54 protein-coding genes and 4 pseudogenes (2 of these 58 cut by a window edge) are annotated in these 55375 nt (G+C 65.9%); 25 read left to right on the forward strand and 33 right to left on the reverse strand.

The window, feature by feature from the left end; all coding sequences use genetic code 11:
• A protein-coding gene (locus D8Y22_RS08765; protein ID WP_141464326.1) for an aminotransferase-like domain-containing protein crosses the window boundary here: on the forward strand, positions 1-689 show its 3' portion. Its footprint begins 547 nt before the window's first position; 689 of the gene's 1236 nt are visible here — the last part of the coding sequence; its start codon lies beyond the left edge, outside the window; its stop codon occupies positions 687-689.
• Between the two features lie 144 nt (positions 690-833).
• Here the strand turns inward: D8Y22_RS08765 and D8Y22_RS08770 are convergent, their stop codons facing one another.
• The 3 genes from D8Y22_RS08770 to D8Y22_RS08780 are packed head-to-tail and all read right to left on the reverse strand — an operon-like array spanning position 834 to position 2875.
• Positions 834-1538, reverse strand: a complete 705-nt coding sequence (locus tag D8Y22_RS08770; RefSeq protein WP_141464327.1) for an energy-coupling factor transporter transmembrane component T family protein — start codon at positions 1536-1538, stop codon at positions 834-836.
• A gap of 15 nt (positions 1539-1553) precedes the next feature.
• Positions 1554-2291 (reverse strand): energy-coupling factor ABC transporter ATP-binding protein, encoded by a 738-nt coding sequence (locus D8Y22_RS08775; protein WP_141464328.1) that lies wholly within the window; start codon positions 2289-2291, stop codon positions 1554-1556.
• Entirely contained in the window at positions 2288-2875 is a 588-nt protein-coding gene (locus D8Y22_RS08780) for a biotin transporter BioY (protein ID WP_141464329.1), read from the reverse strand. The genes D8Y22_RS08775 and D8Y22_RS08780 overlap by 4 nt, the downstream gene beginning before the upstream one ends.
• 45 nt (positions 2876-2920) lie before the next feature.
• Between D8Y22_RS08780 and D8Y22_RS22325 the strand changes: the two genes are divergently transcribed.
• Together D8Y22_RS22325 and D8Y22_RS08785 are read left to right on the forward strand one after the other, a co-directional pair.
• Complete coding sequence (locus D8Y22_RS22325; protein ID WP_174811809.1) at positions 2921-3073, forward strand: basic helix-loop-helix domain-containing protein; 153 nt, start codon at positions 2921-2923, stop codon at positions 3071-3073.
• 204 nt (positions 3074-3277) lie between these two features.
• Positions 3278-7045 (forward strand): DUF7282 domain-containing protein, encoded by a 3768-nt coding sequence (locus tag D8Y22_RS08785; RefSeq protein ID WP_141464503.1) that lies wholly within the window; start codon positions 3278-3280, stop codon positions 7043-7045.
• A 58-nt stretch (positions 7046-7103) separates the two neighbouring features.
• Here D8Y22_RS08785 and D8Y22_RS08790 read toward each other — a convergent pair whose 3' ends face one another.
• Together D8Y22_RS08790 and D8Y22_RS08795 are read right to left on the reverse strand one after the other, a co-directional pair.
• Positions 7104-7394, reverse strand: a complete 291-nt coding sequence (locus tag D8Y22_RS08790; RefSeq protein ID WP_141464330.1) for a DUF7545 family protein — start codon at positions 7392-7394, stop codon at positions 7104-7106.
• Positions 7395-7526: 132 nt separating this feature from the next.
• The gene (locus D8Y22_RS08795; RefSeq protein ID WP_394348200.1) at positions 7527-7859 is read right to left on the reverse strand and encodes a hypothetical protein; all 333 of its coding nucleotides are present in this window, start codon (positions 7857-7859) and stop codon (positions 7527-7529) included.
• 72 nt (positions 7860-7931) lie between these two features.
• Between D8Y22_RS08795 and D8Y22_RS08800 the strand changes: the two genes are divergently transcribed.
• Positions 7932-8966 (forward strand): LLM class flavin-dependent oxidoreductase, encoded by a 1035-nt coding sequence (locus tag D8Y22_RS08800; protein WP_141464332.1) that lies wholly within the window; start codon positions 7932-7934, stop codon positions 8964-8966.
• 49 nt (positions 8967-9015) lie between these two features.
• A complete protein-coding gene (locus tag D8Y22_RS08805; protein ID WP_141464333.1) occupies positions 9016-9843 on the forward strand; it encodes a glycerophosphodiester phosphodiesterase in 828 nt (275 codons plus the stop codon).
• 11 nt (positions 9844-9854) lie between these two features.
• Here D8Y22_RS08805 and D8Y22_RS08810 read toward each other — a convergent pair whose 3' ends face one another.
• From D8Y22_RS08810 to D8Y22_RS08820, 3 genes are all read right to left on the reverse strand, one after another.
• Positions 9855-10526: a hypothetical protein gene (locus D8Y22_RS08810; RefSeq protein WP_141464334.1), complete on the reverse strand. Its 672-nt coding sequence runs from the start codon at positions 10524-10526 to the stop codon at positions 9855-9857.
• A 91-nt stretch (positions 10527-10617) separates the two neighbouring features.
• A complete protein-coding gene (locus tag D8Y22_RS08815; RefSeq protein WP_141464335.1) occupies positions 10618-12162 on the reverse strand; it encodes an FAD-dependent oxidoreductase in 1545 nt (514 codons plus the stop codon).
• 49 nt (positions 12163-12211) lie between these two features.
• On the reverse strand, positions 12212-12640 hold the full coding sequence (locus D8Y22_RS08820; protein WP_141464336.1) for a DUF5807 family protein: 429 nt from the start codon (positions 12638-12640) through the stop codon (positions 12212-12214).
• A gap of 462 nt (positions 12641-13102) precedes the next feature.
• Here D8Y22_RS08820 and D8Y22_RS08825 point away from each other — a divergent pair, with 462 nt between their 5' ends.
• Positions 13103-13603 (forward strand): PadR family transcriptional regulator, encoded by a 501-nt coding sequence (locus tag D8Y22_RS08825; RefSeq protein ID WP_141464337.1) that lies wholly within the window; start codon positions 13103-13105, stop codon positions 13601-13603.
• 81 nt (positions 13604-13684) lie between these two features.
• Here D8Y22_RS08825 and D8Y22_RS08830 read toward each other — a convergent pair whose 3' ends face one another.
• The 3 genes from D8Y22_RS08830 to D8Y22_RS08840 all read right to left on the reverse strand — a co-directional run bounded on the left by D8Y22_RS08830 (position 13685) and on the right by D8Y22_RS08840 (position 15446).
• A complete protein-coding gene (locus D8Y22_RS08830) occupies positions 13685-14125 on the reverse strand; it encodes a DUF7112 family protein (RefSeq protein WP_141464338.1) in 441 nt (146 codons plus the stop codon).
• Between the two features lie 16 nt (positions 14126-14141).
• Entirely contained in the window at positions 14142-14543 is a 402-nt protein-coding gene (locus tag D8Y22_RS08835; protein ID WP_141464339.1) for a 30S ribosomal protein S6e, read from the reverse strand.
• Between the two features lie 126 nt (positions 14544-14669).
• On the reverse strand, positions 14670-15446 hold the full coding sequence (locus D8Y22_RS08840; RefSeq protein WP_141464340.1) for an SDR family NAD(P)-dependent oxidoreductase: 777 nt from the start codon (positions 15444-15446) through the stop codon (positions 14670-14672).
• Positions 15447-15580: 134 nt separating this feature from the next.
• Between D8Y22_RS08840 and D8Y22_RS08845 the strand changes: the two genes are divergently transcribed.
• The 3 genes from D8Y22_RS08845 to D8Y22_RS08855 all read left to right on the forward strand — a co-directional run bounded on the left by D8Y22_RS08845 (position 15581) and on the right by D8Y22_RS08855 (position 18364).
• Positions 15581-16309 carry an HAD family hydrolase gene (locus tag D8Y22_RS08845; RefSeq protein ID WP_141464341.1) on the forward strand — a complete coding sequence of 243 codons (729 nt, stop codon included), beginning with the start codon at positions 15581-15583 and terminating at the stop codon, positions 16307-16309.
• Positions 16310-16384: 75 nt separating this feature from the next.
• The gene (locus D8Y22_RS08850; RefSeq protein ID WP_141464342.1) at positions 16385-17011 is read left to right on the forward strand and encodes a TetR/AcrR family transcriptional regulator; all 627 of its coding nucleotides are present in this window, start codon (positions 16385-16387) and stop codon (positions 17009-17011) included.
• A gap of 111 nt (positions 17012-17122) precedes the next feature.
• Complete coding sequence (locus tag D8Y22_RS08855) at positions 17123-18364, forward strand: MBL fold metallo-hydrolase (protein ID WP_141464504.1); 1242 nt, start codon at positions 17123-17125, stop codon at positions 18362-18364.
• 26 nt (positions 18365-18390) lie between these two features.
• Here the strand turns inward: D8Y22_RS08855 and D8Y22_RS08860 are convergent, their stop codons facing one another.
• Entirely contained in the window at positions 18391-19230 is an 840-nt protein-coding gene (locus D8Y22_RS08860) for an MBL fold metallo-hydrolase (RefSeq protein WP_141464343.1), read from the reverse strand.
• A gap of 127 nt (positions 19231-19357) precedes the next feature.
• Between D8Y22_RS08860 and D8Y22_RS08865 the strand changes: the two genes are divergently transcribed.
• From D8Y22_RS08865 to D8Y22_RS08880, 4 genes are all read left to right on the forward strand, one after another.
• Complete coding sequence (locus tag D8Y22_RS08865; RefSeq protein WP_141464344.1) at positions 19358-19636, forward strand: hypothetical protein; 279 nt, start codon at positions 19358-19360, stop codon at positions 19634-19636.
• A 158-nt stretch (positions 19637-19794) separates the two neighbouring features.
• Positions 19795-20490 (forward strand): TetR/AcrR family transcriptional regulator, encoded by a 696-nt coding sequence (locus tag D8Y22_RS08870; protein WP_141464345.1) that lies wholly within the window; start codon positions 19795-19797, stop codon positions 20488-20490.
• A gap of 39 nt (positions 20491-20529) precedes the next feature.
• Entirely contained in the window at positions 20530-21411 is an 882-nt protein-coding gene (locus D8Y22_RS08875; RefSeq protein ID WP_141464346.1) for a hypothetical protein, read from the forward strand.
• On the forward strand, positions 21404-21745 hold the full coding sequence (locus D8Y22_RS08880) for a hypothetical protein (RefSeq protein ID WP_141464347.1): 342 nt from the start codon (positions 21404-21406) through the stop codon (positions 21743-21745). Before D8Y22_RS08875 ends, D8Y22_RS08880 begins: the two co-directional genes overlap by 8 nt.
• Before the next feature lie 9 nt (positions 21746-21754).
• Here the strand turns inward: D8Y22_RS08880 and D8Y22_RS08885 are convergent, their stop codons facing one another.
• Both D8Y22_RS08885 and D8Y22_RS08890 read right to left on the reverse strand, forming a co-directional pair.
• On the reverse strand, positions 21755-22345 hold the full coding sequence (locus D8Y22_RS08885; RefSeq protein ID WP_141464348.1) for an L-threonylcarbamoyladenylate synthase: 591 nt from the start codon (positions 22343-22345) through the stop codon (positions 21755-21757).
• 80 nt (positions 22346-22425) lie between these two features.
• Entirely contained in the window at positions 22426-23133 is a 708-nt protein-coding gene (locus tag D8Y22_RS08890; RefSeq protein WP_141464349.1) for a hypothetical protein, read from the reverse strand.
• Between the two features lie 628 nt (positions 23134-23761).
• On the opposite strand from D8Y22_RS08890, the gene D8Y22_RS08895 reads away from it, so the two are divergent.
• Positions 23762-24397 carry a vitamin K epoxide reductase family protein gene (locus tag D8Y22_RS08895; RefSeq protein ID WP_141464350.1) on the forward strand — a complete coding sequence of 212 codons (636 nt, stop codon included), beginning with the start codon at positions 23762-23764 and terminating at the stop codon, positions 24395-24397.
• A gap of 105 nt (positions 24398-24502) precedes the next feature.
• Here the strand turns inward: D8Y22_RS08895 and D8Y22_RS23135 are convergent.
• The 7 genes and pseudogenes from D8Y22_RS23135 to D8Y22_RS08920 all read right to left on the reverse strand — a co-directional run.
• Positions 24503-24628: pseudogene (locus D8Y22_RS23135) on the reverse strand (four-helix bundle copper-binding protein); the annotation flags it as partial.
• A gap of 55 nt (positions 24629-24683) precedes the next feature.
• On the reverse strand, positions 24684-25991 hold the full coding sequence (locus D8Y22_RS08900; protein ID WP_141464351.1) for an AAA family ATPase: 1308 nt from the start codon (positions 25989-25991) through the stop codon (positions 24684-24686).
• Between the two features lie 87 nt (positions 25992-26078).
• The gene (locus D8Y22_RS08905; RefSeq protein WP_141464352.1) at positions 26079-26531 is read right to left on the reverse strand and encodes a response regulator; all 453 of its coding nucleotides are present in this window, start codon (positions 26529-26531) and stop codon (positions 26079-26081) included.
• A gap of 103 nt (positions 26532-26634) precedes the next feature.
• Complete coding sequence (locus D8Y22_RS08910; RefSeq protein WP_141464353.1) at positions 26635-28104, reverse strand: hypothetical protein; 1470 nt, start codon at positions 28102-28104, stop codon at positions 26635-26637.
• A gap of 588 nt (positions 28105-28692) precedes the next feature.
• A pseudogene (locus D8Y22_RS23500) lies at positions 28693-29643 on the reverse strand (DUF58 domain-containing protein); the annotation flags it as partial.
• A 357-nt stretch (positions 29644-30000) separates the two neighbouring features.
• Positions 30001-30567 (reverse strand): annotated as a pseudogene (locus tag D8Y22_RS23505) (DUF7269 family protein); the annotation flags it as partial.
• Entirely contained in the window at positions 30564-32936 is a 2373-nt protein-coding gene (locus D8Y22_RS08920; protein ID WP_141464354.1) for a DUF4129 domain-containing protein, read from the reverse strand. The pseudogene D8Y22_RS23505 and the gene D8Y22_RS08920, both read right to left, overlap by 4 nt.
• Before the next feature lie 402 nt (positions 32937-33338).
• Between D8Y22_RS08920 and D8Y22_RS08925 the strand changes: the two genes are divergently transcribed.
• Positions 33339-33539, forward strand: coding sequence for a hypothetical protein (locus tag D8Y22_RS08925; protein ID WP_141464355.1), 201 nt, complete (start codon positions 33339-33341; stop codon positions 33537-33539).
• Between the two features lie 130 nt (positions 33540-33669).
• Here the strand turns inward: D8Y22_RS08925 and D8Y22_RS08930 are convergent, their stop codons facing one another.
• Positions 33670-34890: an MFS transporter gene (locus D8Y22_RS08930; protein ID WP_141464356.1), complete on the reverse strand. Its 1221-nt coding sequence runs from the start codon at positions 34888-34890 to the stop codon at positions 33670-33672.
• A 305-nt stretch (positions 34891-35195) separates the two neighbouring features.
• Here D8Y22_RS08930 and D8Y22_RS08935 point away from each other — a divergent pair, with 305 nt between their 5' ends.
• From D8Y22_RS08935 to D8Y22_RS08945, 3 genes are all read left to right on the forward strand, one after another.
• Positions 35196-36362, forward strand: a complete 1167-nt coding sequence (locus D8Y22_RS08935) for an MFS transporter (protein ID WP_141464357.1) — start codon at positions 35196-35198, stop codon at positions 36360-36362.
• A gap of 109 nt (positions 36363-36471) precedes the next feature.
• Positions 36472-37245: an NAD-dependent epimerase/dehydratase family protein gene (locus D8Y22_RS08940; RefSeq protein ID WP_141464358.1), complete on the forward strand. Its 774-nt coding sequence runs from the start codon at positions 36472-36474 to the stop codon at positions 37243-37245.
• Positions 37246-37368: 123 nt separating this feature from the next.
• Positions 37369-37635, forward strand: a complete 267-nt coding sequence (locus D8Y22_RS08945) for a DUF7535 family protein (protein ID WP_141464359.1) — start codon at positions 37369-37371, stop codon at positions 37633-37635.
• Positions 37636-37774: 139 nt separating this feature from the next.
• Here D8Y22_RS08945 and D8Y22_RS08950 read toward each other — a convergent pair whose 3' ends face one another.
• The gene (locus D8Y22_RS08950) at positions 37775-38782 is read right to left on the reverse strand and encodes a glutathione S-transferase family protein (protein WP_141464360.1); all 1008 of its coding nucleotides are present in this window, start codon (positions 38780-38782) and stop codon (positions 37775-37777) included.
• 154 nt (positions 38783-38936) lie between these two features.
• Here D8Y22_RS08950 and D8Y22_RS08955 point away from each other — a divergent pair, with 154 nt between their 5' ends.
• Positions 38937-40031, forward strand: coding sequence for a DNA methyltransferase (locus tag D8Y22_RS08955; protein ID WP_141464361.1), 1095 nt, complete (start codon positions 38937-38939; stop codon positions 40029-40031).
• A gap of 409 nt (positions 40032-40440) precedes the next feature.
• Here D8Y22_RS08955 and D8Y22_RS08960 read toward each other — a convergent pair whose 3' ends face one another.
• A complete protein-coding gene (locus tag D8Y22_RS08960) occupies positions 40441-40914 on the reverse strand; it encodes a hypothetical protein (protein ID WP_141464362.1) in 474 nt (157 codons plus the stop codon).
• 215 nt (positions 40915-41129) lie between these two features.
• Here D8Y22_RS08960 and mutL point away from each other — a divergent pair, with 215 nt between their 5' ends.
• Positions 41130-43334, forward strand: coding sequence for a DNA mismatch repair endonuclease MutL (gene mutL / locus D8Y22_RS08965; protein WP_141464363.1), 2205 nt, complete (start codon positions 41130-41132; stop codon positions 43332-43334).
• 24 nt (positions 43335-43358) lie between these two features.
• On the opposite strand, the gene D8Y22_RS08970 is transcribed toward mutL, so the two are convergent.
• Entirely contained in the window at positions 43359-44669 is a 1311-nt protein-coding gene (locus tag D8Y22_RS08970; protein ID WP_141464364.1) for an MFS transporter, read from the reverse strand.
• A gap of 160 nt (positions 44670-44829) precedes the next feature.
• Between D8Y22_RS08970 and rtcA the strand changes: the two genes are divergently transcribed.
• Both rtcA and kdgK1 read left to right on the forward strand, forming a co-directional pair.
• Positions 44830-45954 carry an RNA 3'-terminal phosphate cyclase gene (rtcA, locus tag D8Y22_RS08975; RefSeq protein WP_141464365.1) on the forward strand — a complete coding sequence of 375 codons (1125 nt, stop codon included), beginning with the start codon at positions 44830-44832 and terminating at the stop codon, positions 45952-45954.
• Positions 45955-46046: 92 nt separating this feature from the next.
• A complete protein-coding gene (gene kdgK1 / locus D8Y22_RS08980) occupies positions 46047-47000 on the forward strand; it encodes a bifunctional 2-dehydro-3-deoxygluconokinase/2-dehydro-3-deoxygalactonokinase (protein WP_141464366.1) in 954 nt (317 codons plus the stop codon).
• A gap of 148 nt (positions 47001-47148) precedes the next feature.
• Here the strand turns inward: kdgK1 and D8Y22_RS08985 are convergent.
• Positions 47149-47358 (reverse strand): annotated as a pseudogene (locus D8Y22_RS08985) (zinc ribbon domain-containing protein); the annotation flags it as partial.
• On the opposite strand from D8Y22_RS08985, the gene D8Y22_RS22330 reads away from it, so the two are divergent.
• Positions 47254-47550 carry a hypothetical protein gene (locus D8Y22_RS22330; RefSeq protein ID WP_174811797.1) on the forward strand — a complete coding sequence of 99 codons (297 nt, stop codon included), beginning with the start codon at positions 47254-47256 and terminating at the stop codon, positions 47548-47550. The pseudogene D8Y22_RS08985 and the gene D8Y22_RS22330 sit on opposite strands and share 105 nt — an antisense overlap.
• Before the next feature lie 56 nt (positions 47551-47606).
• Here the strand turns inward: D8Y22_RS22330 and D8Y22_RS08990 are convergent, their stop codons facing one another.
• The 4 genes from D8Y22_RS08990 to D8Y22_RS09005 form a co-directional block, all read right to left on the reverse strand.
• Positions 47607-49040, reverse strand: a complete 1434-nt coding sequence (locus tag D8Y22_RS08990) for an MATE family efflux transporter (RefSeq protein ID WP_141464367.1) — start codon at positions 49038-49040, stop codon at positions 47607-47609.
• Between the two features lie 145 nt (positions 49041-49185).
• On the reverse strand, positions 49186-50271 hold the full coding sequence (locus D8Y22_RS08995; RefSeq protein ID WP_141464368.1) for a geranylgeranyl reductase family protein: 1086 nt from the start codon (positions 50269-50271) through the stop codon (positions 49186-49188).
• A 181-nt stretch (positions 50272-50452) separates the two neighbouring features.
• Entirely contained in the window at positions 50453-50848 is a 396-nt protein-coding gene (locus D8Y22_RS09000) for an OsmC family protein (RefSeq protein WP_141464369.1), read from the reverse strand.
• A gap of 130 nt (positions 50849-50978) precedes the next feature.
• Positions 50979-51683 (reverse strand): metal-dependent hydrolase, encoded by a 705-nt coding sequence (locus D8Y22_RS09005; protein ID WP_141464370.1) that lies wholly within the window; start codon positions 51681-51683, stop codon positions 50979-50981.
• Positions 51684-52042: 359 nt separating this feature from the next.
• Here D8Y22_RS09005 and D8Y22_RS09010 point away from each other — a divergent pair, with 359 nt between their 5' ends.
• Together D8Y22_RS09010 and D8Y22_RS09015 are read left to right on the forward strand one after the other, a co-directional pair.
• The gene (locus D8Y22_RS09010; RefSeq protein WP_141464371.1) at positions 52043-52306 is read left to right on the forward strand and encodes a hypothetical protein; all 264 of its coding nucleotides are present in this window, start codon (positions 52043-52045) and stop codon (positions 52304-52306) included.
• An 81-nt stretch (positions 52307-52387) separates the two neighbouring features.
• Positions 52388-54526 carry a DHH family phosphoesterase gene (locus tag D8Y22_RS09015; RefSeq protein ID WP_141464372.1) on the forward strand — a complete coding sequence of 713 codons (2139 nt, stop codon included), beginning with the start codon at positions 52388-52390 and terminating at the stop codon, positions 54524-54526.
• A 105-nt stretch (positions 54527-54631) separates the two neighbouring features.
• Here the strand turns inward: D8Y22_RS09015 and mnhG are convergent, their stop codons facing one another.
• The 3 genes in view from mnhG to D8Y22_RS09030 are tightly spaced (each overlapping or abutting the next) and all read right to left on the reverse strand, a layout consistent with a single transcriptional unit that may run on beyond the window.
• Positions 54632-54985 (reverse strand): monovalent cation/H(+) antiporter subunit G, encoded by a 354-nt coding sequence (gene mnhG, locus D8Y22_RS09020; protein ID WP_141464373.1) that lies wholly within the window; start codon positions 54983-54985, stop codon positions 54632-54634.
• Positions 54982-55269: a monovalent cation/H+ antiporter complex subunit F gene (locus D8Y22_RS09025; protein WP_141464374.1), complete on the reverse strand. Its 288-nt coding sequence runs from the start codon at positions 55267-55269 to the stop codon at positions 54982-54984. The genes mnhG and D8Y22_RS09025 overlap by 4 nt, the downstream gene beginning before the upstream one ends.
• On the reverse strand, positions 55262-55375 hold the final stretch of the coding sequence (locus D8Y22_RS09030) for a Na+/H+ antiporter subunit E (protein ID WP_141464375.1). The gene runs 588 nt beyond the window's last position; 114 of the gene's 702 nt are visible here — the last part of the coding sequence; its start codon lies off the right edge, out of view — the gene reads right to left on this strand; the stop codon is at positions 55262-55264. The genes D8Y22_RS09025 and D8Y22_RS09030 overlap by 8 nt, the downstream gene beginning before the upstream one ends.

Here is a 55375-nt window from a genome sequence, read left to right on the forward strand (position 1 = left end):
CGATTCCGAACTTCCACAATCCGACGGGTGTCACCAGTTCCGCCGACCGCCGTGAGCGGTTGCTGGAACTCGCGGAGACGTACGATTTCATGATCCTCGAGGACGACCCGTACGGCCAGCTCCGGTATGAGGGTACTGAACCGCCCCCGATCAAGGCGCTCGACGAGACCGGACGAACAATTCACGTCAATACCTTCTCGAAGACCATCGCTCCGGGCGTCCGGACGGGGTGGGCGATAGCGGAGGCGCCGATCATCGAGCAGTTCGACCGGATCAACGCCGGAGGCGAGCCCAGCTTCACCCGAGGCCTCATCACGAGCTACGCCGCGAACGGCCGGCTCGACCAAGCGATCGACGACCTGTGTGCCGGCTACCGTGAGCGGCGAGATCAAATGGTCGAAAGTCTCGAAACGCGGATGCCGCCGGGAACGACCTGGAACGAACCTGCCGGTGGGTTCTTTATGTGGGTCGAGTTGCCGGAGGGAATCGACGCTGCGGAGTTGCTGCCCGACGCCATCGACGCCGGTGTGACGTATCTACCCGGCTCGTTCTTTTATCACGAGGCGGGCGGGGAGCGACACGTCCGATTGTCGTTCAGTCACGCCTCGCCGTCGGCGATCGACGAGGGAATCAAAGCGCTGACTGACGCAGTGCGGACTGAGATCTCGGCCGCTGAGGCCGACGACTGATCTACCAGGACGCGTTTGGTTTCCGCCTGTTTCGCCCCACTCGAGCCATACCCTCATCGTCGGTCATACGGATTGTTGTAGCGTTTTACCGGTGATCACCGACCCGTCCGGGTGATCACCGGTAAAGAACTACAACGGTCCGTATCAAAGCAGTGCCGTCGCAGCCAGAACGATCGCCACGCCGAAAACCGGGAGGTCACGTCGCGACAGCGACAGCGCCGGCAGCGTCGGATTCCACGAGAAACAGCGGGCCTGCATGGCGAGTGTCAGCCGATCGGCCCGGTCGAACGCCCGCGAGAGCGACAGCGTCGCGATCGTCGTCGTCCGCTCGATAGCGTCCCGTTCGGTGCCCAGCCGCGCCGCGATGGCCTCTCGAATCGTCCGGAGGTCCGCCCGGAGAACGGGCAGAAACCGGAAAACGAGTGCGACGCCGATGGCGAGCACCTGGCCGGGCTTGCCGGGTATCGTCCGCTGGATCGCGGCTCGAGACGCTCGAACCGGGGTCGTGCGCACGTAGGCGGCGCTGACGAGCAGGATGAGCAGGACGCGGTAGCTCGCCTGCGCCGAGGTCACGCCGTCCGAGACGTCGATCCAGGGCGTCCCGAACGTCGCCGCGGCCACGAGCGGTGCGACCGCGAGCAAGACGAGCGCGAACCGATAGGCGTACAGCGTCCGTAGCGGCGGGACGCGAGCGACCGCGAGGACGAGAGCCGTCACGACGGTGAGCGCGCCCAGTGCCGGTAGCGTGGTGTGTGCGAGCGCGGTCGCCGCGAAGCCGATCTGGAACGCGAGCTTCGAGCGCGGATCGAGCCGGTGGGCGAGCGTCGTGCCCGGTTCGTAGGTGAGCATGGTCGACGTGACGAGTTAGGTGGGTCCTCGAGAGGCCTGCGTGTGCCTCGAGCGGTCGGGGACGCGAACGGCCACGTCCGCGAGGTGCTCGCGTGCATCCTGTGGGGTGTCGTCGACGACGATTTCGCCATCGCGCATGGCGACGACGCGGTCGGCGAGCCCGAAGACATCCCGGAGGTTGTGGGTCGCCAGGACGACGCCCGTTCCGTCGGCGGCCAGCGACTCGAGGCGCTCGAGGACCGAGCGACGGGCGGGATCGTCCAGTCCAGTAAAGGGTTCGTCGAGGACGAGGTGTGAGGGATCCATCGCGAGCGCGCCGGCGATGGCGATGCGGGCCTGCTCGCCGCCCGAGAGCGTCTCGATGCGCTCGCGTTCGCGGCCGGCCATGTTGACCGCCTCGAGCGCGTCGGCGACGCGGCGGTCGATTACCTCGCGCTCGAGGCCGAGATTTTCGGGGCCGAACGCGACGTCGGCGCCGATGGTCGCGGCGACGAACTGGTCTCGTGGGTGTTGAAACACCATCCCGATGCGCGATCGGGCCGCGAGCAGGTCGTCGTCGACGGGCGTCCCGTCCACGAGAACGGTTCCCGAATCGGGGGTGAGAAGGCCGTTGCAGTGGCGCAACAGGGTCGTCTTCCCGCTGCCGTTGGCCCCCGCCAGCAGGACGAACTCGTCGTCCGCGATCGACAGCGACAGCGACTCGAGGACCGCGACGTCGTCGAACGCCGTCGAGACGGACCGAAACTCGATCACGACTGGAGCGGACGAATCCGACCGCTCTTGACGATGGCGATCGCCGCCGCGATCTTGAGGAGTTCACCGGGGACAAAGGGCGCCGCGAAGGTGAGCGTCGCCTCCCAGAGCTCGAGCTCGAGCAGCCAGGCCGCGTAGCCGGTTCCCATCGCGTAGATGACGAGCGTCGCCCCGAGGAGAACGCTAACGAGCAGGGGTATCGGCGTCTCGGCTGGGTCCCGCAGCTCCGTGCCCCGATGGACGAGCAGCCCGACCAGTCCGGCAGCGATCGGATACGACCAGAGATAGCCCGCCGTCGTGCCGACGAGGACGCCGATACCGCCGGTCATCCCGGAAAACACCGGGAGCCCGATCGCGCCGGCGGCGAGATACAACAGGATCGAGATCGGCCCCCACACTGGCCCTAACAGGAGGCCGGCGAGGAAGACGAAAAGCACCTGCAAGGTGATCGGGGCCGGCGAGAGCGGAATCGGTATCGAAATCGGTGCGACAGCACCAAGTAGCGTTGCGAGCAACGCGGCGCGAGCGATTTGGCCGACGACGGCGTCGTCGACGAGTTCGGCGGACGATCGTTCGGTTTCCATACCCACCTTCGTTCGTAAACCGGGATCAAAACTTCGGTTTCCGAGATGGTCGAGCCGACGCTCGAGGACCGTTCGAAAGGCGTCGTTCCTGTCAACGCTGATCGAACTCGCGGACGAATCCAGGGTGAAATCGGGACGCACTCGAGGGCAGGCCTGGCGCTCTCTCGAGCCGTCCCGTCGGTGCCCCATCGGGGGTAATGGTGGATTGTATCCGTTTTGCAACCGAAACGACCGGCGTGTTTATCCAGTCGTTCGCGCTGGTGAGGGAGAACGTATGTCAGCGCGAGCAGCGACGTGGTGGGAGCGAGTTGTACAGTCAGCGACGAGCGAACGGCGAGTGACGATGCGGCGACGCCCGTCGGCCTGGGGTTCGCCAACGGCGGTGCTCGAGCGGGGCCGCCGATGAATCGTGAACTCGTCGTCGTACTCGCCCTCGTCATGGCGACCAGTGCAGTCGCGCTCCCGATGCTCGGTGGGGGGATCGCCGCGGCGACCACTGACGCTGAGCCGGACGGCCAGTCGTCGATCGACAGTGGGTCCGCCCTCGAGTCGGCCGACACGACGATCGCGGCTTCGGCTGTCGACACAATCCAGGCGGTCGACGGTACACAGGACGATGCGGATGCCGTCGAAGCGGGCGTCGACGACGGCATCGATCTGTTACAGTCCCAGGGTATCGAGGTGAGTCAGGCACAGCGAACCGCCGCCCTCGAGACCGCCGAGGCGGCTGCGGCCCAGCACCAGGAGGCGTCGGCCGAACAAGTGCAGGCGGCGACCGCCGGTGCAGTGGCCGGCACGCTCGTTCAGGAACAGCGCATCGAGGTCGACCAGGTCCAGGTCGCCGTCGGCGGCGCGACCGAGGGCGCACTCGCCCAGCACCAGCAGGCCAACGCGACCCAGTTGCAGGCGGCCGCCTGGGGTGGCACCCACGGGGCCGTAGCCCAGTCCCAGCGCGTCGACCTCGAACAACTACAGGTCGCAGCCTACGGTGCCACGGCGGGCGCCGCGAGCGAGGCCGGCGAGCGCGAGATCGGCCACGTGCCGACGATTCAGGAGGCTACACAGGGTGGGGCCTACGGCGTCCTCGAGCAGTACCAGACGCTCACGGCCGAACAGCGCCAGCAGGTCACGCTCGAGCACGTCCAGTTCGCCGCCACCGGAGCGTCGGCGGGCGCCCTCGAGGGGACGACCGAGGCGGCCCTCGAGACCGAGCAGGACGTTGCCGTCGAGCAGTACCAGCACGCCGATATCAAGCAAGTACAGAAGGCCGCCGCGGGTGCGGCAGCGGGCGCGATCGACCAGCGCCAGACGGTGACGGTCGAGCAGACCCAGGCCGCCGCTCGCGGTGCTGGTTCAGGGCCGCTGAAGACGGTCCAGGCGACTGACCTCGAACAGATTCAGCGCATCTCGATTACGCAGATCCAGGCGGCATCCTTCGGCGCGGCGAAGGGATCGATCGAGCAACACCAGGCGGCGACCGTCGAGCAGATCCAGGCCGCCGCCGACGGGGCCGCCCACGGCGCGCTCGTTCAGGAGCAGACGGTCTCGGTGACCCAGATCCAGCACGCGGCGACCGGCGCCGCGACGGGTGCACTCGAGACGGCGGTCCAGGAACAGATCGTCGACGTCGAACAGATCCAGGCCGCCGCCAGCGGTGCGAGCGAGGGCGCGGTGATCCAGCGACAGGTCGTCGATGTCTCGCAGGTCCAGTCGCTGGCCAGTGGTGGCGGTAGCGGTGCGCTCGTCCAGCATCAGGAAGCCACCGTCGAGCAGATTCAAAGTGCTGCGAAGGGGGCGTCCCAGGAGACCGCGCGGGCGGTCCAGTACCAGCGCATTAGCGTCACGCAGCTCCAGACGCTCACCCAGGAGACGGCCGCCGACGCGACCGCGTACGCGGTGAGCGAGGGGTTTGACGACGAGACACAACTCGTCCAGTTCATCGAGATCGACGTCGTTCAGAAGCTCGAGACGATCGACGAACTCGAGGGGACAGCCTCGATTTCGATCGTCGACCAGGAGTCCGACGGCGAGACCGTGATCGTCGGTTCGGTCGAGCTCTCGGCGGGTGGCTTCGTGGCCATCTACGACGGGGTCGCGGCCGACGTCGACCCCGACGACGTGACCGGCGTCTCGGACTATCTCGAAGCAGGCGAGTACGACGACCTCGAGATCACACTCGAGGACGCACTCGAGGAGAGCCAGCCCGTTGTCGCCGTGGTCCACCACGATACGACCGAGGACCAGACGTTCCAGTACGTCGAGAGCGGCGGCGTCGAGGACGAGCCCTACGTCACCGACGGCGGCGGGCCGGTGCTCGACGGGGCGTTCGTCACGATCGAGGACGAACCCGACGAGCCGACCGCGACGCTGACCGTCACCGATCAGGCGGGCGACGGCGAGTCGCTCGTCGTCGACGACGCCAGCGCGCCAGTCGACTACGGACTCATCGTCAGTGACGAGGATGGTGCCCAACTGGGCGAGAGCATTCCGTTCAACGCGACCGAGACCGTCGAGAACGAGTCGATCGGCCTCGACCCCGCACTCGAGGACGACGCGACGCTCGAGGTGGCAGTCGTCGACGCGGCCGACGAGGATCCGATCGAGAGTGAGACGATCGAGTACACGCTCGAGGACAAGCCGCCCGCCTTCGAGGCCGAGTTCCCGACCTGCCAGCGCGGGGAGATCACGGGCTCGTTCGAGGACGGCGATTCCGTCATCGTCGCCACCGGCTTCTACGAGGCAAGTGGCTTCGGCAACACGCTCGGCGAGTACGGCATCACCGTCGGCGACGATGTCGAGGCGCCGCTCGAGGGGACGATCGTCTTCGAGGTCGGCGAGGAGTTCGCCGTCACCGAGACCGACGAGGGTGGGTTCATCGAGGTGCCGCCGGGCGAGTTCGGCGCGGCGATCACCGGCATCGCCTCGCCCGACGCGATTCCGGGTTCGATCGATCACCCGAATCCCGATGCAAGCGACTGCCTCGAGGACGTTCGACCCGGGCTCCCGACCCTCGAGGTCGTCGACGCGACGCCGGCCGACGACACAGCCTCTGACGACATCGATACAGAGCCGTCTCCGGACGGGGAGACGATCGACGTCACCTTCGGCTACACGAATCCCAACGAGAGCCCGCTCCCGCTTGGCAGCGAGTTCGTCGAGGGCACGACCGAGGACGAACCGATCGCGGAACTCGAGCCCGAAGAGGGCGAGTTCACCGTCGAGTGGATCCCCGAGAGCGACGAGGAGCAACTCGTCTGGGGGGTCGATATGACTCGATACGACTACGACGAGGACGCCGTCGAACCCGCAGCCACGCCACCGGCTGGCGAGATCCTGCCCGACGAGCCAGCCGAGCCCGCGATCTTCGACGCCGCGATCACGAACGTGACCGACCCGGTCACGCAGGGTGAGCCGATCGACGTCGACGCCGAGATCGAGAACGTCGGGGGCGAGTCGGACACGCAAGCCATCGAGCTCGCGATCGCCGACGAGGTCCGCGACTCGACCGAGGTCACCCTCGAGCCCAACGCCACGGACATCGTCTCACTGAGTGCGAGCATTGACGATCTCGAGCCCGGCGACTACCCGCTGACGGTCTCGAGTGCGAACGAGACGGTCGAGACGACGGTGACGATCGAGCCGGTCGACGAGGCTGGCGAGTTCGTTCTCACCGACCTCTCCGGTCCGCCGACCGGCATCGCCGGCGAGGACGTGACCCTCGTCGCGACGATTACGAACGAGGGCGAGGCCGCGGCGAGCCAGACGGTGACGTACACGGTCGACGACGAGGTGGTTGTCGAGGAGACGGTCGAGCTCGAGCCCGGCCTGTGGACGACCGAGACCTTCAGCGCGGAACTGCCGCCCGGCGAATCGAGCCACACGATCGCGACCGACGACGACGAGGCCTCGCTAACGATTACGGCCCAGGACGTGCCGGGAACGGACGACATCTTCGAGGAGGGGCCGACCGAGGACGGGCCCGAAACGGAACCTGAGGAGGAACCAACCGAGGATGCACCGGCCGAGGACGATACCGAGGAGACACCAACCGAGGACGATACCGAGGAGACGCCCGAGAACGAGTCGGGTGACGACGCTCCCGACGCCGCCGACGGTGACGAGGTCGGAACGGACACCGAAAACGGGCCAGCCACGGCGGCCGACAGCTGATCACGCCGTCTCGAGGGCATCGCTCGCGACGGGGGAACCTCGGCGAAACGGGACTTGGTTAGTGCTGGTGGCCGGTTGCTTCGCCGAACGTGACGCCGAAGCGTTCCTCGAACAGCTCCATGACGCGTTCTTCCTGGGCTTCGAGTTCCTCGTCGCCGCCCTCTCCGTGGTGGACGAGGTGGTGAGCGCGGCTGGCGAACGACAGCAAGACGACGTCGCCGACCGTCTCGGCCGTCGATTGGTCGCCCTCGGCGACGAGATCGACGAGTCCTGCGGGGACCGTGATCTCGTCGGCGGTCTCGTCGTCGGCCTCGATCGAAAGCGTCGTCGTGTCTACGGAATCGGACATACCCTGACGGTCGGGCAGCGTCCGTAAAGATGCTGTGGCTTGCATCGAACCGCCGTCCTGTCCATCTGGGACGAAACGACTCGATCGCCCGCCCCAGCCACGCGATTTCGCCACACCGTTCCCGTTCGTCGGTCAGGGCGCGTCGTCGTCGTCGGGGTTCATCGCCGCCCCGAGTTCGCTGTCGTACTCGTCGCGATTGTCGACCTGGCGAAGCCGCTGTGCAACCGTGTTCTCGAGGTCCTGGCGCAACGCCTCGTCGATGTCGGGGTCGGCAGCGAGCGTTTGGAGGTCCGCCCGCGCTGTCCGCAAGACGGCGATGGCCTCCTCGGTCTCGAGGTCGATCGCACGCTCGAGACTTCGTTCGACGTCCTCGAGTGTGGGCTCGGTCATGGCGATCGCTTCGGTCGCAGGGCGGATCACTGCTCGGCCGTCACGTGTCGGCACGGCCGGGTCGTTGCCTTCCATTCCGGGGGCACATCGTGTCACTCGTGCGTCGAATACGGACTGCTTATGGGCGGAGCGGTCCCACCTTCGGCCGTGGAGCTATCGCTCGTCGATCTCGCACCGATCCCGGAGGGTGGTACAGCGACGGCGGCGTTCGAGCAGACGGTCGAACGGGCCCAGCAGGCCGAAGAACTCGGCTACTCGCGGTTTTGGGTCGCCGAGCATCACGACTTTACCGACTCGATCGCGAGCACGTCGCCCGAAGCACTGATCCCCCACGTCGCCGCGAAAACCGACGCCATTCGCGTCGGCTCGGGCACCGTGTTGCTCAACCACTACAGTCCGTACAAGGTTGCGGAAACGTTCAGCGTTCTCGATGCCCTTGCCCCCGGCCGTATCGATCTCGGGGTCGGCCGGGCGACCGGCAATCCGGTCAGCGATCTGGCCCTCCAACGGGATCGAAGCCAGCGCCGTCGCGGCGGTGATCACGCCGACAAGATTCACGAGGTCGCCGCACACATTCACGACGGCTTTCCCGACGACCACCAGTTCGCCGATCTGCAACTGCCCCGGTCAGCCGAGACCGTCCCCGAGATCTGGGTGCTTGGCTCGAGTCCCTCGAGTGCGAAGATCGCCGGCGAGCTGGGGCTACCCTACTGTTTTGCCGCGTTCATCAGGCCCGGCCCCGCCGTGGATGCCTTCGAGACCTATCGCGAGCAGTTCGAACCATCGTCGTTCGGCGCCGGGCCGGACGAGCCTAACGGAATGCTCGCCGTCAACGTCACCTGCGCCGAGACCGACGAGAAAGCCGCGCGGCTGCGCGCGACCACGGAGGCGTCCTCCCGGCTCCTCCGAAGCGGCCGGGTCGAGGACCTGCCGATCCACTCGGTCGAGGAGGCAATCGACGTACTCGGCGCCGTTCCAGACCCGACCCCCGACACGATCGAGCCGGGCGAGTGGCCGCGAGCCATCTCGGGCAGTCCGTCGACGGTGCGGAATCTGCTCGAGCAGCTCACGGCCCAGGTCGGCGTCGACGAGGTCGTGATCCAGAACCAGCTCGCGGAGCACGAAAACACGCTTCGGTCCCACGAGCTGCTGGCCGACGCCGCGGATCTCTCGGCCCGGTGAATCGACGCTCGAGCGCAGCGACCATTATCCTGGCCCGCTACCGTCACGTATGCCCAACCCTGCCGTCGTCGCCCATCGGTGCTACGCAGGCGTCGCCCCGGAGAATACCGTCGGTGCTGCCGTCGCGGCGGCCAATCACGAGGGGACGACGATGCTCGAGATCGACGTCCAGCCGGCGGCCTGCGGGACGCCGGTCGTCATCCACGACGAGCGACTCGAGGGGGCCCGACGTGGTCGCCCGCTGACCGACGCCACGGGCCTCGTCTGGGAGACGCCGCTCGAGGACGTCCAGTCCGCCCACGTTCTCGGTACCGCGGAGACGGTCCCGACGCTCGAGGCGCTGCTCGAGGCGGTACCGGCGACGGTCGGGATCAACGTCGAGTTGAAGAATCCGGGGACGACCGAGCTGCGGGTCGGTGACGCCCTCGACGTTGACGAACGCGGGCGTCGCCAGGCCGTCTGGCAGCCGTTCGTCGAGCGAGTCGTCGCCGACTGTGGGGCCTTCGACGGCGAACTGCTGTTTTCGTCCTTTTGTGAGGGGGCACTCGCGGCGCTTCGCGAAACTGCGCCCGCCTACGCCGCCGCCCCGCTGGTGTGGGACGACCTCGCGGCCGGACTCGAGATCGCCGAGCGCTACGATTGCGAGGCGATCCATCCGCCGAAGAATGCGATCGCCGGCACCGATCTTGCGAGGACCGAGTACGCCGGCCGCTCCGCGACGGAGCCGACGGTCGATGTCCTCGAGCGCGCCCACGACGCCGGCCGAGCGGTCACCGTCTGGACGGTCGAGAGCTGGCTCGAGGCTGCCCAACTCGCCGCGGCGGGCGTCGACGGTATCATCGCGGAGTATCCGGGCCTCGAGGGCTGCGTAGAGTAGGTCGACCTCGGTCACTTCTCGAGGCTGTGGACCGGCCGTTCGGGAGTCGGCTGGGTGAGTTCGAAGCCGACGGCGAGGACGACGACTTGCCAGCCGAGTCCACCGAGGACGAGTATCGCGTTGGCGGCTGTCGGACCGAGGGCTGCTTCGAACCCGACGCCGATGCGAACGACCGAGTCGACGAGGACGACGGCGACCGTCGGCCAGAACGCGAGCGCGGCCCCGCGAACGAACTGGGAGAGACGAAGGTCGAGTCGCTCGAGGCCGTCGTAGAGGGCAAGCCAGCCGGCGACGGCCACACACGCGAGAAGAAAGAGGTTGCCCAGCGCGGGCGGCACGGTGACGAGCAGTGAGGCCACGAGCGCCATCGGTAACCCGATGAGTGGCAGACAGACAAGCGCCAGGATCGCGAACGGACCGCCGCCAGCGGGGTTTGCACGCAGTCGCCGATACCCCCCTCGCTCGAGCCAGATCGTACAGCCGGCAGCGATCGCCAGCACGAGTATCCAGAGCCACAGTTCGGGCACGCCGATATCGACCGGTGATCGACCGATCACCGTCTCGCTCGTTCGGACGACGTTGATCGCCGTCCAGACCAGGACGAGAAACATCCCGACCGCTGCGCCGACTGCTGTCAGTATCGAACCGGCAACGTCGCGGAGCCGCCGAATCGTTCTCGTCACGTGATGGTCACTGCATCCATTCGATCCTCGATGCTGGAAATAAATAAGTGGTGACGATTGTGGTGGCTATTACCATCGGGAACTGCACGTATTACTCCCGGGGCGGCTGACGTTGGGAGAGGTCGTCGGTCGCGGGGCCCTCGAGGACCGTGCCGTCGGGGTCGTACCGCGAGCCGTGACAGGGACAGTCCCAACTGGCCTCGGCGTCGTTCCACTCGAGGAGACAGCCCATGTGCGTACAGACGGCGGAGACGGCGTGGATGTCGTCGTCGGCGTCTCGCGCGCACGCGATCGGCCGGCCGTTCCGGCGAACGATCGTTCCCTCGCCGGGCTCGAGGGGGATTCGGTCCGACTCGAGGAGCGCCCGGGCCCAGTCGGTGGCGAACTGACTCATCGCGTCGGCGTTCTCGGTTAGGGTCGTCCCGAGCGATGTCGTGGGCGTAAATCGCAGTGGATCGAACAGATCGGCTGTGGCCGGCGACTCACCCGTGAGGAGGTCCGCGAGCAGCGTGCCGGCGGCGACGCCGTTGGTCATTCCCCAGCCCCGAAAGCCCGTCGCGACGGAGACGTGCTCGGTCGCCGGGCCGATCGGGCCGACCAGCGGCACCTTATCGGCCGCGACGTAGTCCTGGGTCGACCAGCGGTAGGCGACCGACTCGACGGGAAACCGCTCGCGCGCCCAGCGGTAGAGTCGGCGGTAGCGTTCGGCGGTCGACCCGCCCTGGCCCGTCTTGTGATTTTCGCCGCCGACCAGCAGGAACTCGCCGCCGGCGTCGCGGTGAGTCCGAACCGACCGGTAGTTCTCGCTCGAGCGGTAGTACATCGCCTCGGGCGCTCGCCCGTCGAGACGCAGCGCGAGGACGTAGGACCGTTTCGGGTGCATCCGCGCGAAGTAGCCAGCGCGATCGAGGATCGGAAAGCCGGTTGCGACGACGACTCGTCGGGCGGTTACCGTGGGGCCGTCGGTCCGAACGCGACAGGGCGAGCCGGGATCGATATTCGTTACGCGCGTGCGCTCGGCGACGAGCGCGTCGTCGTCGGCCCGCAGTTCGTCGGTGACCGCGAGCAGGTATTTCCGGGGGTGAAACCAGGCCTGATCCTCGAACTTGACCGCGGCCTGTGCGCGTTCGAACGGGGGGACCGACGTGACGTAACTCGCCTCGAGGCCGGCGGCACGTGCCGCCTCGACCTCGCGGCGGATTTCGTCGGGTTCGTTGCTGTAGAGGTAGGACGGCACGCGTTCGAACCCACACTCGATACCGAGGTCGTCGATGCGCCGTTCGACCGTCTCGATCGCGTCCTCCTGGAGTCGCGCGTACTGACTCGCCTGTCGGGGCCCGAACGCGTTTCGCAGGTGGTCGTATATAACGCCGTGTTGGCTGGTCAACTTCGCGGTCGTCTTCCCCGTGACGCCGCTTGCGACGCGGTCGCGTTCGAGGACCGCGACCGACTGGCCTCGCTCGCGCAGTTCGAGTGCGGTCGACAGCCCGGCGATTCCGGCGCCGACGACGGCGACGTCGACCGACGCCGGGTCCTCGAGCGTCGAGACTTGCCGGTCGTCGTCTTCGATCGTACTCGCGAGCCAGAGCGAGGTCGCTTCGCCGGGGAGGTCGTCGTCGCGAGGGAACTCGGCCATTGGATCGACTCCAACTGACGGCAAGCGTCGTCAAATAACGCGTGGGTGGCTACGCGGTGTCGACGGCCCAGCGATCGGAGTAGGCCGTTCCACAATCACACCGGGCGTAGGCGTGGACGACGTCGCCCTCGGCGTAGATGCCGCCGACGTCCTCGTTTTGCTCCTCGGCGAAGGCGAAGACGAACTCGACCGCGTGGTCGTCGCCGTCGCTGGCCTCCGGACAGTCGCCACTCGCGAGATCGTCGGCGATGTCCCCCTCGAGCCCCATCGCCGATTGGGCGAATGCCATCGCGTCGACGCCGGTCACCGACTGGAACGCGCTTCGGCCCTGCTCGCCGTCGACGACGAGCAAGATGCCGTCACCGATCCGTTCGCCGACCTGTTCGAGGCGGTCGCTCGAGACGGACGAGTCGGGAAGAAACATCGCGACGTCGTCGGGTCGCTCACCGGCCAAAAACTCCTCACGGCGCTCACTCATGGCGACCGATAGCGCCTCGACGGGGAAAAAGGGCGTCGTTTGTCCCGCCGAGTCGCCTGGCGGTGGAATCGGCTGTATCGGGTCCAGTGATAGTCTATCATCCTTTTGGCCACTCATCAAGGAAAGAGAACGAATGCAAGAAATCTACAGTGAAAACGCAGTCTTCAAACATCACTGATCGGTAATGGACACGAATATGCTATTTGTGTATATTTTATAATAGTATGTACAGATACTGTCGTTGATTTATCTACCGATGGAGCGGTAGGTTCCCTGTCGTTTAATACGTGGCAGTTCGAGCACTCAACTAGTCGTGATTGGGATCGGAAACGCTGTGGCTGGCTGTCGCTGGCACCGAGCCTCCGTCACCGCCCGGTGACGAAACCAGACAGCGACGAGCCGTCGGCACCACGTCGGCGGCGGGACGGGACCCACTCACGAAACCCCCAATAGTGATCGGCAATGCGTGAGGATACGATCAATACTCGGTCTATCCTCGAGAAACTCTCGAGGACGGCCATCACGGACGACCCACCGGAATCGGACGACGGCGACGTGGCTCGAGACGATCGGTCGAGCACCGGCGTCGAACACGAACTCGAGGCACTCCTCGCCGACGTTACGGAGGCGCTTTCGGTCGAGGACGTCGCCTTCGAGGAGACGCTCGTCAAGGAGAACCTCGACGAGATTCTCCTGGTACTCATCGCGTTACACGAGGAGACACACGGCGACGAACTGCTGACCGATATCGAACAGTTGTTCGACACCCAGCTGAGTCCGGGAACCGTCTATCCGCTGTTACACGACCTCGAGGAGTCGGACACCCTCTCGATGCAGGCGAAAGTCCGCACGAAAGAGTACTCGATCGCCGACCGCGACGCCGTCAGAGCGGACCTCGAGGATGCGATGGTCCAACACCTCGCGTTCGGGATGTTACTGTACGCGTTCCTCCACCGATACTGATCACTCGATCCGGCCGGTGTCACACAGACGCTTGGCTCGCCGTCCCCGGTTCCGTCCCCGTTTTCGCCACTCCTCGTGGTCCTACTGATCGTCCTCGAGCGAACTGGCGATATCCTGCAAGCTGCTGGCTGGTGGCTCGTAGGCGTCGTAGTAGGCCGTCGCCCCAGGCTCGCGTAGGCCATAGAGAAAGTCGGGTTCGACGACGTCGAACAGCGCCGAGCCGCCGGCGCGAACGTCGTGGTCGTCGACCCACGCGGCCAACCGATCGCGTCCGGTGCTCGGATCACGAGCGGCGTCGGGCGTCTCGTAAATCCCACGAACGACGCGTTCGTCGCCGGTCAGTGCGCGCTCGACGGCGGCAAACTGTTCCGTCTCATCGAGGACGATTCGGACGACATCGTCGGTCGGGACGATGTCGGCCGCCTCGGCCGGCAACTCGAGGGTGACGCCGGTTGCCGTCTCGGTACACGTGGCTCTGAACGTCTGGACTGAGGGATGATCGCTCGCAATTCGGTCTGCCATGAGCGTGAAAACGAGGTTATTCGTCGGCGTCGTCGTCTTCGCCGAGCAGTTCGTCGACGGCGGTGGCGCCGCGGTCGACGATAGCGGCGTTGATCTGTGCGACGGCGTCGGAGACTTCGCTGCCCCGAACCGTGATGCGGCGGCGCTCGCCGTCACGAGATGGGTGGTAACCGACCTGGCGACCCTCCATGAGGACTTCGTTCAGGTTCGCGCCGGCGACGTCAGGGTTGAGCGGTCGACCCGCGTCGTCGGAGCCGCCGGTGATCTCGAGCGTGTAGCCGTCGAGGCCGACGGCCGAGCCGTCGACTTCTTCGCCGATCGACTTGCCGATGAACCGATTTGCGTCCTGTTCGGCCGCCTCGAGCTGATAGGACGATCCGGAATCCGGATCGCCGACGACGACAGTGAAACTTGCCATGCCCGAGCCAAGACGACCGTCGCTCAAAAGAACATCGTTTCAATCCGACCGCTCGAGGGGACATACTGCGTCGGACCCGCCCTCGAGCGGGAGTGATACCAACAAGTGTATCGCCAGTATCCGTGACTACACGTCCCGCTCTTCCGAAATCTGGGGGACGCCTTTGGCGGTGATCGTCTCGCCGACGAGATACGAGGCGGCCGGACTGGCGAGGAACTGGGTCACGTCGGCGATCTCCTCGACGGTGCCGATCCGGCGGGCGACTTCGCTGCGGTCGATATTGTCGGCAGTGACGCCCATTTGACTCTCGACGCCGGGCGTGGCGACGAAGCCGGGGGCGATGCAGTTGACGCGGACGTCGTCATCGGCCCACTCGTAGGACAGCGTCGTCGTGAGGTTGATGACGGCCGCTTTGCCGGCACCGTAGGGACTCATCAGCGGCGACCCGCGCTGGCCGGCGACGCTGGCGAAGTTGATGACCGTGCCGCCGCCGTCCTTGAGGGAGTCTGCGGCGGCGTGGGTACAGTGGTAGGTTCCGTTGACGTTGATGTCGATGATCGTCTCCCAGCCGTTGGGCGAAATGTCGTCGAAGTCGGCCATGAAGGAGGCGCCGGCGTTGTTGACGAGCACGTCGATGGTACCGAACTCCTCGACGGTCGCCTCGACGAGCGCGTCGACGGCGTCGCGGTCCGTCACGTCACACTCGATCGCCAGGGCCTCGCCGGGACTGTCGGCGTCGTTGATCTCCTCGGCGACGGGGTCGACGTTGTCCTGTTCGCGTGAACAGACGACGACGTCGACGCCGTCCGCGGCGAACTGTGTGGCGATCTCGCGACCGATCCCGCTCGAGGAGCCGGTGACGATGGCGACCTCACCGTCGACGCTAAACTGGTCCGTACTCACGCCTGCTCACCCGCAAACTGCATCTGTGCTGTTACCATTGTTGTCCAACACCGTCGGGTTTGGAGTAGCTGTTAATAAAGGTGTGTGAGAACACCGCAGTGTTAAGTGGGTGCCCCGAGAGGGATAGACAACCAATGAGCAGCGAGACGAATCCACAGTGTGGCAGCGCTGACGGCTGGGAGGCCGTCTTCTGGGACATCGGCGGCGTCATCCTCGAACTCGAGTCGGTCCAATCGGCCCACGCGGCGTTCGTCGCTGACCTTGTCGACGAACACGACCTCGAGATGAGTACCGAAACGGCCGTCGACACCTGGCGCAGCGCGGTCGGCGATCAGTTTCGATCGCGGGAGGGAACGGAATTCCAGTCGGCAACAGCGGCCTACGCACACGGGGTAGACGAACTGGTCGGGGAGTCGGTTCCGATCGAGGAGTGGAAACCACCCTTCGACGAGCACGTCCAGTCGTCGATCCGACCGATTCCGGGCGCCGTCGAGGCTATCGAGGAGTTGGCTGCCCGCGAGATCCACGTCGGGGTGATAAGCGATGTCGACGACGACGCCGGCAAGGGGATGCTCGAGCGCTTCGGCGTGCGCCAGCAGTTCGACTCGATCACGACCTCCGAGGCGGTCGGCCGAACGAAGCCCGATCCCGCGATGTTCGAGACCGCCCTCGAGACGGCCGATGTCGCCCCCGAGCGATCGCTGATGATCGGCGATCGGTACGACCACGACGTCAGAGGTGCCGACGAGATGGGGATGCACGGCGTCGCCTTCGGCGCCGAGGACGGTCCCGCCGTGGCCTACCGGATCGACTCGCCCGAGGAAATCCTCGAGATCGTCGCCGAGGAGACACCACCCGCGTAACGACCGTCTCTCGAGGCGGTTCGTACGACCGCTATCCAAACCCTTTTCTTCATAATTTACGAGTCATGTACTGACATGGGGGCAACCGGCGACGACGTGGGCGACACCCAGGAAGCGATCATGCACGCGACCTATCGGGCGCTCTGTAAACACGGCTATGCGAATCTGACGATGCAGACGATCGCCGACGAGTTCGACAAGACCAAAGGCGTCATCCACTACCACTACGACACCAAAGAGGACTTGCTCGTCGCATTTCTCGAGTATCTGCTGGAGTCCTTCGAGCAGAGTTTGGCGGCTATCGAGGGCGAAACGCCTCTCGAGCGCCTCGAGGCGTTCGTCGACGCGTTGCTGTTTGGACCGCCCGATCGCGGCCAGTTCGACCACTGGGAGCTCACGATCGCACTGCTGGAGGTTCGCTCCGAGGCCCCCTACAACGCCGAGTTCCGCAGACAGTTGAGCCGGAACTACGAAACGATCGAGGCGACGGTCGTCGCCATCGTCGAGGACGGCATCGAACAGGGGCAGTTTCGCCAAAATGTCGACCCCGAACAGGTCGCGGTCTTGCTGATGACGACGATCAACGGTGCGCGGATGTACCAGGTCTCGCTCGATCGCGACGACGTTGCCGACATCGTCAGAACCGCGCTCGAGGCGGTCGTTCGGGAGTGGCTCTGCGCCGACGCCCCCACGGACGAGTAGGCGGTCTCTGCGTCGATGTCCCCACGGACGAGTAGGCGGTTTCCGACATCGCCGCCGGACGGCGGATTCCAGATCAACGGAGGGAAACGCTTCGAGTCCCAACGAGGGATGATGGAGATCCGATTTTGCGGCGGCGCTCGAGAGATCGGACGGAGCGCGCTCGTAATCGATGAAACGTTGCTGGTCGATTTCGGGATGGACTCGGGCAACCCGCCGTCGTTTCCGGTCGGCGATGTCTCCCCGGCGGCCGTCGTCGTCAGCCACGGCCATCTGGACCACGTCGGGACGCTGCCGGCGTTGGTGTCGGGTGACGCGCGGCCGTCGGTACACTGGACGCCACCGACGCGGGATCTGGCGATGGTGTTGGCGCGGGATACGCTGACGCTACACGGCGGGAGCTACGATTGTCCGTTCACCGAGACCGAACTCGCTCGTCTCACGCAGGTTTCCGAACCCCACGGTTACGAGGAGTCGTTCGAGGCCGCAGGCTACGAGATCACGTTCTACGACGCGGGGCACATCCCTGGTAGCGCCCACGTCCTGATCGACGACGGGGAGACGCGCTTGCTCTACACCGGCGACTTTCACACCGAAGACCAGCGCCTCGTCGCCGGAACGACCGCCCGCCCCGACGCCGACGCCGTCATCTGTGAAAGCACCTACGCCGACACGACTCGTCCGCCCCGCGAGGCGATCGAAACCGCGTTCGTCGAAAGCCTCGAGGAGACGCTCTGGGAGGGCGGGACGGTCGTCGTCCCCGCGTTCGCGATCGGGCGCACCCAGGAGATGCTGGCGCTGTGTGGCGAGGCCGATCTCGAGTGTTACGTCGACGGGATGGGGACGCGTGTAACGGAGATCCTACTTCGAGAGGCGAACCAGCCGTTCCTGCGCGACGCGGACGCCCTGCGACGGGCGGCGGGCCACGCCCGCTTCGTCGACGGTCGGGACGGCCAACGCGAGCGCATCGCCGAGCAAAACACCGTCATCGTCACCACCAGTGGGATGCTCCACGGCGGTCCCGCGATGACCTACGTGCCGGCGATCGCCGACCACCCGACCAACAAGATCGCCATGACGGGCTATCAGGTCGACGGGACGCCCGGACGGGATCTCATCGAGACCGGGAGCGCCGAACTCGGCGACCGGGTGCACTCGGTCAGCGCGCAGGTCGAACAGTACGACTTCTCGGCCCACGCGGATCGAGACGGCTTGCTCGCGTTTCTCGAGTCCTATCGCGACAGCGAGATCCTCGTCGATCACGGCGATCGATGTGAGGCGTTCGCGGCCGACCTGCGCGAGGACGGATTCGAGGCGTTTGCCCCCGAACTGGGTACGCAGTATTCGGTTGCGTAGTGTCTACGCGTCTCGAAAGCGACACCTTACCGGTCGATCGGCGTCAGCACGTTCGTCTCGCCGATCGGATAGGACCGCACGTCGCCCCACTTGGTATCGGCGATCTCGTACTCGCGATCGCCCTCGAGAATCTCGCGGACGCCGTCGCGAAGCTTCTCGAGGACGGCGAGGTCGTCGCCCGTGATCGGCTCGTTGTGGCTGGTGAGCAGCGTGTCGAACGCGCCCGCATCGCGAAGATCCACGAGCGTCGCGAACGTATCGACGTAGGCCTCGAGGTCGCCGCCCTCGAACATGACGTAGAGGTCGCGATCGACGTGGAGGACGTCGCCGCCGTAGAGCACACCTGTTGCCGGATCCAGGACGCCGATCTGTCCGGGGGCGTGGCCCGGCAGTGGGTATAGCTCGAGCGTGCGATCGCCGATATCGATCCCCTCCTCGACCGGCGCGGGTGTGGCCTCGAACGACTCGAGTTCGTAGCCGTCGGGATCGAACCCGTCGGGGAGGTCGTAGCCGGCCTCGAGCCACCGCCTGAGGAAGGCGGCCGCTGCGTCCTCGAACTCGTCGGTGAGCGTATCGACGGCGACGCGGCCGTCTGCCGGCAGTTCTGGCTGGCCGACGAGCACGTCGTCGAACTGCGACGCGGCCCCGATGTGGTCCCAGTGAGTGTGTGACAGGACCATCGTCACCGGCGTCTCGACCAGTTCGGTCGTCAGGCCGTACAGGTCGCCGACGCCCGCACCGGCGTCGACCACGACCGATCTGTCTTCGCCCTCGAAAAGCACCATCCCGTAGCCGCCGGCTTCGTCGATGTGATACGTGCGATCGGCCACCTGCTCGATGTCGTACCAGTCGTCGGTCGCGTTCATACCCTCGAGTCCGCGTGAAGCATCTTAAATCGCCGGCTCGAGACACAGCGGCTCGAACGACTGTCGGTCGACAGCCTCGATTACTACGACTCGAACAGTCAAGTACAGCGGCTGCGTATGGTCACTCGTGTTTATCGATCCCGAGCGTCTCGAGGATCGCCTGCACGAGGAGTTCGACGGCTCGAGAGGCGAGGCTCGCGTGGTCGTTCGGCAGGCGGTCGACCTCGCGGATTCCAGTCAGTACGAGGCACACGTCGGCGCGCCGTTGACGACCGACGTGATTCTCGAGGAACTCGCGGACGCTCCGAGTGGAACGCCGGCGGATCGGTGGAACTGGTGGATCGGCTCGCTCGAGTTGGCTTACGGGGAGTACGAGCGGTTCGGGATCCGTCAGTACAGGAAGTAACACGGTGGACGTTCGCCTCGCTACTGCTGTCCCGACACAGCCGCCGCGCCCTCGACACTCTCGAGTGGACCCCGGTGGCGATATCATAGCCCAATTCCGACGCGGCTCCTTTCGGAAACGAAACAACTTTTATCCGTTCCTGACCAATGAGTCAGCTAGTGACCGATTCGGACGTTCGTGAAACGATCATGGCTGCGACCTACGACGCACTCTGTGAGCAGGGTTACAGTGATCTCACGGCCCAGGACATCGCCGACCGGACCGACAAGAGCAAGGCGTCGTTGTTCTACCACTACGACTCCAAAGCGGACTTGCTGGCTGACTTCGTCGCGTATCTCCTCGAGTGGTTCGACGATCGCATCGCCGCAACCGAGTCGTTGCCGCCGGTCGAACGGTTGGCGCTGGCGATCGACTGGTTTCTCTACGGCTCGACGAACGACGACCGCGAGTCGGTCCACGCCGCGCTGTTGGAGCTCCGGACACAAGCACCGCACAACGAGCAGTACCGCGACCAACTTCGCGAGAGCGACGACCGTCTTCGGGCGTCGCTCGAGGGCATCCTCGCGGACGGCATCGACGCCGGCCAGTTCGTCGATCACGACACCGGGCAAACGGCAACGTTGCTCCTGGCGGCAGTCGACGGCGCGCGAACCCGACAGATCACGCTCGACCGCGAGCAGTACCTCGCGGACGTTCGCTCGGCGATTCTCGAACAGATCGTCGATGACCTCCTCGCAGCGGACGTGGAGAATCCGGCGGCCCACTCTCCGCCATCGGCACCCGTCGTCGACCATCCGATTTGGGACGTACCGATCGACGACCGACAACACGATCACGACGACACCGATGGCTGAACGACACCGGCGACGGCGTCGTCCCCTCCAACTCAAGGTATGAGCGAACCCACCTCCACGAACGAGCAACGAAACGCACCCGATCACCACGTTTCGGCCCTTTCCCCGCCGGTTCGAACGATCGCAGTGGAGTCGATCCCGCCACAGGACCGATCGCTTTCCGTCTCACTGTGTCGGGTTGCCGGCGAGTTCGGTAGCGCCGCCGACTCGTCGCCACGACGGACCGATCGCATCCTCGAGCCGGTGACCGATGCCGTCGCCGTCTTCGAGGGGTACGTTCGGATCCGATGTGAGCTACTGACCGGCGATCGGTACGACCGTCCTGGGTCCCGTGATGTCGCCGTCCTGGCGAGTGACTCTCTGCATGCAACCGCCTACACGATGGTCGCCGACGCTCCGATCGCGGACCGGCGGATCCTCGACCTGTATCGCGTTCTGACCGAGGGATCCTCGACAGTTTCGGGGGCCTTTCAAGGCCGCTCGAGCGACGACGGCGAGCCGACGGGAATCGTGACACCCCGACCCGCCACTGTCCTCGCCGGTATCGCAGCCGATCTCGGCGCAACCGCTGTCGGGGTGCCCGCCGAGCAGCGAACGGCACTCACACGGTATAGCCGGTCGCTCGTAGCCGCACTGACGCTCCACCCGTCCCCGACTGACGCCCTCACCGAGACAGTCGTCCACCTTCTCGAGGGTCGCGACGAGTCCCATGCGACGGTCGATCGTGAGCGAGCCACCACCGACGGGACCCCGGTCGAAACAACGTCGATCGAGACACACCTCGAGCGGGCGCGGACCGCGCTGTCCTCGCTCGAGGTCGTCGACCGGAACGATCGTCGCGACGGCGTCCAGTCGCCGAGTGCCCGTCTCGAGAGGGCAACACGGATTCCGTTCGAGGACGTAGTGGCCGACGATGGCTGACGTTACGCGACCGATCTGGCCGGCGTACCTGTTGACGGTGTTCGTCGGCGGTCTCGGACACTGTTATCTTGGCCAGTGGAAACGCGGGGTGGCCTGGTTCGTGCTGTACCTGCTGTCGCTTGCGTTTCTGTCTGCCCGGACGCTGTCGGGTGCGTTCGATCTCAGCGAGCCGTTTTTCGTCACCGCGTTGCAGTTCGAGTCGGTCGACTATGTCGACGTCGCCATCCCGCTTGCGGTGCTTTTGGTCTGTCTGCTCGACGTTTACCTCGTCGGGCTGGCTAAACGAACCGACGCGCCGATCGCTCCGGAGGAATCGCACTCGAACGGTTCGTAGCGACGACGGTTACCCGTCTGTAAGCCAGGCATCGATCGCACCTGCCTGTGCGCCGCGGCGGTGAATCGTGCCGTCGGCGACATCGACGACGGTGCTTTCGGTGCCCGGGGTCTCCCCGGCGTCGATGACGGTGGCTTCGTCGCGGACTCGGTGGCCGATTTCCTCGACCCTGCAAGCGCTCGGCTCGCCGCTTACGTTCGCACTGGTCGCGGTGATCGGGCGCTCCAGACGCTCGAGCAACGCGAGTGCGGGCTCACAGTCCGGCACCCGGACGCCGACCCGGTCGCGACCGGCCGTCAGTACGTCGGGAACTGGATCGCGTCGCTCACAGAGCACCGTCACGGGGCCCGGCAGAAATTCCTCGGCGAACGCACGCTCCCGATCGGTCGCGCGGACGTATCCCGCCTCGAGTGCCGTCTCGAACGTCGGGACGGCAAGTGAGACGGGCTTCGATCGATCCCGTCCCTTACACTCGAAGACGTGCTCGACGGCTGCAGGATCGAGCGCGTCGGCTCCCAGCCCGTAGACCGTCTCGGTCGGGTAGACGACTAACTCGCCAGCCCGGATCGCTTCGACTGCACGCTCGAGAGCCTCGTCCATGGTCGGCAGTCGCGGCCTCACGGGCAAAAGCGTACCGTCGTCGGTCGATCGTCCTCGAGTGCCGTGATCGATCGTTGATCTCACTCACTCGTATACTCTTCCCGACAGGTATGGACCGCCACGTGATCGACCTCGACGGCCACGTCCTCCTCGGTGACGTGCAATCGGGCCTGGGTTCCGCCCGTGCGTGTTACCGGCCAGCTATCGGGCGCTCGAGGGTCGCCGTCGACCGTCGCCGCGACCTCGAAGGTCGCGTACTCGTTCGAGACGGCGAGCTCGGGTCGCTCGGTGACATCGATTTCGTCGTCGGGCTCGACCTCGACGCCGGCTTCCTCGAAGATCGTGTTGTCAGCTTCGTCGCGAACGACGATGTCGACGACGACCGGCTCGTCGGTCTCGTTGACCACCTCGAGATCGTTCGTCCCCGGCCAGGTCGGCGTCGTCTCCTCGAACCGGAGTTTCGATGTCGCTTCCTCGCGTTCGATCTCCCACTCGTAGTAGTCGCCGTCGTTCTCGACGACGGATGTCGGCGCGACGGCGTGGGGAAACCAGAGTTCGTCGTCGGTCTCGTAGCCGTCGTTCTCGAGTGCCCGTTGGGCTTCGGCCTGGGGTTCGTCCGGCAGCATCGAATACGGAATAATGTAGTCGTCACACTGCTCGAAGTTGGGATCGAGGTCGTCGCCGCCGTCGGTGGGCGAGGATCCCGTTCGCTCGAGTTCACCGAGACAGCCGGCAGCGATTGCGGAAACGATACCGCAGGCACCGCCGAGAAACCGTCGCCGATTCATGTCAGCTAAAACCTCTCAATTATCCCTCAATAAACCTACGCGTTGGATCGGTGTCTCACCGAGCGGATACGACGAGTTCGGAGCTACTCGTCGATTCAGCCGACGGAGCCGTTCCATCACACGTTGGCGGCGGCTTTTTGCCTCCGGGGACTGTGCCCGAAGACATGTTCCCCGATAGCTCTCGCCCGGAAACGGATCAGGACGACCAGTGGAAAGAGCGGATAGACGCCCTCGAGCGAGGACAGACGCGACTCGAAAACACGCTCCGCGGACTCGGCCGAGAACTGGATTTCTCGATCGGCTGTCTTTGTCCGAATTGTGAGAACTCCCTCATGATACGGTCCAACGGCGAGATGTACTGTCCGCGGTGTCGTAACCGGACCGGACTGTAACTGACTCTCGGGCACTATTGCTCTCCGTTCAATATACAACTCCCTCTACAGCGTGCGTTCGTCCGTTCGGCTCGGCTGCCATACGCCATTTCCGGCGTGAACGCGACTCCTCCTGGATCGTTATAATACGCCGATACAGCCTGTCTAGCAGGTTGTCGGTCTTCACTCGATCAGAATTGTGTTACTTGGGCAATCTGCACAATACTTATGGTGTCTCCTCTCCAAACCAGTATTGTATGTCAACCAAAAATCCGGGGTCAGTGGCGTTCGATTACGAGTGGTCCTATTTGCCGCGAGCGACGGTATTGTTCGGCATTTTTGCCGTTGTCGCCGTGATTGGCTGGCTCGTAACGGTCCTCCTCACGGCGATCCACCTATTCGCGATTCCAGCAATACCGCCCGACGCGCCGGTCCAGGGAAGCATCGACGTGATCACGAGTCAGTGGGCCTACGTCTTCGGCATCCCGCTCGCGACACTTGGCGGGTTCTACTATCTGACGACGATCGGGCTCGCGCTGTGGTGGTTCGATACGCGTCACCCGCTACTCATCAAGATCCTGACGCCGATTACGGCGAGCGGCGTGGCGTTCTCGGCGTACTTCGTCTACCTGCAACTGGGCGTCATCGGCGAGATCTGCCCGTTCTGTATGGTGTCTGCCGGCGCGACGGTCGTCCTGTTCGCCCTCGAGTTGGCGATCCTTCGTGCGAGCGAGACGCCATCGCTGTCGGCCATGACCGGCGATTTCGGCTCGCTTCTCGAGGAGACGACCGCGCCATTGATCGTCTTCCCGGTGTTGATCGGACTGGTCACACTCGCGGGCCTGTTCGCGGTACCGTTGCTGCCGCTTCCCGATCCGGTCCCCTTCGTCTAACGCATCGAACAGGGACGTAGCGCCCTCGTGGTCTGCTCATTCTCCGTCCTCGCTGCGACCGCTCCCGACGGTCGACTCGGCAACGACTCGCGAGGATCAGCCGGCAGCCATCTCGCGACAACTTTCGACGCAGTCGGGGAGCACCTCCGCACAGACCTGTGCGGCCTCGAGACAGTTGTCGATACACTCCTGTATGTGGCCGTCCGCGTGCTCGAGTTGTTCGAGTGCCATAGCAGGTTGATGTCGCTCGGGGGAAAGAAACTCCGAGTGGCGAGTGCAAGGACGGCTACCGATCTCGCTCGGTCTCCTCGCGTGTGGACGGTTCTGACTCTCGACCGGACGCGTCCGACGCCCACGGATCGGAATCTCGAGACTGGGACTCCTGGCGCTTCGACGAGACGGGATCCTGGTGCTCGCCGGTGGCTGGTTCCTGTCGCGGCTCGGTACTAGGTCGATGATCCGTGGGGGACGTGGGCTGACGATCGTCCGGAGACGACGCTTGGCTGCCGCGACCGGGCTGGTCAGCCGACGCCGTCGGATCCGCATGTTCGTGCTCGGGCAGCAACGCGGGATCGGTGACCGGCTCCGTCTCGGGAGACGCCGGATCGCCGTGGGCGTCGTCCGACGTCGGCGAGACGCCGGGCACGTCGACTGTCTGTAGTGCGCGACGGACGACATCGGTCGCGTCGACCCCCTCGACGGTCGCTTCAGTCGTCAACACGAGCCGGTGGGCCATCGTCGGGATCGCAAGCCGTTTGATGTCGATGGGGGTAACGTACGATCGGCCGTCGATAACTGCCCCGGCGCGGGCGGCCTCGAAGACCCGTTGGACGCCGCGGGGTGAGACGCCGATCTCGACTCGCTCGTCTTCGCGTGTTGCCCGCGCGAGATCGACGATGTACCGTCTGAGGTCGCGTTCGACCGAGATGCCTTCGGTAACGGCCTGGAGGATGTCGACCGTCTCGGGCGTCACGACCGGCTCGACGCTCGGCGAGAGGGTCCGGCGGGTAGCGCGGCGCTCGAGCAACCCCATTTCGCCCTCGATGTCGGGGTAGCCAAGCGAGGTTTTGACGCTGAAGCGATCGCGCTGGGCTTCGGGCAGCCGGAAGGTGCCGTCCTGTTCGATCGGGTTCTGGGTGGCGATCACGATAAACGGCGTCGGTAGCTCGTGGGTTTCGCCGTCGACGCTGACCTGTCGTTCCTCCATCGCCTCGAGCAGGGCGGCCTGGGTCTTCGGCGGCGCGCGATTGATCTCGTCGGCCAGTACGACGTTTGTAAAGACCGGTCCCTCGGCGAAGGCGAACTCGCCGGCGTGTTCGTCGTAGACCATCGAGCCCGTCACGTCCGCGGGTAGCAAATCGGGTGTAAACTGGATGCGGGTGAACTCGAGGCCCATCGCTTCGGCGAGGACGCGTGCGGTGACGGTCTTGCCCGTTCCCGGAACGTCCTCCAAGAGGACGTGTCCGCGAGCGAGTACGGCGGCGACGATCGCCTGCAGGACATCGTCGTCGACGATCGCGGCGTCCTCGACCCGATCGACGATGTGCTCGACGGCGTCGGCAGCCTCGGCGGGTGCCACGGTCGGCTCGTCCATACACGACAGTGACGCTAGACGATTAAGTACCCTCGGCCTTCGTCGACGGCGGGCGCTCCTCGAGCGTGGTCGACCCCCAGATTCGAGTTACGATGGCGCGGGCGGATGGCGCGCCGAGTCGATCCAGAAGTCTTCGATCGCCTGGGCCATCGAGGAGAACTCGTCGGGGCTGTCGGGTTTCGTGAGGTAGGCGTTTGCCGCGCGCTCGTAACTCTCGACGATATCTTCCTCGGTGTTCGAACTCGAGAGGACGAGCACCGGCGGTGGCGGATAGTCGAGTTCCTCGCTCAACCTGTCGAGCAGGGTGAACCCGTCTACCCGAGGCAGGTTGAGATCCAGGAGGATCAGATCGGGACGCGTCCCCGGATCGTCGTCCTGGCACACCTGCAGGTACGAGGTCGCTTCTTCCCCGTCGGGGACGGTGTGGAACCGTACCTCGGTGTTGGTCGCCTTGAACGCCTCTTGGGCGAGACGGGCGTCCCCGCGGTTGTCTTCGACGAGCAGGATGTCGACCGGCTCGTCGGGTGTATGGTCAGTCATAGGATTCACTAGCAACGTCTCGAGACAGCCGCCTAAGAGTGGTCCCTACACACGTTGCCATCGAGATATCCACTGCCGTCGTCTCGAGGGTGGCGTGTCCCGCTCACCCGCGCAGCGGGAGCAACACCAGCAGCGTGCCGACCCCGACCGCGAGCAACCCAGCCGTCCCGCCGACCCCACCGAAGACGCCGGTTCGAACGATCTCGAGGCCGAGCGCCAGCACCACCGCGCTGATCGCCAGTCCCGTCGAGAGCACGCCGTGGACCAACTCGAGGCGTCGACTCGCCGGCATGTGTCCGAGCTCGGCGGTGACACCGAGGCCGAACGTCGAGACGTCCCAGACCAACACTGCGCCAGCGAGACACGCGAACACGAAGATGGGATGACTCGCGCTCAGACCGATCGCCGCGAGGACGAGCCCCGCGGCGGTCAGGGCGGGCCCAGCGGCGCGGGCGGGAACGAGCCCGATCGCGATACTGACGACGAGTCCGCCGAACACGAGCAGAAACGCGAACGGTCCGAACAGGAGGACGACGCCCGCTACCAGCGGGGCGAGCCCGGCAAGCAGTGCACCCGGCGCTGGCGTCCCAAGCATCGCGCCGACGAACACCACCGCGACGACGAGGACGCCCGCGCCGACCAGCGACGCGCCGACGAGAATCGCGACGCTCCAGGTGCTCCCCTCGCCACCGAGCTGTTGCGCTCCCTGTCGAACGGTCGCCGAAGCGACGCCGACGGCGACGACGAGCAATCCTGCACCGACCAACGGCCAGATGACGACCGGCGAGGACAGCCAGCGGAGACCGACCTCGAGCGGCCCCACGAGTGCCACGAGCTGGCCGAAGAGCCCGGTCACCCAGAGCGTCGCGATCAGCAGTATCGTCCCAATCGAGCCGACGAAACAGCCGGCGAGCACGCGCCGGAGCGTCGCGAGTCGCTCGTCGACCCGCTCGCGGCGGGATCGGGGTGTCAACTGTCGGATCGGTACCAGCCACAGGCCGAGTAGCACGCACAGGGTGACCCCGGCGAGGACGACGAGCAGACCGACGAGGGAGGCCGCCGGAGTCGACGCCGTAGTGACGAGCCCGAGCATCGCCCAGGCGAGTGCCACGATGGCAGCCCCCAGTCCGACGAACAGCAACGAGACTAACAGGGAGCCGTAGGTGAGCGCACAGCCCGCAGTCGCTCGTAGCAGACCGTCGCTGTCGACGTCGGCCCAGGCCATCCCGAGGCCCAACAGCGAAAACGCGACGCCGACGACGACGAGGCCGACCCGGCCGAAGACGGGCCCGATCACGACGAGCAAGGCGAACGCGGAGCCGAAGGTCACGATGAACGCGTAGCCGACGGCCTGGGGGACGAACCCGGTGCGCTCGAGGAGGCCGATTCCCGCGACCGTCAGTCCGGCGACAGTCCCGAGGACGGTCACCAGCGACGGCTCGCCGATCGCAACGCCCCCGGCGACGGCGAGTGCGACGACGACGAGCGTCGCGATCGCGAGACTCGCCGCTCGTGGCCGTCCCTCGTCGCCGATCGCGGATGGCCGGTCGAGACGCGGGCCGGCAAGCGACATCTACGTCCCACCTCCGGAGCCAGCACCGAGTCGCCCGCTCGAGCGAAGGGCTTCGACGCGGAAGGCGTAGGCGACGATGAGGTCCAGCGGCGTCCCCCGCCGCCAGTCGACCGCCCGGGCGCCGAATCTTTGACAGCGCGCGAGCCGGGTTCGTCGCCGCGTCTGTTCGTACTGGCCGCTGACCGTATTCGACGGGACGACATCCGGCGAGAGGGCGACGACCGGCAGATCGGCCGCGCGCCAGGTTTCGATCGTCTCGAGCGCTCGGTCGTCGAGCAGCGGCGAGAACAGCGCGAGCTGACTTCGCTGGTCGACGAGTTCGATCAGCTTTCGAGACTGCGATCGAGTCCGCTCGCTATCCGCGAGTGGGCGACCGTTCGCGAGCGAATCGAGTGCCGACTCGTCGTCAGTTGACGGTGGCTGTTCCCCTCGAGGGGGTCCACGGCCCCGCTCCTCTCGGGGAGATCCACGGCCGTCTCCGGTCGGTGATTCGTCGGGGTTGCCCGACCGAGGCCCGCCCAAGTGCCAGTTCGGCGCCTGAATCGACGATGTCTGGGGCTTTCGTCGGTCACCGTCGTCGTCAACCGGCTCGTCGAATTCGGTTGCGGATCGGAGTAATTCGAATGCGCGCGAGCGGTGGTCCCGTCCCTGCCCGGGCGCGAGCCACGCGAGGCCGGCCGGCCCGTCGCCGTCGACACCGAGGACCGCGAGACCGACGTCGTGGCCGTGGCCGAGCAGGTCGGTCAGCGCTCGGGTCGCCGCGTAGGCCGATAGCTCGACGGCGGTTGGCTGGCCGGGGCCGGCGACGACGCGGTTGGGCGCGCGTGCGTCGACGACGAGGACGACCGTCGCCGCGACCTGTCGCTCGTAGGCCACCGTCGCGAGCGTGCCGCGTTTGGCGTACTGTCGCCAGTCGATCCGGTCGGCGGGATCGTCCGGCCGGTACTCCCGCGTCGAGTGGAAGGCGATGCCCTCGCCGGCGCGATCGGTCGTCAACTGACCGACTCGGCCGCGACCGCGGTCCTCGAGCGGCGGTGCGTCGGCGTCGAGTCGACAGTGCAGCGCTCGGTCGCCGGCCGGCGAGAGTCTCGCCGTCGCGACCGCGCCAGCAGCCAGGCCACGACAGCGAATCTGGACGTCTTCGAATTCGTACTCGCCGCGTCTGGCGACGACGAGATACTCGAGGTGAACCGTCTCGCCGGGCTCGAGCGTCGTGCCGGCCCGTGGCGACCCCTCGAGGACGGCCAGGGCCTCGGGGACGCCGTCGACGATGCGAACGTCGGCGAGCGTCCGATCGCCATCATTGCGGACGGTGAGGCCGACGGTAACTGGCTGGCCGGGCGGCGCCGGCGACGGCACGATTGTCCGGCTGACGACGATGTCGTCGGGAACGGTCGCGGTCGAAAGCGAGCCGTAGGCGACGTAGGCGAGGGGGACGATCGCCCCCAGCAACAGGACGCCGTTGCCGTCGACGAGGCCGGCCGCCACGAGGAGGATCGTCGCGGCGACGGCACCCCGAAACCGTCGCTGCCGGCCGATCTCGAGGACATCGATTGTCCTGGCATCGTCCGCGCTCGCCTCGAGCGGTGCCGACGACTGCGATCCGTTCGCGTCGGTCGCTGCCGACTCGGTGTCTTCGGCGGGAGGCCCATCACTCGCCTGACCGGCGCCGGTCGTCCGGTCGTCGTGGCCGGCCATCAGCGATGCCGTCGGTGGTTGCGGCCCGCGAGCGGTCGCGTGTGGATCGGCGGCCCGCTGGAGGCGGCCGTCCGCGCCCCGGGTGAGCTCCTCGAGTCGGGGTTGGACGACGGGGACGGTTCGGGGCGCGGTCTGTCCCGGGACGGCGGGGAGGGCGCCGTTTGCGGCCGCGGCGACCGCGTTCACGGCGCGACGCGTCCGATCCCGAACGACCCGTTCGGGAAACAGCCACGCCCGAACGCGCTCCCGGAGCGGTCGGTCCGGCCCGCGACGGTCCGCCTCGAGGACGCTCGCGGCGACGGGATCGTCGATCCAGGTGCCCGTTTCGAGGCGCTCGGCGATCGCATCGGGCGTCTCTCCGCCCTGGACGAGCGCGTCGGTGAGTGCCTCCCGGAGCGCCGGCCGGACGACCGCGAGGCCGTCGTCGACGGTCCCCTCGAGGCGGGCTCGTTCGCCCGCTTGCTCGACGAGATCCGCGAGGGCGTCGCTCGAGAGGGGCTGGTCGTCGGGTGTGCGTTCGGGCGCCGGATTCGCGAACTGCTCGTCGTTCGCCCAGGGGACCGCCGGCGTCTCGCCGTCGCCCTCGAGACGCCCCCAGATCTTCCAGACCAGCGCCACGAGCGCTCCGAGTGCGATCAGGGCAGCCACTGCCGTCCCAGCAGCCGACGGCGGGCCGGCGGGTTGGCCGCCGAGTGCGAGCAGGCTTCCGATGGTAACGAACGCGAGGCCGGTGCCGACGGCGGCGAGCAAGTGCCAGCGACTCACGATCGGTCCACCTCCGAGACCGTCTCGTCGTCCGCGGACGATTCGTCCGGGGGCACCGTCTCGCCGGTTGCGGACCGCTCGTCCGGAAGCGACGCTTCGCCCGTTCCTGTCGGTTCCCCAGCCGCGGCTGACGCCCCTGGCGCCGACGCCGAATCCATCGCCGCCGTCGCGCGCTGCTCGGTCGGTGGCCCCGCCTCGAGGGCGTCCGCGACTCTCGCGTAGGCGTCCATTGCCTGCTCGCGGGCCTCGCGCGACGGTTCTCGATCGCCGTACTCGAGTTCCCGAAAGAGCGTCGTCAACTCAGCCATTGGTACCGGGGGAACCCCCGCCTCGATCGCCCGGCGTTCGATCTCGGCCGGGGCGCTGGTTCGCCACTCCCGCGGCGCGACCGTGCTCGCGACGAATCGCCAGACGGATCGAACGGAGGAAAAGTCGTCACCGTCGCTCGAGTCGAGTGTCGACGCCGAGTCCGACGGCGCGGTCGTGGTGCTCGTGTCGGCCACCGATGTCTCTTCGGCCGAGCGGGCGGCGAGCACGCCGACGACCCCGACGACGAGGACACCGGCTGTGAGCAGCCCGCCGGCGGGGCCGCCGAGAGCGTAGCCGACGCCGACGAGCGAGACGGCACCGACCAGCCCGCCGAGTCCGACGAGGAGCCGACTCGAGTGGCCGGTGAGTGCGCCCAGACCGCGGCGACAACCCGCAAGCGTCCGTCGCGGGAGCACGCCGAGCCAGCCCGCGAGTCGGCGAGCCAGCCCCGACACGGACCGCGGTAGCGACCGGAGCCAGGCGGCCAGTCCGCCACCGGCCGCCCACGCGCGGTCGACCACGGCCTCGAGCACGCCGACGACGACCAGCGTGTGGCCGAGGAGCCACTCGACCGTCCGCCCGAAGACGCCCCGTACGGAGGGACGTTCAGTGACGCCCGCTCGAGGGTCGAGCTCTCGGCTCGAGCGGGCGGCCGCGAGTGCGAGCGCACCGACGGTCCCCACGCCCAGTACGAGGAGTCCGCCGGCGGCTCCGTAGAACGCTTCGGCGATCAGCGCGGCGAGGACAGCCGTTGCGACGCCGAGGACGATCGTCGGCCCCCGGCGGCCGTGGGTCCGGTAGGCGACGCCGGCGGTGACGAACACGAGCATCGAAATCGCGGTGACGGGGCCGCCGTAGGCCCCGACGAGCGTCGTCCTCGCCGTCTGATCGCCCGTACCGACTGTTATCGGCGCAGTCGGATCGAGCGGCAGCGTTATCGGGGCCGTGCCGTCGTCGTCGGTCGTCCCGCGATAGTCGCCGTCGACGGTGACCGTCGCGTCGTCGGCCCCGTCGTCGGCCAGCTCCGCGACGACGGTCCCGTCGCTGCCGGGAATCGGCGCGATGGCGTCCGCACGGAGCGTCGCCTCGAGCAGGCGGACCTCGAGCGTCGTCGTGCCGTCGAACTCCCCCCGGGAGACCGCAAGCTCGAGTTCTTCGGTGCCGTCGTCGGGGACCGTCACGGACGCCTCGCCGTCCCGATCGGTTTCCGCGACTCGATCGCCGTCGACCGAGACGTCCGCGGCTGCCATCGGAACACCGTCGATATGGGCCTCGAGGTCGATGGCCGAACCGGGATCGGGGGCGCCGTCGACGACGATCGATACCTCGCCGTCGACCTCGTAGGCGGCGGTCGCGTTCGTCGCGTCGTCGGATTGGACGGTGCTCAACTGGGCAGCCAGCGATCGGTGCTGCCCCGTCACGCGGTGTCGACGCGAGTGCTCGAGGCTCGATTCGGTCGTCGCGATCGACGCGTCGATGCTTCTGACCGCCGTCTGGATGCTGCCGACCGATCCGGGGGCGGTCAGGCCCGCCGACTCGAACCCGTCGAGTGTCTCCGTCGCCGCCCGACACTCGCCGCCCTCGCCGGTCGCGACGCGGACCTCGAGGTCCGACTCGTAGGGGACCTCGCCGGTCACCTGGCCGCGCTCGTCGGTGACGCCGACGCCGCGGTCGTTGAACCAGACGCGGGCGTCGGTCACGGGTTCGCGTTCGTGGTGAATCGTCGCCGTGACGTCGTCGCCCGGCGTCGGACCGGCGTCGAGTTGGATCGTACAGGCCGTTTCGCCGTCGATCGAGTCCTCCGTAGGGGTTTCGGTCCAGCCGAGCCACTCGAGGAGATCGAACCAGTCGAACGTCGGCTCGGTGCCCTCGCCCGCGTCGCCTTCACCGTCGCCCGGCGTGTCGACGGTGTTCGATGGGCCATCCGATTCGTCGGTGCCGACAACCGCCGGCGCGACGAACGCCGCGAGTACGACCGCGAGGGCGGCGACGGCCACCAGCGACACCTGCCGGTAGTCGATCCCGGCACTCGAGGCCTCGACGGCGGCATCGTCGGACATTCTGGACACTCCGTTTGTCGGTCGACGAACGCTCCGGTCGCAGGTCGGACCGAGCAGTTGACTGCGGAGGGCCGACCGACCTGTCGTTCTGCCTGGATATGAGAGCCACCGGACCAAGAAGCTATCCACGTTCGATTGCATCGAGAACGACCGCGGGTGGGAAACCGACTTGCGTTCGACTTCTTTTCCCGCGCGGCCGGTACAAATATCTCGACGATCGTGTCTCCCAAAAACCTTTAGCGGATGGGTAGTGTGCGTGATACGGACCGTTGTAGTTCTTTACCGGTGATCACCCGGACGGGGTCGGTGATCACCGGTAAAACGCTACAACAATCCGTATGAGTCCAGGATGGACCTCGCTGTGCGCTGGCTGTCGCGACACCACCGACGGCGGGTGGTCGAATGATCGCGACGGACAATTTCACGAAACGATACGGTGATGTCGTCGCACTCGAGGGTCTCGACCTCGAGGTGCCGGCGGGTGGGCCCTGGCTGGCGTCGCGTACCTCCTCGCGAGCGGCCGCTCGAGGGATTACCTCGATCTCGCCGTCCCCACGACCTGGGACGTGCGGTATCTCGCGATCGGGCTCGCGGCGTCGGTAGCCGTCTATAACCGGATTCAACCCAGCAGTGCAGGTTTGGACCGCCACTAGTGGCTTCCCAAGCCTGCACTGCTGGGTCGAACCAGTTGGCGGGTGTCGGTTCGACCCAGCAGTCGACGCTTGGGAGGGTACTAGGCCGGCTGCTCGAGGACGACGGCGTCCTGGCGCGCCCAGATGGCGATACCCATGGTGAGCAGTATCCCGCCGGAGGCCACGAGTACCGGTTGGTAGCCGACGACGGCAGCGGCAAGCGGGAAGATAGCCGGGCCGGCGGCTTCGCCGGTGTGGATGAAACTCGTTCGGAGACTCACCGCACCGCCACGAAATCGACCGGGGGTAAACGAGCTCACGGCCGTGTTCATCGACGGAATTGCCAGGCCGGAACCAACGCCGAACACCACGACGGCGCCCACGATCGAGAGCACCGACCCACTGTGCAACACCGCGCCGATGGCCGCGAGGCTGACGCCGTAGATCGCGAGTCCCGCACCGATCAGTTCGACATTCGTGGCGTACCTCGAGAGCCGGCCGTTCTGTGAGGCGACGATCCCCGACGTGACCGAGGCACCGGTGAGGACGAGGCCGATTTCCGATGAGGAGAGGCCGTACTGTTCGTCTAACAGCAGGGGCATCAGCGTCAGCAGTGCACCGAAGACGGTCACGAAGATGACGAACGTCGCCCCGTAGAGTACGAACGAGTCCCGCAGCGAGACGGATGCAGCGGCGTCGCGGACGTACTCGAGGCCGCCGGCGTCGTTTTTCGCCACGTCGGGCTCCTCGAGTGTCCACAGCGCGACCAGCCCGAGAACGACACCGAGCGCGAACAGCACGAACGGGATGTTCCAGGCGATACCGGCGAGGACGCCCCCGACGACCGGGAAGATCGAGGTCCCGACCGAGAGGATCGTGCTGTTGATCCCCATGATCGAGTTTCGCTGCATGCCGTCCCAGTAGTCGCCGATGAGCGCGACCGCAAGCGTCGTCAAGCCGCTACCACCGACGCCCTGGAGGAATCGCAGGAGCAACAGGCTAGAAAACGAGTCGACCAGGGCGATCGCCGTCCCGGCGGCCCCGTAGACGAACAGACACGGGAGCAAGACGGGCCGGCGACCGAACCGGTCGGCCAGTACGCCGACGATTGGTGCCAGCACGATCCCTGGCAGCGCAAACACAGTGATGACGAGACCCACCTCTGCGCTCGTCACGTCGAACGTCTCGCGAATGACCGGTAGAATCGGTGCGATGAGCGACACCCCCATCACGGCGACGACCATCGTCGCCAGGATAACCTGCAGCGTCGACGATCGCCAGGGAATCGAACCGTCTCGGTCGTCGGTGCTCGGTTCTTGCATGGTTACGCTCGAGTCGTGATCCTGTCGTGTAACCGCCGCTGGAGAATCGACCCGTACCGCCCCGTTTCGTATTGCTCGACGCGACCGATACGTGTCGCCGTGATTCTCGATTGACGGCGTCAGTGCAATGGGACTGTGTTACGACAACAATACACACGTTGTGTGATAAACGGTCCGGAACCGGCATCCGGCGCGGCGACGCCGCTCGAGACGAGTTCGCGTTACCGAGGCGACGGTGAGTACCGAACGCTCGAGCAGGGTTCCGGGTTCCATACACCTATCAGGATCGTGTTTGAGGGTCGGATATGGGATCGCGGTTCTGGCGGATCGTCACCGCAGTGACGGTGTGGCACATCGCTGCCAGCGTCTGTTACTATGCGGTGTATGCCGGAACGCCGCTGTTTCGCGACGCGTTCTCACTGTCGGGATTCGAGATCGGACTCGTCATCACGTCGCTGACGCTCGGCTACGCGCTGTTTTTGTTGCCGTTCGGGATCGCGACGGATCGGTTCGGCGAGCGCCGCACGTTGACCGGAGGGTTGGTCGGACTATCACTCGGCGTATTCGCCGTGGCGATCGCCCCGACGTACTGGCTCCTGTTGGTGGCCGTCTTCTTGCTGGGATCGATGTACGGCAGTGCAACGCCGGGGACGAACAAAGCGATCTTCGATCAGGTCGAACCGGACCGACACCACCGTGCGATCGGCATCAAGCAGATCGGGCCGACGATGGGCAGCGCCATCGGCGCGGTTCTCGTCACCGGGCTCGCCGGTCTCGTGTTCTGGCAGTTCGGCTTTCTCCTCGCGACGGCGATCGGACTCGTCGTCGCTGGCGGCTTCGTCTACGCCTATCGTGATGTCGACGAGGCCGAGGCCGCCTCTCCGGACTTTCGCAGATTGTTGTCGAACCGGGCTTACGTCGTCCTGTTGCTCGCCGGCGTCTGTCTCGGCGCCGCCTTCTACACGACGACCGGCTACACCGTCCTCTTCGTCGACGAATCGGTCGGCGCGACCGTCGCGACGGGCGGACTCGTGCTCGCGGCGCTCCAGCTCTCGAGCAGCGTCGGCAAGGTCGTCGTCGGCACGCTGGCGGATCTCCTTCCCGGGCCAGCGAGGGTGCGGACGGGCGGGCTGTTGGTCGTACAGGCGTTCGGCGGCGGTGTGCTGTTCGTCGTCCTCCCGTTCGCCGAGACGCCGCTGACGGCGGGCGCGGCGTTCGTCGCGCTCGGTGCGCTGATTATCGGATCGACCGGACTCTACTACTCCTGCATTTCGACGCTCGTTCCCGACGACGAGCTCGGCGCGGCATCCGCCGCCGGGCAACTGGCCGTGACCGTCAGCGGACTGTTTGCACCGCCGACGTTCGGATTGCTCGTGGACACGAGCGGCTACGGTGCCGCGTGGGGATTCCTCGGCGCGCTGTCGTTTCTGGCCGCGGGATTCGCGTTACTCGTGGTGGTCGACATCGTGTAAACGACCTCGGGCGCGGTGGCCCGAGGCTTTTTAGACTGGAGTTCGCCCGAACCGAGACGCAAGCAGACGCGTGTCCGAGCTATTTCAGCCCGCTCGGTGACGATGTCCCATGACCAACGTTGCGATCACCGGCGCCTCCGGTGACGTCGGTCGAGCAGTGATCGACGCCTTCGCCGACCGAGACGAGACGCTCGAGCTGTTCTCCCACAGCGAGACCGACGACCTGGAGACGAGGCCGATCGAAATCGCCGACCGTGAGACGGTCGTCGACGCCCTCGAGGGCCAGGATATCCTGATCCACCTCGCGGCGAATCCCGATCCCCGCGCCGAGTGGGACGCGGTGTCAGGCCCGAATATCGACGGGCTGTACAACGTCTACGCGGCCGCGATCGAGAATGACCTCGAGCGGGTTATCTTCGCGAGTTCGAATCACGCGGTGAACATGGCAAACGTCGTCTCGGCGATCCGCCCGGAGTCGACGGTCGGCCAACCCGACGTGGTTCGGCCGGACGATCCGCCGAACCCCGACACCTACTACGGCGTCACGAAGGTCTTCGGCGAGGCGATGGGGGCCTACTACGCGAACCGCCACGGCATCGATGTCGTCAACCTGCGGATCGGCTGGCTGCTCACTGACGCCGAACTTCGGGAGGTGTGTGCCGACCGCGACGCCGCCGGCGAGCGCTACGCTCGTGCGATGTGGCTCAGCCCCGACGATTGCGGCCGGTTGTTCGAAGCCGCCGTCACGGCGGCGCTCGCGTCGAATCCGACGGTCGCCCACGGCATCTCGGAAAACAGCGAGCGCTTCCTCTCGCTCTCGGAGACGATGCTCGAACTCGGCTATCGGCCCAAAGACGACGCTACCGCGGTGCTCGAGGAGTGATGGAGACCGACCGAGAAACCGGATGGAACGGCACGATCCGACCGTATCGACGCCGTCGAACCCCGCGGTCGACGCCCTCAGCGTATCGAAAGACCGAAGATCGATTCGTTCCAAGTGAAACGTATGTCCACCAAGGTGTCGGAATCGACGGGCTACGTTCCGAACCTGCAGATGTCCGCGTTCGGCTACGTCATGGCGGCGGTGCTCGTCATTATCATGTTGCCACTGTTGCCAGTTATCGCGGTCGCCTGGGTTATCTGGCGCGTGTTTTTTACGGAGGAGCAACTCGAGTCGAGTTACCAGAACTGGCGCGACGATCCGAACCGGTTGCGCCCCGTGTTGCCGGTCGAGGCCGAAGAAGCAGACGAGGAAGCCGAAGCCGCGGCCTGATACAGCGTACAAATTGTCGGCTGACTGATGCGGACCGTTGTAATTCTTTACCGGTGATCACCCGGACGGGGTCGGTGATCACCGGTAAAACGCTACAACAATCCGTATGAATCGGCCGTTGGGACAGTACCGAGACTGATCAATCGTCGACGCTCGCTTCCTGGCGACCGGTCGGCGACTCGCCCTCGAGGCCGTCCCGATCGTGGGGAGCGTCGAACGCGAGGTCGGGTCCGCGGGCGACGATTCGGTGTGGGTTGACGTCCGGATGAGTCGTGTAGTAGTGTTCTGTGATGTGGTCCATGTTCACCGTGTCGGCGACGCCCGGCGTCTGGTAGAGGTCCCGAAGGTACGGCCAGAGATTCGCGTACTCGCGGACGTACTGCACGTTACACATGAAGTGAGTGTGATAGACGTTGTCGAAGCGAACCAGCGTCGTGAACATCGCGATGTCGGCTTCCGTGAATCGGTCGCCCGCGAGATACCGCTGGTCTGCGAGAACGTCGTCCCAGTGATCCAGCGCCGCAAAGAGGTCGTCGACGGCCGCGTCGTAGGGCTCCTGTTCCGTCGCGAATCCGGCCCGATAGACGCCGTTGTTGATCGGTTCGTAGATCGTATCGAGGATGTCATCGATCTCCTCGCGACGGTCCTCGGGGGCCAGGTCGATGTCGTTTTCCGCGAGGTCGTCGAACGCCGTGGCGAGCATTCGCATGATCTCTCTCGACTCGTTGTTGACGATGGTCTCTTCCTCGCGATCCCACAGCACCGGGACCGAGACGCGGCCAGTCACGTCCGGATCAGCCGCGACGTACACCTCTCGCAGGTAGTCGGCCTCGAGGATCGGATCGGCCGTACAGCCTTCCTTCTCCGGCGTGAACTGCCAGCCGTCCTCGTCGCGGTAGGGATCGACCACCGAGACGGAGATGGCGTCCTCGAGCCCGAGCAGCGCTCGCGTCACCAGCGTTCGGTGGGCCCACGGACACGCATAGGAGACGTAGAGGTGGTAGCGACCGGCCTCGGGCTGGAATCGGGCGTCGGGATCGTCCCGAATCCAGTCCCGAAACGTCGTCTCCTGGCGCTCGAACGAGCCGTCGTCGTCGGTGTACTCCCCGGCGTCAGTTCGCCACTCGCCGTCGACGAGCATGTTCATACCAGTCGTAAGACTCGAGGACACAAAGATCCCAGCTAACGGTCGAGTCACCACGGGGTGGACACGACCCTCGCGGCCGCCAGCCGAGAGCCCAGTCCCGTCGGTGATCGAGGGACGTGGATTTAAGCGACCGGGGCGAGCACTCGCCCAGTAGATGCCAGACGAGGATCGCCACCGCCAGAGTCGGCTGTTCACCGACGACGACGGTGGGTTCGACGCCGAGCGCGCTCGAGAGCAGTCGCTGCCGGTCGAGGACGGCGAGGTGGTAGACACGGACGAACTCGCCGACCACCAACACTACGTCGAAGGACGGGGGATCTACGACGAGCGAAACCGGGTCAACGATCTGACGGGCAAGGAGTGGAAGTTCGCGACGAAGTCCGTGATCGCTCAGGGGTATCCCCCCGCGGTGCAACACGAGCTCCGGAGCGAACACGGCGGGCAGAAACCGCCGCGGCTCTGTGCCGAGTTGATCGGCCGGTTCAGTACGGCCGGCGACACCGTCCTCGACCCCTTCGCGGGCGTCGGGGGCACCTTGCTCGGCGCGAGTTTCTGTGAACACGAGGGGACGGGACTGCGTGAGGCGATCGGCTTCGAACAAAACGACCGCTGGATCGACATCTACGAGGAAGTCCTCGAGCGGGAGAATGCGGACCGACGAGAACGCGGCGAGCCACCATTGGCCGCCCAGGAGCTGCGCCACGGCGACTGTGCCGAGCTGATCGACGATCTTGAGGCCGACAGCGTCGATCTCCTGCTGACGGACGTCCCCTACTGGCACATGGACGAACTCGAGCAGACGCGAAACGAGCGGGCGACTCGCGAGAGTAAGCTCGGCTCGTTCGACACCGTTGACGACACTGATCTCGCCGGCGGCGATGCCGACGACGCTGCCGACGGCGACGTGACCGATTCGGTCGCGAGCGAACCAACCGACGAAGCGCCGACCCAGACGAAAGCCGAGTGGCTCGCGGAGATGGCCGACAAGTTCGACCGATTCACCGACGCCGTTTCCCCCGACGGCCACGTCGTCGTCTTCATCGGCGACATGTATCGCGATCAGTCCTACGAGTTCCTCTCGGCCGATCTGGCTCGCGCTCTCGAGTCCGAGACCTCGCTTACCCTCGCCGCGAATCTGATCTGGTACGATCCGTCGAAGGACCTCCACGTCTACGGCTACCCGTTTTCGTTCGTCCCGTCGATGGTTCATCAGAACGTCCTCGTCTTCCGCGTTGCCGACGCCGAGTGAGCGTCGTCGGCGCTGCCGTCTCGTCTGACACACGTCATCAGTGCGTCTGACGCTCTGACTGGCGTCGTTCGGACGTCTGACGCGGTTTTATGCCACCTCCTCGTGATGAATCGAGTGGCGCGGACGAACGGCGATCAACCCCCATCCACCCCCGTCCGCGCGCGGCATCCCGCCGCTCCCGTTTCCACCGATGCGGTGATCGAGTACACGATACCAGTTGACGGACTGCTCAAGTCCGTCGATACCGCTACGTTCTGTCTTGGGTCACCAGGTTCGTACGAAACGACCTTGTTGAAATCCTCGATTGGTGATGATTTTCAGCATTCGTACTGAATACAGAGCGCAAATGTGGCGCGAACCGAGGGTGAACAACACCGAAGATCGGAAGTCAATACAGCCGACCCAATCGTCAATTTGCAGGGAGTCGTCTTGACAGCCAAGAAATAGTGGTTCCGATAATGTATCCCCCCGTTCCAAGGCTAAGTGAATAGACGAAGCCAGATGTAACGCCTTGCTCGATTCCCCCAGTTAATTCTGCATATGCAGAGAGATTTCCATAATCCAATAGCCGGGGATACGTATATCGAGACGCCATTTCCCAGTTGCCAGTGAGATAGCCGATGAGCGGTGGAAAGACGAAATACCAGAAAGCGAACAGCCACAGCGCACCGATAGTCGGGAGAAGCCCCGCCTTCAGTACTCCCCCTGCAACGGCGATGGCGAGTGCCACTCCGATCCAGCCAAGGGAGATACCGATGTCCAGTCGTCCGAGAACAAACCCGGCTGAGAAGAATAGTGTGAGGCCGATCACGGCCAGTAGGAGACAACCTCTCTTCCGGCGTCTCCCAACAACATGCGGCCAGAACTGGCCAAGATCACTCATTATAAGATAATTGAAGGTTGCTATCAATAATCGTTCTGGAGATGAGGACCCTCGCCAAGCGGCCGAGCGGCGGTCGCGCCCGGACATCGGTACAGCAATCCGTATGAGGCTCGAGCACAATCTCAGACCAATATGCGCGGGGACGACACGCTGACCGTGGGGACGACCGAGCGTTCGAACCGGAGGCGCGACCGTTCAGTCGCGGACGGGGACACATGAGCGACGAGCCACCGGTCGACGGGACCGACATCCACCAACTCGACGACGACACCGTCGCGCGTATCGCCGCCGGCGAGGTCGTCGAGCGACCCGCAAGCGCCGTCAAGGAACTCGTCGAGAACAGCCTCGACGCCGCGGCCTCGAGCATCGACGTCACCGTCGAGGCGGGCGGGACGGACCTGATTCGCGTCGCCGACGACGGAGACGGGATGACCGACGCCGACCTCCGGGCCGCCGTCCGCCAGCACACGACCAGCAAGATCGGCGGCCTCGAGGACCTCGAATCGGGGGTTCGAACGCTCGGCTTCCGGGGCGAGGCCTTACATACCATCGGTGCCGTCTCGCGGCTCCGAATCCGGTCCAGACCGCGAGACGGCGACGATTCGGGGACGGAACTGGTCTACGACGGCGGCGACGTCGTCTCGGTCGATCCCGCGGGCTGTCCCGAGGGGACCATCGTCGAAGTCGAGGACCTCTTTTACAATACGCCCGCTCGCCGAAAATTCCTCAAGACGACGGCGACGGAGTTTGCCCACGTCAACCGCGTTGTGACCCGCTACGCGTTGGCAAATCCCGACGTGGCCGTCTCGCTGACCCACGACGGGCGCGAGGTGTTTTCCACGACGGGCCAGGGCGACCTCCAGGCGGCCGTCATGGCGGTCTACGGCCGCGAAGTCGCGTCCTCGATGATCGCCGTCGACGCCGACGGCGGCGACCTCCCACCTGGCCCGCTCGAGGCCGTCTCCGGGCTCGTCTCCCATCCCGAGACCAACCGCTCGACGCGGGAGTACCTCGCGACGTACGTCAACGGTCGGGCGGTCACTTCCGACGCGATCCGCGAGGGAATTATGGGCGCCTACGGCACCCAACTCGGCGGCGATCGCTACCCCTTCGTCGTCTGCTTCCTCGAGGTGCCCGGCGACGCCGTCGACGTGAACGTCCACCCGCGCAAGCGCGAGGTTCGCTTCGACGACGATGATGCCGTCCGCCGACAGGTCGATGCAGCCGTCGAATCAGCGCTGCTCGAGCACGGCCTGCTTCGATCCCGGGCCCCGCGGGGCCGGTCGGCACCCGACGAGACGCGCGTGGCGAGCGAGCGCTCCGACACGACGGCGCGGACGCAGTCGTCGATCGGAGACTCGTCCGACGGTTCGACCGCGGAATCCGCAGCCGCTCGCTCGTCCTCGAGCGGCGAATCGCCTGCGGTTGAGTCGTCCGCGACCGAATCGACCGACCGCGACGACGCGTCGGTCGACCGTTCGGCGGGGTCGACGGACACGCCTGCCGACTCGAGGGCGGAATCGGAGCGGGATCCCTCGGGAGGACCGCCGGCACGATCCGAGGCCGACGCGACGACATCGGTGGACCCCTCGACGACCGCCGAATCGGGCTCGTCGGTACCGACAGAGACGGTCTCGACGCCTGCATCTGACTCGAGTGACGACGGCCTCGAGACGAGCCCGTCGGTGGCCCAGAGCCGTTCTGAAGGGAGGAAACCGAACCCCACGCACCGCGATCCAGACCGGAAATTCGCGGCCCCGACCGATCAGCGCACGCTCGCGGGCGGGTCCGCCACGGACGAGGAGCGCGAGTACGACTCGCTGCCGCGGTTGCGGGTACTCGGCCAACTCGAGGACACGTACGTGGTCTGTGAGACGCCCGACGGCCTCGCGTTGATCGACCAGCACGCCGCCGACGAGCGAGTCAACTACGAACGGTTGCAGGCGGCGTTCGCCGACGATCCGCCGGCGCAGGCGCTTGCCTCGCCGGTCGAGCTCGAGGTCACCGCCGCCGAGGCCGAGACGTTCGAACGGTTCCAGGAGGCACTCGCTCGACTCGGCTTCTACGCCGACCGGATCGACGACCGCACTGTCGCCGTGACGACCGTCCCCGCGGTGCTCGAAGAAACGCTCGAGCCCGATCGGCTGCGGGACGTCCTCGCGTCGATCGTCGGCGGCGACCGCGAAGCCGGCGGGGAGACCGTCGACGCCTTGGCCGACGAGTTTCTGGGGGATCTGGCCTGCTATCCCTCGATCACGGGTAACACGTCGCTGACGGAGGGGTCGGTCCTCACCCTGCTTGAGGCGCTCGACGACTGCGAGAATCCGTACGCCTGCCCCCACGGGCGGCCCGTGATCGTCCGAATCGACGCCGCGGAACTCGAGGCGCGCTTCGAGCGGGATTACCCCGGCCATAGCTGATGGTGCTCGCTGTCGTGTAGACCGTTATTCGCTCGAGGTCGGCGTCGTCGTGACGGATTCGTGGGCGTGTTTCTGGCGGTAGAGCCAGAGCGTACAGCCCAAAGCGACGGCCGCGGCGAGGGTGGCAACGCCGAAGGCGAGCTGATAACCGAATTCGGTGTAGACCCGGGCACCGCCGACGACCTCGCCGGTCCAGTAGGCGTCGAGTGCCCATCCCATCACCGTCGGGAGCGTCGCCGCACCGAAGAATCCGGCGGCGTTGACCGTCCCCGTCGAGATGCCACTCGCGCTGTCAGGGTGGCGTTCCTTGGCGATCGCGTAGCCAAGCAGGGACGCGCCGACGAGGATGCCCGCACCGAAGAAGGCCGCGCCGACGACTGGCAGCGGTGGATCGCCGACGACGGCGATACTGCCAAAGCAGACGACGAAGCCGACGGCCCCAGCAACCATCAGCTCGACCCGGCGACCGAGTCGGTCCGAGAGCCGGCCGACCGCGGGCGGACCGACGACCAGCCCGAGCCCGCCAAGCAGCGTAAACGCCGAGGCGAATGTGACCGACACGTCGTAGGTTTGAACGACGTAGGGAACGCCCCAGAGCCCGAACATGGTGAGGTTCACGCCGGTGGTACAGAACAGCATGATGCTGACGACCCAGATCCACCGGTCGCCCAGGACGGCACCGAGGTTCGCCCGAAGTTCGCTCGTCGTCAGCGTCGGCTGATCGGGGACGTTGTCGATCCGCTCGAGGCCGGCCGCTTCTGGCGCATCACGAACGAGAACGAAGATGAGCACGGCGACGACCAGGCCGACGATTCCCAGCCAGCCGATCGCGCTTCGCCACCCGATCGCGTCGACGACGACGGCCAGCGGCGTGGTCGCGAGAATGCCGCCAAAGCCCGACACCGCGAACGTCAGCCCGTTCATCGTCGCGAACTCGTCGGCGCGGTACCAGTTCGCACAGAATCGAAGGATACAGACGAAGAGAACGCTCCCGCCGAGCCCGACGAGCCCGCGGGCAAGCAGTGCGCTGGAGTAGCTATCGGCGAGGGCGAACCAGACGACACCGACGTTCATCACGGCCCCACCGATGGCTGCGGTTCGTCGAGGACCGATCCGATCCGCCAGAATGCCGGTCGGAATCTGCATGACGGCGTACACCCAGAAGAAGATGGCGTGGAGCGTTCCGAGCTGCCCACCCGTCGTGTCGAAGGCAGCCATGAGATCCTCGGCGAGGACGGCCGTCGAGAGCCGGTTGACGTTGACGAGCAAGAAGCCGAGCCCGAGCGTCGCCCAGAGGAGCCACCGCCGGTAGGTCGGATCGGACCAGTATCGCATCCGATACGACTGGATCGTCCAGTAGGTAAATATTTCACCAACCGGAAACGACCACCGGCTCGAATCGCCAGTCGGAACGGACGCCGGTTACAACGACAGCGACGAGAGCACGTCGAGTCGAGGGAGACAACTATGAGAGTCTCGAGTCCGTTCTCTGACTATGACCGACTGGCGCGATCTCGACGGTGCGAACGCAGGCGGGCAGTTTCTGCGAACGGCACTCACACTCTCGATTCTCGAGGGCCGGCCCGTTCGACTCGAGAACGTCCGGGGCGATCGATCGACGCCGGGGCTTGGCCACCAACATCTGGCGATCTTCGAGACGTTGGCAGCGCTCTCCGACGCCGACGTCACGGGTGCCGAAATCGGCGCGGAGACGGTAACGTTCGACCCCGGTGACCCGACGCTCGAGGGCGGCGAGTACGCCGTCGATATCGAGACGGCAGGAAGCATTTCGCTACTGTTCGACGCCGTTGTCCCGCTGGCGACCGTCCTCGAGTCCCCGCTGTCGCTGTCGGTGACCGGCGGCACCGACGTCGCGTGGTCGCCACCGATCGAGTACGTCCAGCAGGTGAAATTGCCCCTGCTCAGACGGTTCGGACTCGTCGCCGCCTGCGAGATCGATCGGCGGGGCTTCTATCCCGACGGCGGCGGGACAGCGACGTTGCACCTCGCGCCCTCCCGACTCGAGCCGATCGAACTCGTGGATCCGGGCTCGCTCGAGGACGTCCGTCTCTACTCGACGGAATCGGAGTCGCTGTCCGATCGAAACGTGGCTCATCGGCAGCTCGAGGGGGCGCTCGAGCGACTGGACGACAGCCTCGATTCGAGACTCGTAGAACGCCGGGAGACGACTGCGGCGAGTGACTGTCCGGGATCGGCGATCGTCGTTCGGCTCGAGTTCGAGAACGGCATCGCCGGCTGCAGCGCCCTCGGCGAACGCGGGACGCCGGCCGAGCGCGTCGGCGAGGACGCCGCGGACGCCGCGAACCGCGTGCTCGAGGGTGGCTGGCCGGTCGACCGCCACCTCGGCGATCAGTTGTTGGTTTACCTGTCGATCGCCGGCGGTCGCGTTCGCGTCCCCGCCCTCACCGACCACGTCCGGAGTAGTTGCACGCTGCTCGAAGCGTTCGGCGTCGACGTTTCCCGTGCGAGTCCGTCGGCAACCGATATCGACGCCGATGAATCCATCGGGGATCGGCCAAACGACACCGACGGCGCGGTGCTGTCGGTCCCACAACGAGCGACCGTCAACATCGAGCCCACGGCCGATCCGAATTACTGAAAGGGTCGGTAACGGTACAATTTTAGGCCGCCCGTTCGTCTACAAACCCATGTCCGATTCGAAGACGACCGTCGGGAACGGGGGAGACAGACGTGCGTGATCTCGTGACCTTCGGAGAGACGATGCTCCGGTTGTCGCCACCCGACAGCGAGCGCCTCGAGCGAACGGACGAACTCGAGGTGTTCGTCGGCGGCGCGGCGAGCAACGCCGCGATCGCGGCGAATCGGCTCGGTGCCGACGCAGCGTGGCTTTCGAAGGTGCCCGACACGCCGCTCGGACGACGCGTGGTCAACGGCCTGCACGAACACGCCCTCGAGACGAACGTCGTCTGGAGCCGCGAGGGCCGACAGGGAACGTATTACCTCGAACGAGCCGGGAAACCCCGTGGATCGGCCGTTATCTACGACCGGGCCGACAGCGCCTTTACCACGACGACGGCCCAGGAGCTCGACGTGAACGCGGTCCAGAACGCCCGCGTATTTTTTATGACCGGCATCACGCCGGCACTCTCGCCGACGCTTCGAGAGACGACGACGAACCTGCTCAAAGCCGCCAAACAGGGTGGGACGACGACAGCGTTCGATTGCAACTATCGGGGCAAGCTCTGGTCGCCGGAGACGGCCCGTGAGACGCTCACCGCGCTGTTTCCCGGTATCGACGTGCTCGTCGTCGCTGCCCGGGACGCCCGCTCGGTGCTCGAGTTCGAGGGCGACCCGCGCCAACTTGCCCACAAACTCGGCTCCCAGTACGACTTCGAGACGGTCGTCGTCACCCGCGGCTCGGAGGGCGCCGTGGGTTGGCACGACAGCGTCGTCCACGAACAACCTGCCTACGAGACCGACACCGTCTCCGAGATCGGCACCGGCGACGCCTTCACCGGCGCGTTCATCGCACGCCGGGTCGCCGGGGACGACGTCCCGACAGCGCTCGAGTACGCCGCGGCGACGGCGGCGCTCAAACGCACGATTCCGGGAGATATCGCGCTCGTCACCGAGGACGAAGTCGAACGCGTCCGGACGGCCGAGAGCGACGGACTCTCGCGGTAGCGACGTGGGACAATTGCGAATTGACCTCCTCCTCCGCGTGAACGCGGAGGAATCCCGCCACGGGATTTCAGGCTGCGTGTAGCGGCCTGTTGGTTTCAAGACGCATCCGTTCCAGGCGTCACCTGCTGATTTTCAGCATCGTCCCCAGAAATTGGTCTGCAATGTTTATCGCCCCGTTCACGTCAGCTTGATACTCTCCGACCCAACAGTCGTCGTTCGAGCATCTGAACGTCGCCTGTCGTGGCCGGGAGCCATGTTCACCGCAGGCGTGGCACGCCTTCGACGTGTTCCGGGGATTCACCGTCTCGGCGGGAATCCCCTTCTCGGTGGCTTTGTAGCGAATCTGTGCGTGGAGCTTCTCGGATCGGATCGAGAGGCACGGCAAGTAGCCGATCTGCCGATCGGTGAGCTCTCGCTCACGCAGTTCAGCCCGAGCGAACGCGTCCTCAGACGCGCGATCTACGAGTCCGCACTGGAAACGTTCGACTTCTTCTCGATCCCGGTCTCCGACGTTCGGCCCTGGATCGACGCACGCCTCGGCCTGCGTTGAGACGGAGTGCTGTGACAGCAGTGGCACGTGAACTACTCCACCCTACCGCGCTCGAGCTAATCGGCATCGGCATCGGCCGACGGCCGGTAGCGCCGGCTGACGGCCTTCCAGCGGCCCCGCCGGAACAGCCAGTAGTTGATTCCCCCGGGAACGTACGTCTCGAGCAAGAGTGCGAGGTAGAGCCCGGCGATACCGAGCGGCGTGACGAGTCCGAGCGCGGCCGCAGGGAGCGCGAAGACGTAACGACCGACCAACGAAGCGACGAACGGCAGTCGAGTATCTCCAGCGCCGAGCAACGCGCCCGCAGCGGTGCCGTCGATGCCGTACCCGATCGAACTGACGGCGCCGACGGCGACGAAGACGCCGGCCTGTGCGACGTGACCGGGATCGGTGACGAACAGACTCGCGATCGGTTCCGCGAAGACGACGACCAGTATCGCGACGCCAGTGTAGATGACCGTCGAGAGGCGGACGATCTCCTCGCCGTACGCGCCTGCTTCGTCCTCGTCGTTCGCGCCGAGATGTTGGCCGACGAGCGAACTCGAGGCCAGTGACAGCCCCCAGTTGATGCTGTTGATCAGGCCACGGATGCGCCGGCCGACCTCGAGGGCGGTGACGATCACCGGGCCGAACGTGGCGGCGATCCACAACAGCGGGAAGACGACGATCCCCTGGGCGAGACGGCGACCGATCTCGGGCGAGGAGATTTCGACGATTTGCCAGAGTAGGGTCGGCTGGAGCCGCAGACTCGAGCGCGTGATTGGGACGGGACTTGGCTCCATACCCAGTTGGCCGTAGGACTGGCCGAACATCCCCCACGCGAGAACGAGCGTGACGACGCCGGTCGAGACGGTCGTCCCGATCGCTGCGCCGGCGACGCCCATCCCGAATCCGAAGATGAGGACGCCGCTGATGAGGATGTTCAGGACGGCACCGCCGGCGCGGGCGACCATCTCGGTGAACGTGTCGCCGACGCCCGTGTAGGTTCGACTCGCGACGAGATTCAGGAGTTCGAAGAGGACGGCCGGTGCGACAAAGAGCAGGTAGGTCGTCCCGTGGGCGATCGGCTCGGGTTCGCTGCCGAGCAGGCCGATCAGCGACTCGGCGACGAGCAAAAAGACGGCCATCATCGGCAACGCGAACAGGAACACGAGCAGGATGCTCTGGGTGACGACCAACGAGGCGCGTTCGGTCTCCTCGCCGCCGTAGTTCTGGGAGACGAGCGAGACGGTTCCCCCGGCAAGGCCCAGTCCCAGCATCGTCACGATCTCCCAGTAGGCGAGCGCGTAGGCCAACCCGGCGGTGCCGGTCGTCCCGACCGCGAGACCGACCATCGCCAGATCCGCCGTCTGTTTGGACATGATCGCGAAGCCGGTCACGATCCGCGGCCAGGCGAGGTCGGCCGTCGGCCCGAACCGCTCGGCGTCGATGATCCCGAGTCGCTCGAGGATGCTCGCGAGAACGACGGTTACGGTCCGACGATCCGTCATTGCACCCGCACTTTCGGTAGGGCGACCTTCGATCTGTCGTTCGAGGCAGTCTCCGTCCCACTCCAACCACGAACGCGATCGTCGACCGATCAGGCGCTCGAGACGCCCGGGACCACTTCGAGCGACGGCTGCACGGATCGCGCAGCTACAGCCGTGAGAGTACGGCTTTCAGATGCTCGGGCGAGAGCAGCGAGGTCGGCCGGTCCATGTGAACGCCGATTTCACCCGACAACGTCCGCAATCCCGCGCGTTGGACCGGTTCCGGCAGCGAGTACGCCCGCCGGAGCCAGTGGCCGAGTTCTTGTTCGCGGCCCAAGTCGTCCCGCCAGGCGCGTTCGTAGCCTGCAAGCGTCGTCGGTCGGTCGGGATCGATCTCCCTGGCGGCGTGGTCGGCACAGGTCATACCGTAGAGGATGCCCCCGCCCGTGAAGGGCTTGGTCTGGGCGGCCGCGTCACCGAGCAGGAACCCTCGCCTCGAGGTCACGCGACTCGGCGGCCCGATCGGAATCGCGCCCGAACAGCGGTCGGCAACGTCGATCTCGTAGCCGTCGATCAGTTCTTCGAAGTGCTTTGTGACCTGCACGCCCGGTGGGGCCGCCAGTCCGTACTCGACGCCGGCCCCACCGCGAGGGATTCGCCAAGCGAAAAAGGTCGGCGCGGTGAGGTGGACGTCGACGAAGTCGGCGTGGTCGTCCTCCTCGGAGAAGGCGAGCACCCCGTGGAGCAATTCCTCGGGATCGGCCAGTCCGAGTTCGTCTCGAACCCTCGAGCGCGGGCCATCACAGCCGACGACCATCTTGGCCGCGAGCGTCTGGCGCTCGTCCGGACCGTTCGCGACGACCTCGACGCGGTCGTGGTGCTCGCGGACCTCGGTGACGGTGTGGTGCTCCCGAACGTCCGCGCCCGCCTCGCGGGCGAGGGCCGCGAGGTGGCGATCGAGTCCGACGCGGTCGACGACATTCGAGGCGACCTCGCGCTTGTAGAAGGGATAGGCGGGGCTCCGGGGCCCACCGGCGTGAAACCGAGCGCCGTAGATCTCGTTTTGCAAGAGTTCCTCGCGCGCTCCGGGGCCGGTAAACGACCAGATATCGGTACTGACGTGACCCGAGCACGCAAGCGGCGTTCCGATCGTCCCTTTCTCGAGGGCCAGAACGTCGTAGCCTTTCTCGCCAGCCCGTCGGGCGAACCGGGCTCCCGCAGGGCCGACGCCTACCACGACGAAGTCGTACATATTCCTCACGTTCACGTCGGGCGATAAATAACCTCTCACCCGTCTCGAGAGCCGCCGCTATCGAACCTGCTGGGAGGGCGTCGGTCGCCCGTGATCGAGCTGTCGACGAGAGTGCGAGTCCACCCGGACTCGGGCGATATGGCTGGAATCGGTAAGCGAACCCCAGCAGACGAAAGCGTCGTTAGAAGGCGTTGGCCTCGAGGCTCATTTCGGCGTGCAGATCGGATTTCAACGCGTCGTGGACCTTACAGAGTGCGTTCGCGCGCTCGATAATTTGTTCGCCCGTGTCGTCGTCGACATCGGCTTCGACGCGAATGTGGAACGAGATCGACTCGAGTTTGTCGTCGTCGTTGAGGTCGCCGGTCGTCTCGATTTCGACGCGGCCGAGGTCGTCGACGCCGCGTTGCTCGCCGCCGACCCGAAGCGCGGGAACGTAGCAGGTGCCGTAGGCGGCCAGCAACGCCTCGAGCGTGTCGGGTGCGTCCTCGCCGGTGGCGTCGATCGTCGTTTCGAACTCGCGGATCTCGTTGGTCGCGCTGAACCCCTCCTCGGAGACGGTGGTGACGTCCTTCGACATAGCACTCGAGACCACGACCGCCTGGCGTGTAAACGTTGTTCTCACCGGCGGTACCGTTCGGCAGTCGAAAAATACGTGCGTGGCGATACGAGACGGCCGTGGCGAGACGAGCCTCGGCGGCCGCGACGGCTTACTCGAGATTGAAGGGTTCGTCGGCCTCGAGGGCGTGGACCTCGGCGTCGCTGACGGCATCGGCGAAGTCGGCGGGATCCTGTTCGATCGGCGGGAAGGTATCGTAGTGCTGTGGGAAGGCGTGGTCGGCCCCGGTCCAGTCGACGGCGACGCCGGCCTGCTGGGGCCCCATCGTGAAGTGATCGCCGATGGGGACGATCGCGGCGTCGGGCTCGAGATAGTCGCCGATAACGTCGTTCATCTCGGACATCAGGGCCGTGTCGCCGGCGTTGTACAGTGTCGTCGAAGCGTCCCCCGTGGGATCGCCGTCGGCGATGACGAAGCTGGCGGGCATCCCGCCGCTCAGTTCGTTTTCGGTCATGATGCCGTTGGTGTGGTCGGCCCGGACCATGGTGACGGTGGCGTCGCCACAGTCGACGGTACCGCCGAGGTTCATCCCCATCCCCCCGACGGCGTCCTCGTAGCCGAACTCCTCCTGGCAGTAGGAGGTCAGTTCCGGCGTCGCGACCAGCGTCGCGTCCGAGAACGCGCCGGCATGAGCGATGTGGTCGGCGTGGCCGTGTGTCAACAAGACGTAGTCGGGCGTATCGACGTCGGATGGCTCGAGGCCGGTCTTCGGGTTGTCGAAGAACGGGTCGATCAACAGTTCGGTGCCCCCAACGGTGACGTGCCACGTCGAGTGGCCGTGCCAGGTGAGTTCCATACCACTCGAATCGTTGGTGTGAGATGTCTTAAAAGTGGCTGGAGCCCGCTTCGGTGTTGGACGGCGGAAACGTAGTTGGAGATTATTTCTAGTAACAAAAGAAGTGAAATATAATATGTACAATCACCGGCATTTATACTGACGGTATCAGAACGACCGGATGCCGCAGGCGCTGACACACCACGCATGCGGTCGGTCGCGTTTGCGATCGCAGACGTAGTTACCGTTCGGGCCCGCCCGATCGGTAGCGGCGTTCGCAGATCGACCGCCACGGCCAGGCAGGGGTGGCCCCCTCGAGCAGTCGGCGAGACACACCGACGATGCCGTGGCGTTTTTTACCCGGCCCACCTACGACAGGTATGCTCGCACTGACACTCGAGGAGTTCATGGTGGAGTTGAACGAGGGATCGATCAAGAACGTCGGGCCGACGAACAAGTCCGCGACGGTGAAACTGTTCGATGTCGAGTCGGCCGAAGCCCGCGAGTTCGGCGACAAACGTCTCAAACTCGTCTTCGAGGACGACGAGGGGAACGAAATCCAGGTTTCGCTGTTTCCCGAAGACGTGTACAAACTCCTCGAGGACGTCGAAGCACTCGAGGACGATTCGCCCGTTTTCGAGTAGGGAACGACCCCTGCTCGTCCCGGACCATCTGTGAGCGCATTTCGACAACCGTTTTAGGACGAACCTGCTTGATGCGAATAGATGGGTAACTGTATCATCTGCGGCACGCCTGTCGACGGTGAGGTCTGTGCGAGTCACGAAGAAGATGTCGTCTTCGAATTTCGTGGCACCGCGGCCTCGCATCTCACCCCCAACCGCTACTACCGGGGGACCGTCGACGGCTACGCCGACTTCGGCGTCTTCGTCGACGTCGGAGACCACGTCACAGGCCTGTTGCACAGAAGCGAACTCGACCAACGACTCGAGAGTCTCGATTGGGAACCCGGGGACGAGGTCTTCGTCCAGGTTCTCGACGTCCGCGACAACGGTAACGTCGACCTCGGCTGGTCGATCAGACAGCGCGAACGCGAATTCCGCGGCCAACTGATCGAAACCGCCGACGACGAGTTCCGGACGGAGGATCTCGCGGACGACGGCTCGACCGACGACGCCGACACCTCGAGCGACCACTCGGCCGGCGACGATACCGGCGGCTCCGAGACGACGCCCGACGAGACGGAGTCGACAGACAGTCCGGCGACCGCGACCGAAACGGTTGCAGGCGCCAGCGGCTCGGTCGCGACCGAGTCCGCCGCGGCATCCGCCCCAGCGGCGGACGACACGGCCGACGCGACGCCCGAGGACGAACCGACGCTCAACCGAACGACGATCGATAGCATCGATTCGCAGGTCGGCTCGGTCGTCCGCCTCGAGGGCGAGATCATCGGCGCTCGCCAGACCAGCGGTCCGACGGTCTTCGAACTGCGCGACGAGAGCGCCACCGTCGAGTGCGCCGCGTTCGAAGAAGCCGGCGTCCGAGCCTACCCCGATGTCGATGTCGACGATGTCGTCGCACTCGAAGGCGAGGTCGAACGCCATCACGGCGATCTGCAGGTCGAAACCGAGACCCTCGAAATTCTCGAGGGCGAAGCTCGTGAAACCGTCGTCGAGCGACTCGAGACGGCGATCGAACAGGAGGCTCGGCCGGCCAAGACCAAGCCACTCGCCGACCACGACGGCGTCACGGCTGTTGCAGACGAACTCGAAGCCGCTGCGACCACGATTCGCCGCGCCGTCATGGAGGCCCGACCGATCGTCGTCCGTCACTGCGCCAGCGCCGACGGCTACGTCGCCGGCGCTGCCATCGAGCGCGCCGTGCTTCCGCTGATTCGGGAGAAACACACCCGGGAAGACGCCGAATACCACTACTTCGAGCGGCGGCCACTCGAGGGTCGCGTCTACGACATGGACGCCGCGACCGACGACGTCACCTCGATGCTCGAGGCTCGGGACCGCCACGGCGAGCAACTGCCGCTGGTCGTCCTGGTCGATGCGGGCTCGACGGTCGAATCCGTCGACGGTTACGAACTGCTCTCGCTGTACGACGCCGACGCGGTCGTCGTCGACGCCAGCCGCGCCGACGACGAGATCACCGACGCCGTCTCGGTCGCGGTCACGCCGTCGCTCGCAGACGCCGACGTAAGCGACATCACCGCGACGGCACTCGCCGCCAACGTCGCTTCGCAGGTCAACGGCGACATCCGTGGCGAGTTAGAGCACCTGCCTGCAGTGAGCTACTGGGAGGATACGCCGTCGGAGTACGTCGACCTCGCGACCGAGGCCGGCTTCGACGAGACCGCCGTCTCAGAACGCCGGGAAGCCGTCGCCCTCGAGGCCTACTACCAATCCTACAAGGACAAGCGCGAACTCGTCGCCGACCTGTTGTTCGGCGACAGCGACGACGACGGCCGGCCGCGAGACGGCGACCTCGCCGCCCACGTCTCCGAGCAGTTCCGGGCGAAACTCGAGACCGAACTCGAGACCGCCCGAGAGAACCTGACGACCGAGAACGTCGACGGCGTCACCGTCGCCGTCCTCGATACGGACGCGTTCACGCACCGCTACAACTTCCCGACGACGCGGCTCCTGCTCGATGCCTTGCACCGCCGCCAGCGCGACGACGGACCGTTCGTCACGCTCGGACTCGGTGAGAGCGATTGTTACGTTCGAGCGACCGAGCCGGTTGACATCCGCCAGCTAGGCGATTCGATCGCCGAGGCGGTTCCCGACGGCGGCGTCCACGTCGTCGGCGGTCGGGACGGCCACGTCGAGTTCCTCCCCGGCGTCCGCGACGGCGTTCGCGACGCCGCACTCGAAGCGCTCGAGGAGCAGCTCGGATAAGGTCCATTCTCCACTACCGTCCACACAGACCACCAGCGGCTGCGCTGGCGTCGGGACGAACGGGACAGACCCCGTCGAGACGGCAGCTGGCCGCGAAAACACCGTTCAGTCGTCGTCTTCGTCGGATCGGTCGGATCGAACGGCTGATTCGTCGGGCCAGGTGACGCTGCCGAGAAACGGGACGCCGATCCGTTCGGCGGAGCGAGCGATCATGTGTGCGCCCGTTGGCACCGTCAGGAACAGGAAAACGATGCCCAGCAGCGAGGTAAGTCCCTCCTTGCCCGGACCGAATGCGACGAAGCCGGCGAGAAAGATCGCGGCGGTCCCGAGGGTCGTTGGCTTGCTCGTCGCGTGCATCCGATTGTAGACGTTCGGCAGGCGTAACAGGCCGACCGTGCCGACGATCAAGAAGAACACGCCGACGGCGATCAGTGCGATGACGACGGCGGTTCGGATCACTCGATCACCTCCCCGTCGATGACGAACTTCGCGACGGCAACCGTCGCGATGAATCCGATGATCGCGAGTACGAGGCTCACGGTGATAAACAGCCCGCGGCCGGTCTGGATGGCAAAGAGCACGGCGATGGCGACGACGTTCGTCGCGATGGCATCCAACGCGACGACCCGGTCGGGGTCCGTCGGCCCGCGAATCACCCGATAGCTACAACAGACACAGAGTGCGCTTACGATCACCAGCGCGACGCGCAGCGTCGTCTCGAGGAGGACCGGTACCTCACTCATCGTCGATATCACCCGATTCGCTCGGCGCGTCATCCGGAGACTGGTCGTCGGTCGGTGGGCTGTCGTTCGATGCTCGCTGACCGTCGGTCCGTTCCTCGAGCGACCG

It is taken from the genome of Salinadaptatus halalkaliphilus, from assembly GCF_006543045.1.
GTDB classification, from domain to species: Archaea; Halobacteriota; Halobacteria; order Halobacteriales; family Natrialbaceae; genus Salinadaptatus; species Salinadaptatus halalkaliphilus.

What these genes read in the sequence shown, in the direction of transcription:
- D8Y22_RS09000 (WP_141464369.1), bottom strand. Translation starts at nt 50,848, where the DNA reads ATGTCGAAGGACGTCACCACCGTCTCCGAGGAGGGGTTCAGCGCGACC.
- D8Y22_RS08905 (WP_141464352.1), bottom strand. Translation starts at nt 26,531, where the DNA reads ATGACTGACCATACACCCGACGAGCCGGTCGACATCCTGCTCGTCGAA.
- D8Y22_RS08970 (WP_141464364.1), bottom strand. Translation starts at nt 44,669, where the DNA reads ATGCGATACTGGTCCGATCCGACCTACCGGCGGTGGCTCCTCTGGGCG.
- D8Y22_RS09025 (WP_141464374.1), bottom strand. Translation starts at nt 55,269, where the DNA reads ATGAGTGAGGTACCGGTCCTCCTCGAGACGACGCTGCGCGTCGCGCTG.
- D8Y22_RS08945 (WP_141464359.1), top strand. Translation starts at nt 37,369, where the DNA reads ATGTCCACCAAGGTGTCGGAATCGACGGGCTACGTTCCGAACCTGCAG.
- D8Y22_RS08875 (WP_141464346.1), top strand. Translation starts at nt 20,530, where the DNA reads ATGAGCGAACCCACCTCCACGAACGAGCAACGAAACGCACCCGATCAC.
- D8Y22_RS08770 (WP_141464327.1), bottom strand. Translation starts at nt 1,538, where the DNA reads ATGCTCACCTACGAACCGGGCACGACGCTCGCCCACCGGCTCGATCCG.
- D8Y22_RS08900 (WP_141464351.1), bottom strand. Translation starts at nt 25,991, where the DNA reads ATGGACGAGCCGACCGTGGCACCCGCCGAGGCTGCCGACGCCGTCGAG.
- D8Y22_RS08825 (WP_141464337.1), top strand. Translation starts at nt 13,103, where the DNA reads ATGCGTGAGGATACGATCAATACTCGGTCTATCCTCGAGAAACTCTCG.
- D8Y22_RS08895 (WP_141464350.1), top strand. Translation starts at nt 23,762, where the DNA reads ATGTCAACCAAAAATCCGGGGTCAGTGGCGTTCGATTACGAGTGGTCC.
- D8Y22_RS08860 (WP_141464343.1), bottom strand. Translation starts at nt 19,230, where the DNA reads ATGAACGCGACCGACGACTGGTACGACATCGAGCAGGTGGCCGATCGC.
- D8Y22_RS22330 (WP_174811797.1), top strand. Translation starts at nt 47,254, where the DNA reads ATGTTCACCGCAGGCGTGGCACGCCTTCGACGTGTTCCGGGGATTCAC.
- D8Y22_RS08920 (WP_141464354.1), bottom strand. Translation starts at nt 32,936, where the DNA reads ATGTCCGACGATGCCGCCGTCGAGGCCTCGAGTGCCGGGATCGACTAC.
- D8Y22_RS08960 (WP_141464362.1), bottom strand. Translation starts at nt 40,914, where the DNA reads ATGAGTGATCTTGGCCAGTTCTGGCCGCATGTTGTTGGGAGACGCCGG.
- D8Y22_RS08835 (WP_141464339.1), bottom strand. Translation starts at nt 14,543, where the DNA reads ATGGCAAGTTTCACTGTCGTCGTCGGCGATCCGGATTCCGGATCGTCC.
- D8Y22_RS09015 (WP_141464372.1), top strand. Translation starts at nt 52,388, where the DNA reads ATGGGTAACTGTATCATCTGCGGCACGCCTGTCGACGGTGAGGTCTGT.
- D8Y22_RS08830 (WP_141464338.1), bottom strand. Translation starts at nt 14,125, where the DNA reads ATGGCAGACCGAATTGCGAGCGATCATCCCTCAGTCCAGACGTTCAGA.
- D8Y22_RS08995 (WP_141464368.1), bottom strand. Translation starts at nt 50,271, where the DNA reads ATGTACGACTTCGTCGTGGTAGGCGTCGGCCCTGCGGGAGCCCGGTTC.
- D8Y22_RS08935 (WP_141464357.1), top strand. Translation starts at nt 35,196, where the DNA reads ATGGGATCGCGGTTCTGGCGGATCGTCACCGCAGTGACGGTGTGGCAC.
- D8Y22_RS08845 (WP_141464341.1), top strand. Translation starts at nt 15,581, where the DNA reads ATGAGCAGCGAGACGAATCCACAGTGTGGCAGCGCTGACGGCTGGGAG.
- D8Y22_RS08925 (WP_141464355.1), top strand. Translation starts at nt 33,339, where the DNA reads ATGATCGCGACGGACAATTTCACGAAACGATACGGTGATGTCGTCGCA.
- D8Y22_RS09005 (WP_141464370.1), bottom strand. Translation starts at nt 51,683, where the DNA reads ATGGAACTCACCTGGCACGGCCACTCGACGTGGCACGTCACCGTTGGG.
- D8Y22_RS08820 (WP_141464336.1), bottom strand. Translation starts at nt 12,640, where the DNA reads ATGAGTGAGCGCCGTGAGGAGTTTTTGGCCGGTGAGCGACCCGACGAC.
- D8Y22_RS22325 (WP_174811809.1), top strand. Translation starts at nt 2,921, where the DNA reads ATGGTCGAGCCGACGCTCGAGGACCGTTCGAAAGGCGTCGTTCCTGTC.
- D8Y22_RS08955 (WP_141464361.1), top strand. Translation starts at nt 38,937, where the DNA reads ATGCCAGACGAGGATCGCCACCGCCAGAGTCGGCTGTTCACCGACGAC.
- D8Y22_RS08910 (WP_141464353.1), bottom strand. Translation starts at nt 28,104, where the DNA reads ATGTCGCTTGCCGGCCCGCGTCTCGACCGGCCATCCGCGATCGGCGAC.
- D8Y22_RS08890 (WP_141464349.1), bottom strand. Translation starts at nt 23,133, where the DNA reads ATGAATCGGCGACGGTTTCTCGGCGGTGCCTGCGGTATCGTTTCCGCA.
- D8Y22_RS08815 (WP_141464335.1), bottom strand. Translation starts at nt 12,162, where the DNA reads ATGGCCGAGTTCCCTCGCGACGACGACCTCCCCGGCGAAGCGACCTCG.
- D8Y22_RS08805 (WP_141464333.1), top strand. Translation starts at nt 9,016, where the DNA reads ATGCCCAACCCTGCCGTCGTCGCCCATCGGTGCTACGCAGGCGTCGCC.
- mutL (WP_141464363.1), top strand. Translation starts at nt 41,130, where the DNA reads ATGAGCGACGAGCCACCGGTCGACGGGACCGACATCCACCAACTCGAC.
- D8Y22_RS08880 (WP_141464347.1), top strand. Translation starts at nt 21,404, where the DNA reads ATGGCTGACGTTACGCGACCGATCTGGCCGGCGTACCTGTTGACGGTG.
- D8Y22_RS09010 (WP_141464371.1), top strand. Translation starts at nt 52,043, where the DNA reads ATGCTCGCACTGACACTCGAGGAGTTCATGGTGGAGTTGAACGAGGGA.
- D8Y22_RS08940 (WP_141464358.1), top strand. Translation starts at nt 36,472, where the DNA reads ATGACCAACGTTGCGATCACCGGCGCCTCCGGTGACGTCGGTCGAGCA.
- D8Y22_RS08855 (WP_141464504.1), top strand. Translation starts at nt 17,123, where the DNA reads ATGGAGATCCGATTTTGCGGCGGCGCTCGAGAGATCGGACGGAGCGCG.
- D8Y22_RS08885 (WP_141464348.1), bottom strand. Translation starts at nt 22,345, where the DNA reads ATGGACGAGGCTCTCGAGCGTGCAGTCGAAGCGATCCGGGCTGGCGAG.
- D8Y22_RS08790 (WP_141464330.1), bottom strand. Translation starts at nt 7,394, where the DNA reads ATGTCCGATTCCGTAGACACGACGACGCTTTCGATCGAGGCCGACGAC.
- D8Y22_RS08785 (WP_141464503.1), top strand. Translation starts at nt 3,278, where the DNA reads ATGAATCGTGAACTCGTCGTCGTACTCGCCCTCGTCATGGCGACCAGT.
- D8Y22_RS08795 (WP_394348200.1), bottom strand. Translation starts at nt 7,859, where the DNA reads ATGGAAGGCAACGACCCGGCCGTGCCGACACGTGACGGCCGAGCAGTG.
- D8Y22_RS08950 (WP_141464360.1), bottom strand. Translation starts at nt 38,782, where the DNA reads ATGAACATGCTCGTCGACGGCGAGTGGCGAACTGACGCCGGGGAGTAC.
- D8Y22_RS08990 (WP_141464367.1), bottom strand. Translation starts at nt 49,040, where the DNA reads ATGACGGATCGTCGGACCGTAACCGTCGTTCTCGCGAGCATCCTCGAG.
- D8Y22_RS08850 (WP_141464342.1), top strand. Translation starts at nt 16,385, where the DNA reads ATGGGGGCAACCGGCGACGACGTGGGCGACACCCAGGAAGCGATCATG.
- rtcA (WP_141464365.1), top strand. Translation starts at nt 44,830, where the DNA reads ATGACCGACTGGCGCGATCTCGACGGTGCGAACGCAGGCGGGCAGTTT.
- D8Y22_RS08780 (WP_141464329.1), bottom strand. Translation starts at nt 2,875, where the DNA reads ATGGAAACCGAACGATCGTCCGCCGAACTCGTCGACGACGCCGTCGTC.
- D8Y22_RS08930 (WP_141464356.1), bottom strand. Translation starts at nt 34,890, where the DNA reads ATGCAAGAACCGAGCACCGACGACCGAGACGGTTCGATTCCCTGGCGA.